Annotated in this window: 49 protein-coding genes, 2 tRNA genes and 2 pseudogenes (1 of these 53 running past the window's edge); 25 read left to right on the forward strand and 28 right to left on the reverse strand. The window is 35.4% G+C overall.

What is annotated here, in order from left to right:
- Nucleotides 1-50: 50 nt before the first annotated feature.
- From MKL38_RS06900 to MKL38_RS06915, 4 genes are all read left to right on the forward strand, one after another.
- On the forward strand, nucleotides 51-560 hold the full coding sequence (locus MKL38_RS06900) for a helix-turn-helix domain-containing protein (protein WP_270902241.1): 510 nt from the start codon (nucleotides 51-53) through the stop codon (nucleotides 558-560).
- Nucleotides 561-565: 5 nt separating this feature from the next.
- A complete protein-coding gene (locus tag MKL38_RS06905; protein ID WP_270902571.1) occupies nucleotides 566-1,435 on the forward strand; it encodes an IS3 family transposase in 870 nt (289 codons plus the stop codon).
- A gap of 572 nt (nucleotides 1,436-2,007) precedes the next feature.
- Entirely contained in the window at nucleotides 2,008-3,096 is a 1,089-nt protein-coding gene (locus tag MKL38_RS06910) for a YjgN family protein (RefSeq protein WP_270902883.1), read from the forward strand.
- A 20-nt stretch (nucleotides 3,097-3,116) separates the two neighbouring features.
- Nucleotides 3,117-4,208: a M48 family metallopeptidase gene (locus MKL38_RS06915; RefSeq protein ID WP_270902884.1), complete on the forward strand. Its 1,092-nt coding sequence runs from the start codon at nucleotides 3,117-3,119 to the stop codon at nucleotides 4,206-4,208.
- A 153-nt stretch (nucleotides 4,209-4,361) separates the two neighbouring features.
- Here the strand turns inward: MKL38_RS06915 and MKL38_RS06920 are convergent, their stop codons facing one another.
- From MKL38_RS06920 to MKL38_RS06975, 12 genes are all read right to left on the reverse strand, one after another.
- Nucleotides 4,362-4,685 carry a hypothetical protein gene (locus MKL38_RS06920; protein ID WP_270902885.1) on the reverse strand — a complete coding sequence of 108 codons (324 nt, stop codon included), beginning with the start codon at nucleotides 4,683-4,685 and terminating at the stop codon, nucleotides 4,362-4,364.
- 385 nt (nucleotides 4,686-5,070) lie between these two features.
- Nucleotides 5,071-6,819: an FAD-dependent oxidoreductase gene (locus MKL38_RS06925; protein WP_270902886.1), complete on the reverse strand. Its 1,749-nt coding sequence runs from the start codon at nucleotides 6,817-6,819 to the stop codon at nucleotides 5,071-5,073.
- Between the two features lie 245 nt (nucleotides 6,820-7,064).
- Complete coding sequence (locus tag MKL38_RS06930; protein ID WP_270902887.1) at nucleotides 7,065-7,352, reverse strand: hypothetical protein; 288 nt, start codon at nucleotides 7,350-7,352, stop codon at nucleotides 7,065-7,067.
- Between the two features lie 268 nt (nucleotides 7,353-7,620).
- Nucleotides 7,621-9,054: a mannose-1-phosphate guanylyltransferase/mannose-6-phosphate isomerase gene (locus MKL38_RS06935; protein WP_270902888.1), complete on the reverse strand. Its 1,434-nt coding sequence runs from the start codon at nucleotides 9,052-9,054 to the stop codon at nucleotides 7,621-7,623.
- Nucleotides 9,055-9,168: 114 nt separating this feature from the next.
- Entirely contained in the window at nucleotides 9,169-10,248 is a 1,080-nt protein-coding gene (locus tag MKL38_RS06940; RefSeq protein WP_270902889.1) for a nucleotidyltransferase domain-containing protein, read from the reverse strand.
- Nucleotides 10,245-11,069, reverse strand: a complete 825-nt coding sequence (locus MKL38_RS06945) for an FkbM family methyltransferase (protein WP_270902890.1) — start codon at nucleotides 11,067-11,069, stop codon at nucleotides 10,245-10,247. The genes MKL38_RS06940 and MKL38_RS06945 overlap by 4 nt, the downstream gene beginning before the upstream one ends.
- Complete coding sequence (locus tag MKL38_RS06950; protein ID WP_270902891.1) at nucleotides 11,047-12,102, reverse strand: glycosyltransferase family 2 protein; 1,056 nt, start codon at nucleotides 12,100-12,102, stop codon at nucleotides 11,047-11,049. Before MKL38_RS06950 ends, MKL38_RS06945 begins: the two co-directional genes overlap by 23 nt.
- A 35-nt stretch (nucleotides 12,103-12,137) precedes the next feature.
- Nucleotides 12,138-13,190: a glycosyltransferase gene (locus MKL38_RS06955; protein WP_270902892.1), complete on the reverse strand. Its 1,053-nt coding sequence runs from the start codon at nucleotides 13,188-13,190 to the stop codon at nucleotides 12,138-12,140.
- The gene (locus MKL38_RS06960; protein ID WP_270902893.1) at nucleotides 13,187-13,603 is read right to left on the reverse strand and encodes a protein-tyrosine phosphatase family protein; all 417 of its coding nucleotides are present in this window, start codon (nucleotides 13,601-13,603) and stop codon (nucleotides 13,187-13,189) included. Before MKL38_RS06960 ends, MKL38_RS06955 begins: the two co-directional genes overlap by 4 nt.
- A 31-nt stretch (nucleotides 13,604-13,634) precedes the next feature.
- Entirely contained in the window at nucleotides 13,635-14,111 is a 477-nt protein-coding gene (locus MKL38_RS06965) for an NUDIX hydrolase (protein WP_270902894.1), read from the reverse strand.
- Nucleotides 14,092-14,703, reverse strand: coding sequence for a hypothetical protein (locus MKL38_RS06970; RefSeq protein ID WP_270902895.1), 612 nt, complete (start codon nucleotides 14,701-14,703; stop codon nucleotides 14,092-14,094). The genes MKL38_RS06965 and MKL38_RS06970 overlap by 20 nt, the downstream gene beginning before the upstream one ends.
- Nucleotides 14,704-15,483, reverse strand: coding sequence for a hypothetical protein (locus MKL38_RS06975; RefSeq protein WP_270902896.1), 780 nt, complete (start codon nucleotides 15,481-15,483; stop codon nucleotides 14,704-14,706). It abuts the gene before it with no gap.
- A 343-nt stretch (nucleotides 15,484-15,826) separates the two neighbouring features.
- Here MKL38_RS06975 and MKL38_RS06980 point away from each other — a divergent pair.
- From MKL38_RS06980 to MKL38_RS07020, 9 genes and pseudogenes are all read left to right on the forward strand, one after another.
- A pseudogene (locus tag MKL38_RS06980) lies at nucleotides 15,827-16,764 on the forward strand (IS5 family transposase).
- A 337-nt stretch (nucleotides 16,765-17,101) separates the two neighbouring features.
- The gene (locus tag MKL38_RS06985) at nucleotides 17,102-17,308 is read left to right on the forward strand and encodes a hypothetical protein (protein WP_270902897.1); all 207 of its coding nucleotides are present in this window, start codon (nucleotides 17,102-17,104) and stop codon (nucleotides 17,306-17,308) included.
- Nucleotides 17,309-17,398: 90 nt separating this feature from the next.
- Complete coding sequence (locus tag MKL38_RS06990; protein ID WP_270902898.1) at nucleotides 17,399-18,481, forward strand: hypothetical protein; 1,083 nt, start codon at nucleotides 17,399-17,401, stop codon at nucleotides 18,479-18,481.
- Between the two features lie 2 nt (nucleotides 18,482-18,483).
- A complete protein-coding gene (locus tag MKL38_RS06995; RefSeq protein ID WP_270902899.1) occupies nucleotides 18,484-19,737 on the forward strand; it encodes an HlyD family secretion protein in 1,254 nt (417 codons plus the stop codon).
- A gap of 13 nt (nucleotides 19,738-19,750) precedes the next feature.
- Complete coding sequence (locus tag MKL38_RS07000) at nucleotides 19,751-21,901, forward strand: peptidase domain-containing ABC transporter (protein ID WP_270902900.1); 2,151 nt, start codon at nucleotides 19,751-19,753, stop codon at nucleotides 21,899-21,901.
- A 15-nt stretch (nucleotides 21,902-21,916) separates the two neighbouring features.
- A complete protein-coding gene (locus MKL38_RS07005) occupies nucleotides 21,917-23,074 on the forward strand; it encodes a JmjC domain-containing protein (RefSeq protein WP_270902901.1) in 1,158 nt (385 codons plus the stop codon).
- A 710-nt stretch (nucleotides 23,075-23,784) separates the two neighbouring features.
- Complete coding sequence (locus MKL38_RS07010) at nucleotides 23,785-24,825, forward strand: hypothetical protein (protein WP_270902902.1); 1,041 nt, start codon at nucleotides 23,785-23,787, stop codon at nucleotides 24,823-24,825.
- A gap of 8 nt (nucleotides 24,826-24,833) precedes the next feature.
- A complete protein-coding gene (locus tag MKL38_RS07015) occupies nucleotides 24,834-25,136 on the forward strand; it encodes an STAS-like domain-containing protein (RefSeq protein WP_033847041.1) in 303 nt (100 codons plus the stop codon).
- 6 nt (nucleotides 25,137-25,142) lie between these two features.
- Complete coding sequence (locus MKL38_RS07020; RefSeq protein WP_270902903.1) at nucleotides 25,143-25,727, forward strand: type II toxin-antitoxin system VapC family toxin; 585 nt, start codon at nucleotides 25,143-25,145, stop codon at nucleotides 25,725-25,727.
- A 317-nt stretch (nucleotides 25,728-26,044) separates the two neighbouring features.
- Here the strand turns inward: MKL38_RS07020 and MKL38_RS07025 are convergent.
- From MKL38_RS07025 to MKL38_RS07040, 4 genes and pseudogenes are all read right to left on the reverse strand, one after another.
- Nucleotides 26,045-26,671, reverse strand: a pseudogene (locus MKL38_RS07025) (DUF932 domain-containing protein); the annotation flags it as partial.
- A gap of 359 nt (nucleotides 26,672-27,030) precedes the next feature.
- Nucleotides 27,031-27,120: transfer RNA gene (locus MKL38_RS07030), tRNA-Ser, on the reverse strand.
- An 86-nt stretch (nucleotides 27,121-27,206) separates the two neighbouring features.
- A complete protein-coding gene (locus tag MKL38_RS07035) occupies nucleotides 27,207-29,237 on the reverse strand; it encodes an NADPH-dependent 2,4-dienoyl-CoA reductase (RefSeq protein ID WP_270902904.1) in 2,031 nt (676 codons plus the stop codon).
- A 128-nt stretch (nucleotides 29,238-29,365) separates the two neighbouring features.
- Complete coding sequence (locus tag MKL38_RS07040; RefSeq protein WP_005042104.1) at nucleotides 29,366-29,701, reverse strand: hypothetical protein; 336 nt, start codon at nucleotides 29,699-29,701, stop codon at nucleotides 29,366-29,368.
- Between the two features lie 230 nt (nucleotides 29,702-29,931).
- Here MKL38_RS07040 and argG point away from each other — a divergent pair, with 230 nt between their 5' ends.
- Nucleotides 29,932-31,290, forward strand: a complete 1,359-nt coding sequence (gene argG / locus MKL38_RS07045) for an argininosuccinate synthase (RefSeq protein WP_270902905.1) — start codon at nucleotides 29,932-29,934, stop codon at nucleotides 31,288-31,290.
- A 60-nt stretch (nucleotides 31,291-31,350) separates the two neighbouring features.
- Here the strand turns inward: argG and MKL38_RS07050 are convergent, their stop codons facing one another.
- Complete coding sequence (locus MKL38_RS07050) at nucleotides 31,351-32,613, reverse strand: GGDEF domain-containing protein (protein WP_270902906.1); 1,263 nt, start codon at nucleotides 32,611-32,613, stop codon at nucleotides 31,351-31,353.
- A 149-nt stretch (nucleotides 32,614-32,762) separates the two neighbouring features.
- Between MKL38_RS07050 and pyrC the strand changes: the two genes are divergently transcribed.
- The 5 genes from pyrC to MKL38_RS07075 all read left to right on the forward strand — a co-directional run bounded on the left by pyrC (nucleotide 32,763) and on the right by MKL38_RS07075 (nucleotide 37,742).
- Nucleotides 32,763-33,797, forward strand: coding sequence for a dihydroorotase (gene pyrC, locus MKL38_RS07055; protein WP_003652801.1), 1,035 nt, complete (start codon nucleotides 32,763-32,765; stop codon nucleotides 33,795-33,797).
- Entirely contained in the window at nucleotides 33,782-34,444 is a 663-nt protein-coding gene (gene rnt / locus MKL38_RS07060; RefSeq protein WP_004641888.1) for a ribonuclease T, read from the forward strand. The genes pyrC and rnt overlap by 16 nt, the downstream gene beginning before the upstream one ends.
- A gap of 18 nt (nucleotides 34,445-34,462) precedes the next feature.
- A tRNA-Glu gene (locus tag MKL38_RS07065) sits at nucleotides 34,463-34,538 on the forward strand.
- A 183-nt stretch (nucleotides 34,539-34,721) separates the two neighbouring features.
- Nucleotides 34,722-36,842: a TonB-dependent siderophore receptor gene (locus MKL38_RS07070; RefSeq protein WP_270902907.1), complete on the forward strand. Its 2,121-nt coding sequence runs from the start codon at nucleotides 34,722-34,724 to the stop codon at nucleotides 36,840-36,842.
- Between the two features lie 216 nt (nucleotides 36,843-37,058).
- On the forward strand, nucleotides 37,059-37,742 hold the full coding sequence (locus MKL38_RS07075; RefSeq protein WP_270902908.1) for a glutathione binding-like protein: 684 nt from the start codon (nucleotides 37,059-37,061) through the stop codon (nucleotides 37,740-37,742).
- A gap of 5 nt (nucleotides 37,743-37,747) precedes the next feature.
- On the opposite strand, the gene MKL38_RS07080 is transcribed toward MKL38_RS07075, so the two are convergent.
- From MKL38_RS07080 to MKL38_RS07105, 6 genes are all read right to left on the reverse strand, one after another.
- Nucleotides 37,748-38,992 (reverse strand): NADH:flavin oxidoreductase/NADH oxidase family protein, encoded by a 1,245-nt coding sequence (locus MKL38_RS07080; protein ID WP_198077721.1) that lies wholly within the window; start codon nucleotides 38,990-38,992, stop codon nucleotides 37,748-37,750.
- 185 nt (nucleotides 38,993-39,177) lie between these two features.
- Nucleotides 39,178-40,773 (reverse strand): ABC transporter ATP-binding protein, encoded by a 1,596-nt coding sequence (locus tag MKL38_RS07085; RefSeq protein ID WP_270902909.1) that lies wholly within the window; start codon nucleotides 40,771-40,773, stop codon nucleotides 39,178-39,180.
- Nucleotides 40,748-41,758 (reverse strand): ABC transporter permease, encoded by a 1,011-nt coding sequence (locus tag MKL38_RS07090; RefSeq protein ID WP_270902910.1) that lies wholly within the window; start codon nucleotides 41,756-41,758, stop codon nucleotides 40,748-40,750. Before MKL38_RS07090 ends, MKL38_RS07085 begins: the two co-directional genes overlap by 26 nt.
- A complete protein-coding gene (locus tag MKL38_RS07095) occupies nucleotides 41,758-42,810 on the reverse strand; it encodes a microcin C ABC transporter permease YejB (protein WP_270902911.1) in 1,053 nt (350 codons plus the stop codon). Before MKL38_RS07095 ends, MKL38_RS07090 begins: the two co-directional genes overlap by 1 nt.
- A gap of 31 nt (nucleotides 42,811-42,841) precedes the next feature.
- On the reverse strand, nucleotides 42,842-44,677 hold the full coding sequence (locus MKL38_RS07100) for an extracellular solute-binding protein (protein ID WP_270902912.1): 1,836 nt from the start codon (nucleotides 44,675-44,677) through the stop codon (nucleotides 42,842-42,844).
- A 15-nt stretch (nucleotides 44,678-44,692) separates the two neighbouring features.
- The gene (locus MKL38_RS07105; protein ID WP_270902913.1) at nucleotides 44,693-47,905 is read right to left on the reverse strand and encodes a LysM peptidoglycan-binding domain-containing protein; all 3,213 of its coding nucleotides are present in this window, start codon (nucleotides 47,903-47,905) and stop codon (nucleotides 44,693-44,695) included.
- Nucleotides 47,906-48,137: 232 nt separating this feature from the next.
- Here MKL38_RS07105 and dnaQ point away from each other — a divergent pair, with 232 nt between their 5' ends.
- The 3 genes from dnaQ to nudC all read left to right on the forward strand — a co-directional run bounded on the left by dnaQ (nucleotide 48,138) and on the right by nudC (nucleotide 52,031).
- On the forward strand, nucleotides 48,138-49,514 hold the full coding sequence (dnaQ, locus tag MKL38_RS07110) for a DNA polymerase III subunit epsilon (protein ID WP_270902914.1): 1,377 nt from the start codon (nucleotides 48,138-48,140) through the stop codon (nucleotides 49,512-49,514).
- A 130-nt stretch (nucleotides 49,515-49,644) separates the two neighbouring features.
- Nucleotides 49,645-51,288 (forward strand): chemotaxis protein, encoded by a 1,644-nt coding sequence (locus MKL38_RS07115; RefSeq protein ID WP_270902915.1) that lies wholly within the window; start codon nucleotides 49,645-49,647, stop codon nucleotides 51,286-51,288.
- A complete protein-coding gene (nudC, locus tag MKL38_RS07120) occupies nucleotides 51,288-52,031 on the forward strand; it encodes an NAD(+) diphosphatase (protein WP_004641863.1) in 744 nt (247 codons plus the stop codon). The genes MKL38_RS07115 and nudC overlap by 1 nt, the downstream gene beginning before the upstream one ends.
- A 28-nt stretch (nucleotides 52,032-52,059) precedes the next feature.
- Here the strand turns inward: nudC and MKL38_RS07125 are convergent, their stop codons facing one another.
- From MKL38_RS07125 to MKL38_RS07135, 3 genes are all read right to left on the reverse strand, one after another.
- Nucleotides 52,060-52,923 (reverse strand): alpha/beta hydrolase, encoded by an 864-nt coding sequence (locus MKL38_RS07125; RefSeq protein WP_004641862.1) that lies wholly within the window; start codon nucleotides 52,921-52,923, stop codon nucleotides 52,060-52,062.
- Between the two features lie 3 nt (nucleotides 52,924-52,926).
- A complete protein-coding gene (locus MKL38_RS07130; RefSeq protein ID WP_003652832.1) occupies nucleotides 52,927-53,634 on the reverse strand; it encodes a BON domain-containing protein in 708 nt (235 codons plus the stop codon).
- A gap of 77 nt (nucleotides 53,635-53,711) precedes the next feature.
- Nucleotides 53,712-54,113 carry a YraN family protein gene (locus tag MKL38_RS07135; RefSeq protein WP_003652834.1) on the reverse strand — a complete coding sequence of 134 codons (402 nt, stop codon included), beginning with the start codon at nucleotides 54,111-54,113 and terminating at the stop codon, nucleotides 53,712-53,714.
- Between the two features lie 209 nt (nucleotides 54,114-54,322).
- On the opposite strand from MKL38_RS07135, the gene rsmI reads away from it, so the two are divergent.
- Both rsmI and MKL38_RS07145 read left to right on the forward strand, forming a co-directional pair.
- Nucleotides 54,323-55,159 (forward strand): 16S rRNA (cytidine(1402)-2'-O)-methyltransferase, encoded by an 837-nt coding sequence (gene rsmI / locus MKL38_RS07140; protein WP_003652836.1) that lies wholly within the window; start codon nucleotides 54,323-54,325, stop codon nucleotides 55,157-55,159.
- Nucleotides 55,160-55,249: 90 nt separating this feature from the next.
- On the forward strand, nucleotides 55,250-55,636 hold the full coding sequence (locus MKL38_RS07145) for a hemin receptor (RefSeq protein ID WP_270902916.1): 387 nt from the start codon (nucleotides 55,250-55,252) through the stop codon (nucleotides 55,634-55,636).
- A 3-nt stretch (nucleotides 55,637-55,639) separates the two neighbouring features.
- On the opposite strand, the gene MKL38_RS07150 is transcribed toward MKL38_RS07145, so the two are convergent.
- Nucleotides 55,640-56,530 carry a LysR family transcriptional regulator ArgP gene (locus tag MKL38_RS07150; RefSeq protein WP_270902917.1) on the reverse strand — a complete coding sequence of 297 codons (891 nt, stop codon included), beginning with the start codon at nucleotides 56,528-56,530 and terminating at the stop codon, nucleotides 55,640-55,642.
- A gap of 105 nt (nucleotides 56,531-56,635) precedes the next feature.
- Between MKL38_RS07150 and MKL38_RS07155 the strand changes: the two genes are divergently transcribed.
- Entirely contained in the window at nucleotides 56,636-57,238 is a 603-nt protein-coding gene (locus MKL38_RS07155) for a LysE/ArgO family amino acid transporter (protein ID WP_270902918.1), read from the forward strand.
- Nucleotides 57,239-57,295: 57 nt separating this feature from the next.
- Here MKL38_RS07155 and MKL38_RS07160 read toward each other — a convergent pair whose 3' ends face one another.
- Nucleotides 57,296-57,671, reverse strand: partial view of a cation transporter gene (locus MKL38_RS07160; protein ID WP_270902919.1) — the 3' portion only. Its footprint extends 266 nt past the window's final position; 376 of the gene's 642 nt are visible here — the last part of the coding sequence; the start codon falls outside the window, past its right edge — the gene reads right to left on this strand; its stop codon occupies nucleotides 57,296-57,298.

Here is a 57,671-nt window from a genome sequence, read left to right on the forward strand (position 1 = left end):
CTGAACTGCACCCCATAAGTTAGACTTTTTAAACTTATAAGGTGTGACCTATGCCAGTTCCAAAGCATTCAAAAGAGTTAAAACTCAAAGTAATTCAGGCTTATTTAGATGGTAGTAAAGGCTATAAAATTCTTTCCAAAGAGTTTAATGTAGATCTCCAAACCATTCGGTTATGGATTGAAAACTATAAGGCACATGGTACTGATGGGCTTAATATTAAAATTCAAAAAACTTATTATTCTTCAGAATTTAAAATCAATGCAATACAAATGCTTCTTGATAAGATACCCGTAAGAGAAGTAAGAAGACGGTTAAATCTGAGCGGGACGTCAATTTTAAGAAGATGGCTAGCTCTGTATCATAAAGAAGGGATTGCTGGGTTTAATACTAAACGGACTTATACCAATATGACTAAGCAAGATAAAACTAAAACAGTGAAACCAACAAGAGATGATAAAGACAAGTCTCAGCAAGAGCTCATTGATGAGCTTACAGCTTTACGCGCAGAGGTCGCTTTTTTAAAAAAGCTAAAAGCCTTAAAACTGAAGCAACGTACTTAAATTCAATTTGTACTGCAGACAGTGTTCAAATTATTTCAGAATTAAGGCAAATTTATCCATTAAAGCTCTTACTCAGTATTGCCAAGATAGCCCGTAGTACTTATTTCTACCACATGAAAGCTATACGCTCTAATGATAAATATACTGAGTTAAAACAGCAGATTAAGTCCATATACCATAAGCATAAGGGATGCTATGGCTATCGTAGAATTACTCTTGCTCTGAAAAGTACAGGAATAATGATTAACCATAAATGTGTATATCGACTCATGAAAACTATGGGACTTAAATCACGTATCAGAGCACTAAAATATCGCTCATATAAAAGTGGTTGTGTCGGGATAGTGGCTGATAACGTTTTACAACGGCAATTTAAAGCAAATCGACCAAATCAGAAATGGGCAACTGATGTAACGGAATTTAATGTGAACGGTGAAAAACTTTACCTATCCCCGATTATAGATTTATTTAATGGGGAAATTATTACATTCCGAATCCAACGCAAACTCAATTATGAGTTAGTAAAAGATATGCTCATTCATGCTTTGGCTAAACTTAAACGACATGAAAAACCAATTCTCCATTCCGATCAAGGATGGCAATATCAAATGGCTCATTACCAACAGCAATTAAAACAACAGGGTTTAATTCAAAGTATGTCTCGTAAGGGAAATTGTTTGGATAATGCTGTAATAGAAAGCTTCTTCGGAATATTAAAATCGGAGTGCTTTCATGGTGAAAAATTTCAATCAATTGATGAATTAGAGAAAACCATACAAGAGTACATTCATTATTATAATCATGAGAGAATCAAGGTGAAGTTACAAGGTTTATCCCCTGTACAATATAGAAATCAGTTTTTAAAAACTGCTTAATTAGCTGTCCAACTTTATGGGGTCAGATTATCCCGCCGCAGAGGGGGCACGAGGGTGCACACACCAAAAGTATAAAACCTTTAGTGCTCGTTTGAATCAGCCTGTCAAAGCCGGCTGGCAATGTGGCCAGCAGGCAAAGGATAGTGCTCTACCCTATTACAGTCAAGCATGCAAAATGACATTTGCTTTAAAATAGATCATTAAAAAGTAAGGATAAATAATGAGTGAGTTATTGTTAAAGAAGGGTTTATAACGGTATTGAAATTTATATAGATATATTAGTTTCGACAGGTAAGATTAGAATATAAAATGCTAAATGATGAAATGAATGATGTAGAAAGTTTCAGTTAGAAATCGCAATAAGTCACCAATATGCCTTTAAACCTATTATTTATACTTCTCTCGATCAGCTTTCTGCTCCGAACAACTCAATAAGAATATAATGGTAAAAATAGTTGTTTGCTTTTCATTCTATTTCTTTCAATTTATAAAAAATATATAATATTCTCAATAGTTTTCTAATTATCCATTACTTTCAATCAAGATCATTTAGTTTCAATAAAGAGAATAAAATGCAAGAACAAGCTTTACCCGCATCTCCTCAAGATTTGAATGAGGATCAAAATATTACGTCACCACCAATTTCTCAATCAGGAATTTATCATTTTAAGTTTCATGGTAAAGCTTCAGAATATTTTGGAATCTGGATCGTTAATATTCTTTTGACTATTATTACTTTAAGCTTATATGCACCGTGGGCTAAAGTTCGTCGCTTACGCTATTTCTATGGCAATACAGAATTTTTTGAACGTCGCTTTGATTTTACAGGCATTCCAACCAAGATTTTGATTGGACGTTTAATTGCATTAGGAATTTACGCCGTATTTGCAATTTCATCACAGTATTCAATGATTGCGACTGTGGTTGGACTAATTGCATTATATACAGCAGTACCTTGGCTAATTCGTGCTACTTTGCGTTTTACTGCAAGAAATAGTAAGTTCGGCAACGCACGTTTTTATTTTGGTGGAACGATAAAAGAATCTTATAAAGTCTTTCTTTTGAGTATATTGGTATATATTTTCACATTAGGAATCTTTACACCTGTAGCTATTTGGCTATATAAAAAATATTATCTAAACAACTTATATGCTGGACAATTAAATTTTAAATTAAACGCGAAATGGTCTGCCTATATGGCTGCAGTTTATATACCCGTTTTTATTGCAATTGGTATAATTGCTATTTTTTCAATCATTTACTTTGCTATAGCAGGAACAATTTCTGGTTTCTCACCGAACGCTGTAGTCTTCGGAATGTTTATGGTATATGCATTTATTGGATTATTTATTTATCCATTAATTGCTGCACGTCTTTTTATTACTACATGGAACAATACTACAGTTGGAAACAGTCAATTTAAAACAGACTGTAATCAATGGCGTTTTGCATGGATTGTAGCTTCAAACTGGATTGTAAAAATCTTAACCATAGGTTTAATGTCTGCTTGGGCTGCGGTTCGTATTCACAAATATCAGATTGAATCGATGAGTTTAATTTTATTAGATGATCCAGATCAAATGATGAATCTCGCTCAGCAAGAACAAAGTGCTTTAGCTGAAGAAATCAGTGATATTTTTGATATTGACATCTCTCTATAATAATCTGAGTTTAATAATTTATGTCCCAAGCAGTAGATATCATTTTCTATGATGGCATAGTGTCTAAACCTCACCGTGCTCAGATTTCAGCTCAATCTCAATCTGAAGTCCTCATTCAGTATGGTGAGCAATTAGAACAACAGCGTCATTATCAATATACTGATATGAAATTGATTGGTGCGCTGGGACAGTTACACCCAGTGATTGAATTATCTGATGATGCACGGATTGAATTTCATAGTGCATTACCTGAATGGTTTAATTACACAACTAAAAAGGTTCAACATTCGATCTGGAAATTTGAACGCTCTCCAGCTCTTATTCTTTTTAGTGTAATTTTTGTGATTACTTTTGCGATCAGTCTAGTGAAATGGGGTGTTCCAGCTACATCCCATTATCTTGCTTTTCAATTACCTGAGAATACTTTAAAGAAACTAGGCGATGAAGCCGAGAATTATGTATTAAATAATTGGACTGCACCCAGCCAATTAGCACAAACTCAAAAAGACCAAATTACTAAACAATATTTGAATACTATTGCTGAAAACAGACCAGCCAAATTAGTCTTCCGTAAAGGCGATCATTTAGGAGCAAATGCTGTAGCACTACCTAATAATACGATTATCGTCACAGATGAACTGATCAAAATGGCCCATACTAATCAGGAAATCTTAGGCGTATTAGCCCATGAACAAGGCCATTTGGTTTATCGCCATAGTTTGCAACAAGGGTTAACTAGTTTAGGCCTAAGTATATTATACATTGCAATGACAGGAGATAATTCAGACTTATTTACGTCATTACCTGCTGCTATGATTGGTGCAAATTACTCGCGTAAATTTGAGTCCGAAGCCGATTTATATGCTTTACAACTGATGGATAGGAAACATATCGAAGTCTCGCACTTCGCAAATTTCTTACAACGTTTAAGCGATACAACAGAAGAAGGTATCGATAAAAAAAATCAGTCCAACCCACCAACTTCTCAAGAAGAATCTTCAACTAATAAACTATCTACAGCTGTTCTTGATAATTTATCTTCTCATCCTGCAACTGAAGAGCGTATTCGAATGGTTCATGATTTTGAGAAAAAACAACATGCTAAAGATTAAATAGCAGAAAACGAAGATTCATTCCCAAGACACTATGAAATATAAAATTAAGCTGAAAACTAAATCTGCCCAACTCAATCCAAATTTCCATATGAGTTGCTAAGGACTAAAACTTTTTAAAGGCACACAAAATAATTTATAGGCTCACAGAGTCTATCTAGAAAATTTATGGTCTTTAGGAAGTGGAGCATCACATGGTTGATCCGTCTTTACATTGACCATTTTCACAGGCCCATCATTGTAGATTGTTACCTTACAGCCTTTTACGACATATTCCTGTTGAATGCCACCGTAAATTTCATCCTCAGATACAGCAGAAGCAACATCACACGCTTCGTCAGCACGGCATGCAGCCTCCCCTCCACTAGCCTCTACAGCTTCTGCTCCAGCAGCTTCCATTGCATCTCCAGCACTCTCCTGTACTTCAGCATCTACAGCCCGTATCTTTGCTGCATATATATTTGAAAGATTCATCATAAGAAAAATTGCAAAAAATAACTTACTACAGGGATTTATTAAATTCATGAATTATCCATATCTATTAATTTAAATTCAGCATATACCGAGATCGATTTTACTTTGCAAGTTAGGGATGCAAAGGGGTTAGTATTATAAGGAGCTATTCTACCCATAATTATACATATAGCAGCAATAGTTGACCCGAAAGAATTCTTCAAACAATTACAAGATATTGACCATTATGAGAGTGCAATTAACTACAAAATATAAAATTAAACTGAAATTTAATTCTGCCCAACTCCATCCAAATTTTTATATGGGTTGCTAAGTACTAAAAAACATTCACATAAAAAAAGCCCCTGCTTTCACAGGGGCTTTCGAATTTGGTGGAAGCGGTGAAATCCTAATTCAAACTAAGTATTGATGACATGGCTTTGTGCAATTCATTTTCCGCCGATTCAATTTTATTGCTTTGCCAAGCAATATAGCCATCTGGTCTGATCATTATGCAAGCATTTTCATCATTACCCCAAGAGCGAGAAAGTTCTCCATAAGAGTCTTCAACGTCTCTTTTTGGGCCTACTTGTATAACTTTAATATCCAAGTTGAGCTGGTTATTAAGTTTGTCTACAGCCCACTTCCACTTGTCACCTTGTAGCCAACAGAAAAGCGTAAACTTTCCATTTCCGATTAAGTCTAAGGTTGATATTTTTTTATGATTTTTGACTAGCCATGTATGAGGGAGTTTATGACCAGGAGTAAATGAGGGATAATAATGAAGATCTTCATCTCTACTAGAATCTATATTATTTTCAATATTGTACGCTGCTCCAACAATTGCTGATGAATGATAACGTACGTTAGTTTCTACGCCTAAGGCAGCAAATTCATAAGCTTTATATTCAATTGCAGATCTTAAATCACGGCGTTTAACAGCACCTTTTTCATTACCTTCGCTTAAGGTATTTATGCTTCCTTGCATCGTCTCTGTACTGTACTTTCCATCTAACTCTAAAGCAGAAAAGATTGTAGAGAACTCTCTAACACTTTGATTTGCTCGCTTAACAATTCGCTCGCCAACAGGTGCTCTTTCTTCATTAAAACTGTCTAATAAACCACTACCCGCTTTGCCATTTAATACAAATGCTAATTTCCAACATAAGTTATAAGCGTCTTGTATAGATGAGTTTGAACCTAATCCATTAGAAGGTGGATGACGATGGACAGCATCACCAATGCAGAAAACTCGACCTTTCGAGTATTGTTCTGCATACATTTCATTTACTGTCCATAACGACTTACTACTTATGCTTATTTCAATGTCGTTATCACCAATAAGCTGCTTGCAAATTGCAATTGCCTCATCATCGGTAAGAGATGGCTCTTCTTTTTCAATGTCATACCCCCAAACAATCTGCCATTCATTCCAAGGTCTGACCATACGCAACAAACCTAACCCAATCCCGCCAATGTTTGCTCCAGGTTGTATAATCCACCAGAGGTATCCAGGTCTATGCGAGACGTATTTGGTTAAATCGGCTTTAAAAATAATGCTGATACTGCCACTTTTCCCCATTTTACCTGCCATAGGTAAATCTAAATCTTTTACGACTTTACTACTCGCCCCATCAGCTCCGATTAAATACTTACATCGAATTAGGTATGTTTCTTTAGTCAGTCTATCTAGAACAGTAACTGTTACACCCTTCTCATCTTGTACATGAGATAAATATTCCGTATCAAATCTTGGGTGGCTTCCTCGTGATGCCGCATTTGAAAGCAAAATAGGTTCAAATAGGTGTTGAGGAAGATCACACTGTTCACAAGGGCTCGCTTTAGCGTACTCTGACATTCTTTCTGGATGATTCATTCCATAAGGAAAACGTCCAATTTCATCACCCGTTAAAGATGTGCAATAAACAACATCTCCCATAACTTCTTTTGGTGCTGCTTTTGCGATTACTTCATCAGATATTCCCAAATCTCGAACAATTTCCATTGTTCTTTGACTCATATAATGAGCACGAGGGCTGTTTGCCAGCCATCTATATTTAGTTATTATGATATTTCTAATTCCATAACTACTTAACATAAGTGCAGCAGAAGAACCAGCTGGACCACTCCCAACAATTAAAACATCAGTTTCTAACATTTTTATCCTATTACTTACATATTCTTGGTAGCTAAATCGCTATTGCATAAAATTAATGAAATAACCATTTTAGATATAATATTGCTTCAAAAAACTCTTTTAGATCATGCAGGTAAAAACTTAACAACATTACGTATTAAATAAGTCTATAAAAGTTATAAAGCAGATTTTTAATCAAGATTTCTTATATCAACATAGTTCAGTCTTTTAATAAATATGGCAAAGTTTTATGAGTTTGACTTAATTTAGTTAACATAATGTATTTCCTTTACTTCTTCATTTAAAATTTTTAATGCAGTTAGACAAACATCTAAATATTGCTCATCTTTAATATTTCTATGGTAAGAGTCATAAATTCTTATGAGCACACCATTCCATTTAAATTTTCCTACATAAGGTTTTGGTTGACAGGATGTATTATTATAAATTTTTCGCCCCCAATAATCTGTCGTACGATTATAATATTGAGGTGAATACATAAATACATTAAATGCATAATCCCTATCAAAATCATTTTTCCAGTCTTTTGCCAATAATTTATTAACATCTGTAGGCCATCTGATTTTAAATCCACTATCTCCTTGATACTCTCTTGGTATTAACCAAAACCGACCACTACGCTTTATTAAAAAATATTTACGAGAGTCAAATTTTGGTAGTCGTGCGAAGTCTTCTTGTGTATAAGAGTCAAACTCTTCAGCTAGCCTAATCCTTTCCCGTTCAAGTAATAATTAATCACTATGTTGGATAAGATACAAGCTTGTACATTTTATTATAAAAAATAAATATAAGTATAAAAAATTACACACGCCCATAATCATCTTGGAATCTAACAATATCATCTTCACCCAGATAATCACCAATTTGTACTTCTACTAATATCAATGGAATCGGATCAGGGTTTTCTAAACTATGTATTACTCCGATAGGTATAGTTATATTTTGATTTTCTGAAATAAAAAATTGTCCATCTTCTTTAGTTACTTTAGCACGTCCCTTGATGATGGTCCAATGTTCACTCCTATACTGATGCTTCTGTAATGACAACTTTGATTTAGGATTTACAGTAATGTACTTAACTTGATATCCCTCGCCCGAATCAAGACATCTATATTTCCCCCATGGCCTCATCACTTCATTATGCAAAAACAACTCTTTTCTATCTTTCTTAGATAAATAATCAGTTATTATTTTAATTTCTTCGGATTTGTTCTTATCTGCAACTAAAACTGAATCTTTTGTTTCAACTATAATTAGATCATTAATACCTAATGCTGTAATCAGTCGACTATTTGCATGAATATAATTATTATTACAATTTGCTAAGACAACATCTCCGCTACAAGCATTATTATAGGAATCTTTTGAAGCATGCTCCCATAAAGATTGCCATGAACCTAAATCCTTCCAATCAGATTCCAAACAAACAACTCCTGCCATATTAGTCTTTTCCATAATTGTACAATCAATTGAGGAAGCTGGGCAGGAATCAAATAACTCCTTGTCAATCCAAATAAAACCAAAACTACTTTTACGTTTTAAAAATACCTTACTGCAAGCTTCAAATATATCAGGTCTGTATCTATTTAATTCACTAAAAAATAGAGGGATTTCAAAGACAAAAATCCCAACATTCCATAAAAAATCACTACAATTTACATATTCTATAGCAGAATTTAATTCAGGTTTTTCAAAAAAAGATGAAACTACGTAACAATTATTATTAATTTCTTTTCCCGTTTTTATATAACCATAACCAGTATGAGGAGAACTTGGTTTCACTCCTAGTACCATAAAAAGATTCTTTTTTGCATAAATTAAAGCCAACTCAATACTTTTCGCAAAGGCATAGACATCAGCAATATAATGATCTGATGACACAACACAAACCACAGGGGAAATATCTTTATATAATTCCTGAGCCTGCAACATGGCTAAAGTAATAGCAGGAGTGGTATTTTTACCCATCGGCTCAAGGATAATTGAAGCATTATTGATATCTAACTGCCTTAATTGTTCAGCTACCAAAAAGCGATGTTCTTCATTACAAATAATAATAGGAGGCAGAACTCTCATTCCAATATTTTCAAATCTTTTAATTGTTATCTGTAACATTGATAAATCTGAATCAGTTAAATTCAAAAACTGTTTTGGATGAAAATTTCTAGATAAAGGCCATAAACGGCTCCCCCCTCCACCTGCCAATATAACAGGGAGAATTACATCATTACACATATCAAATCCTTAACACCGCAAAGCATTTTACAATATTCAAATAATTCGTCATTGCTTATTACAATATTAATTAATAAAAAATAAAATAATTTTAGTCCGCTAAATTAATTATTTCTACTCAATATTATTACCAAACCTCTTTTTAATACATTGATTAAAGCTGTTAATATCTTCATAGACAACTAAGAGCTCTAAATCAATTAACTTTTGTACCAATTCTAAAATCTGTTCCTGTTCCTGTTCCTGTTCCTGTTCCTCATCAAATTTAATGATCGGCCTTAAATCTATTAAACAACTTAAAATAGATGCCATTTCTGTAGTTATAGTTATAGTTTTTTCAGAAGTTCTAGCGCCCCATATAGTCCCCAACTTAAAAACTAATAAATCAGGTACTGTTACACAAAAGTCCCCATACTCTTGACGAATTAATGTGATAAGTCTTTTATTAAGTGGTTTTAAATTGAATATTTTTGAATTTACCTCAAATTGTATGTTCTGCCAAAATCTAATAGCTTCAGCAAGCCAATTTATAATTTTTACTTCATCAACACATATCCCGTAGTAATACCTTTTAAAACCTTCAACAATAGAACGACTAATAATTTTATTTTTATTTAATCGCTTTAACAACCATTTTCGTCGGCCATATGTATCTCCTGTTATAGCTGATAAAGCTTCTAATTCAGTTTGGAGCAGAAACCTAACAAAATCTACAGAAATAACATATTCACCAGCAGAAAGTACTCCAATGAGATCTTCAAAATTAGCCGCCGCAACTCTTCTATAATCTAAAGCCAACTGATTTCTATAAATATCATGTTGTATATTAAGAAGAATCTCATCCCAAATACTTTCACCAAGAATTGGTTTGGCGCACACAAAACGCTCAACATCTCTTTTCATTCCATCATTAAGCCCAACATATTTTATTTTTTCATAAGTCCGGATAAAATTTAAAGCAGATTCTTTTGTATGCCAAAGTATTTCTATACGCTTATTTTTATATTGAACAACCGAAAATTCACCAATCGCTACATCATTTTTTTCTGATTGAGTAATAGCAATTATATCAATATCAGAGTAATTATTTGCTACACCTATACTTTGTGAACCAGATACTGCCAAACTGATAATATCATTATATTTTCTTTTACTCACATACTCTAAAACCAAGTCTATTATATCTTTTCTCATTTAATATCCTCCGTATAAAAATTTTTCCTACATGCATGTAAATCATGCCATCCAGGCTTACCTAAAATCTTCCTAAGCAAATAAGATATTTTAGGAAAATTTGCTTTTGCATAATCACCAACCAAATGATGTCTTATAATAACTGGTATATATTTAATAAATGCAAATCTTATTCCTAACCAAGAGTTAGGTAATTCTCTACCAAAAAGTCCACTACTTGCCCAATTAAAATATGGATCAGCATAACAACCTTCTAAAGAAGGATAGGGCGGTTTTTGCTGATGTACTAAATGTTGAGGTATCAGTTTAAAATTTTTATACCCTAATTCATTTATCAGCTTAAATTCATTTACTACATTCCAAATAGAAAATTTTGACAGTTCAAAAGATATAAAATATGGTAATTCGTTACTTTCTTTTAAATCAAGCAATGCATCGTAATCACTCCCTTCTATATCAATTTTTATATAATACGGACAGCCATATTCTTTTATTAATTCTAGCAATTTAATGCAACGGACATTTTCCTGTACACTTAATGCACCCATTTGGTTATTTCTATCCAGCCAACTTTTTTTTGTGGTACTCCACTGTGTATTTTTTATATTCTTAAAAAGAGTCATTTCATCTTGATCACTACCGACGATTGCATTAATGACTACTAATTGATCACTTTCAATTTGGTTCTTAAATTTTTCTCTAGCTAGATCACATAAGTCATTATTAGCTTCAATGGCGACTACTTTAAAACCTTTACGCAAATAGAAGTCAGTATCTGTACCATCATGCATACCAATATCAAATATCAGATTTAAGTTCATTTACATTTCTTTTTTCAATTGATTTTTCGTTCAGCAAAAATAATTCTACCTTGCCAACAATCAAGCCTACTATAATAAAAAAATCTCTAAATGATTTTATCACGAACCATAAAAAAAACGTTTTTTTCGATCTAACAAACTCTAAAAACAAATAAACAAGAATAAATAAAAAAAATAACTTAGATAGAAATAAAGAAAGAAAAAATACTACTAATAATAAAATAGGATATAAAAAAAAATATTTCCAATTTGCCCATCTTGTTTTATTATAAAAATTTACTCCATGTTTGTTTTGCATAATAGCAATGCCCCTACCTGAAGCAATAGACTTTTTCATTAATTGTAAAACTGAAAGAGGATGTTTATGAACTACACAAAACTTAGAAATATAATGTGTTGAAATATTATTTTTCTCTAATATCAATTGAAAATCAACATCTTCAAAACTACATCCTTCAAACCTTTTATCAAAAATTCCAAATTGAAGAGCTAAGTCAATTCTAACTCCCATATTGCCCCCTGCACATAGTGCAAGAGGTAACTCTATTGTCTCTTTATCATTTGATAATAATTTTATTTTACTAGACTTTCTAGATTCACGTTGACGTATAAATCCACCCAAAGAATCACTTGAGTATTCTTTACGAGGACCAAAAAACATACCGCTTTCAGGGAAATATTCTAAATGATTTAATAATGCTTGGATCCAATTATTCTCTGGAAAACAATCATCATCCAAGAAAATCAAATGGGTAGCTTTAAATTCTGAATAAGCTATTTCTACAAGAGCCTGCCTCGACTTCCCAATTGAACATTTTTGATTTGGAATAAAGCAAGTTTCACCTAGATTTTTGATTTTCTCACTAGCAATTTCTGTACTTTTTGTTTTTCCAGCTGAAAGGAATACGATTATTGGCATATTAAAGAGTTTATTTTCTTTTAACAATCTAATGATTTCGTAAACATTTTCATGGCGTTCATAAGAAATAATACCAATAACTGGTGATTTTTTTCCCTTGATCGAATTCAACATTTTTTAGCTCTAAACTTAATTAAATTTCAAATAATTTATTTACTATATATTTCGTATATTTCCTGCATTAGCTTATTAACTGTATTTGAGGTCGAGTAATCCATTGCTCTATTTCTCGATTCAATTGACATAAAATTAACCCTATCACTTTGGACAATATCGTATATTTTTTTTGCAATTTCACTATCTGACAATTCGCTTTCAACATATAAGCCTGTTACATTATCCAAAACTCTTTCTTTTAGTGCTGCAACAGGTGAAAGGAAAAGTATACCTCCTAATGCTGCAGCTTCAAGAGCCGATATACAGCACATTTCCTCATATTCTGTTATATACAATAAATATTGGCATGAAGAAAGAACGGATATATATTTATTTCTTGGAAGTGCCCCATGAAAAAAGATTCCATTATTACTATGAGAAAGTTGACTCTCATGTTTAATGGAGAGATCCTGTTTTCTAAAAGTATTAGATTGACACTCTGAATAACCCCATAATGTATAATCAGAGGTTATATCAATAGTTGCATCTGGGAAGTACTCTCTAATTAATGGCCAAATACTAAGAACTCTAGATAATCCACGATAAGGTATTGAAGTATGAGCAAAAGAAAGCGGGCGCTTGACAGTGTTTAAATTAAATAAACTATCATCAACACCACATGTGCCTATATAATATTTAACATTCGGATCAAATTTATGATGTAGCAGCTCAAATTGGGTATGAGATACATACCAAATTAAATCACAAGTATCTGGTGTAATGTAATTCGTATTCTCTATTGTTCTATCCCCAAGATAAAGAATTTGTACTTTCGCTAACCTTGGTCCTTTTAATAACTCTGGCTGTCTACAAGCAATAAGAACATCACAATTGACTTCTGAGGAAATATAATCATTCCAATGTAGAAATTTAATATTATCAACTTCTTCCTTATTGGTATCAGATGAGTAAATAACTACTTCATGCCCAATTCTGCTTAAATACTCCCCCCATAAGACAATAGTAGTTTCATTTCCACCGATTCCTTTAAAAAAAGCTGTTTTAGAAATGAGTGACGAACGAGGAGTTAGGAAAATAATTTTCATGATAATATTTTTTTAGACCAAACTTCTAATTTATCTAATGCACCAAAACCAGGAAGCGGGAGATTCCTTAACTTCTTATAATATTCTATTGCATCTTCAACAGTATATCCCTCATTAACTAAATATAAAATTGCAAAAACACCACTTCTATCTATTCCACTATAGCAATGAACTAAGATCTTCTTACCCTCAATAATTAATTTGTTTACTAGAAGTATAAGTTGTTTTATATCCTCCCCATTGAAACTTTCTTCCCAATAAGTAAGAGGGTAATGTAAAGTTGCCAATTTAGATTCTGTAGAGCGACGTAACGAAATAATTTCATCTACCTGTAAGTGTTTAAGTATATCTACATTCGGCTGAGGACCAATCCAAAGTTTTTCATTCAGTTGAGTATAAGATGATACATTCATAAATTTTTCCAAACCCATTCTTATAACAATCTTATTTATATTTGCTCACCAGTTCCCATAGTTTTTCAGCATCTTCAAGCTGTTGGATCCCATGCTCTCCCCAATTAAGCAGTTCAGCAGCTTTACTCGGATTTACGTAATCACGTCTATAGATTTTACCAGTAACGGGATCAGCACATGATGGTAACAACTTACCAATATTTGCAATAAACCTTAACTGCGAAAATAATCTCGTTCCATTTTCATTTTTCTCAATCACAGATACACATCCAAGATACATTGGATTAACAATTTCAACTTGTGCTTCTTCCATACACTCTCTTTTGAGAGTTTCAATCCATGTTTCATTATTTTCAGGATGTCCTCCTGGCAGATTAAATCTCCCTTGATCATCCAATATTAATATTTTACCATCATCTGAAAATAATATACCGTACACCTGTTCAACAGGTATATTCTCAGAAGGCCATTCCATTTTCCATTTTACATCATATGTGGTTTTTGACATATTTACTCTCCACTATCTCTAACATTTGATTAGATAATATGTTAGGGTTATCACTATTATTGAAAAACAACATATATCCTTGCCTAGAGCATAGAAGTCTGTATGTTGCAATTAGTCTATTATATTTTTTAAAACCTAGAGAACTGAACCGATAATAATCTCTCTGATCCTGACTTCCAGATTTCTTATATCTTTCAAAACGAATATTAGCATTAGCATGTAGAAAGAAAGAAATATCAGGTTGGATAATAAACTTCTTAAATAAAAAGAAAAAAAATATCCCCCAAACTCTCTTATAATTAACATCATAAGCATGGACACGCGACCAATATGTTTCTTGCAAGAAAATTATATTATCATCTTGCTTATTGCTAAAAAAATCAATCAAATATGCAAGATGAAAAGTAAAGTATTTTACAATTGGCCGAGTAGTTTCTCTTTGTGCATACTCCACAATATTAGCAAACACTCCACCAGAAAGTGAAGTACGGCTTTTATGAACTTGATAACCTTTTTTAATTAGAGACTCTTCTAATAGGGAAATTATTGTAGACTTTCCTGAAAAATCAGCCCCATCAATTACAACAAGCATCTACTTTCTCTCTAATTCAAAAAAATTATCATTAGAAGGTTGTTCTGATATAACAGTAATTAAATGATCTATAATTTCACTTATAACCACATCTAGTGTTTTTTTATCAGTTGGAATTATTAAACATTCTCTAGATTGATATAATTTTTTAAAATTCTCACAAAAAAAATCAGTTACAGTCTCAGTCGTACATGTTTTTCTATCAATCAATGTTGGGCTTTTTCGATTATACAATCTATCGCTACGAGTAGCATGAGAGGCAACTAGTAAAATTCTAGCATCAAATTTTCTATAAAAATTTCTAAAAGATAATGAAATTTTGGCTAGGGATTTAAGATTAAATGTTAATCCATATGCAATTACTCTATCCACATGAGACTCACAAATAAGAATATCGTAATCATTCTTTATAAATGAAAAACCTCTATCAAAAAAAGCTGATATCAAGTATAGGCTATTCAATAACCCACTTGAATGTGACTTATTTGCATCTAATTTGCACAACCATGAATGAAAAAAAGAAGGACTAATTAATCCCTTACAACACAAAACCGATAAACCTTGAGATTCAAGTAATTTAGAAAGCTCCTGAACAGTAGTAGATTTACCACATAAATCTGGACCATCTATTAGAATAGTAACAGGATACTTGGAAGCATGAGATCTAATTTTACTCACAAAATAATTTTCTCTTACTTCACTCTTGTTCCAAGAGTTTTTTCCCACGATAATATTACCGAGCTTAGCATCATTTAAAAAATCCTTTTTAACTTTTTGCATAATAAGACCCTTTAAGGAAGGTTGTTTTTTTGATTTTCAAACACTTTCACCAAAAATGAATATTGATTTTTAAGAAATAATTAATAGCAAGTTTAATAAATCTTCATTATGAATACCAAATATACCAGAACTATTTCTAACTACTATATTTTATGTATTAAATAATACTTAAAATTAAATCTTTGAACAATAAAAATTTAGATTACGTTTATAAATTTACTAAAATTTCAGCCAATATATCCAATCTCATTTCAAAAATTTTAAACTATCACATAAATCACTTGTTTTTGGCTTTGTTGCACAAATCTATCGCTGAAGGCTTCTTCAACAATATAATTATTAGATGAATAAGCCTGTATCTAAAATTTATCATACGACCAATTGGTCTTCTTACAATCAAACTTTAAACAATCGTGGAAATAGCTCGATTTGGTTTGATCCTACGACTCAATGGTATGAACAAGAGAGTATTAAACAAGGACTAAATCAAACCTATTCTGATGCAGCCATTCAATGTTGTTTAATGATCAAAGTTTTGTTCCGTTTAACTTTACAAATGATCACAGGATTTACTTAAAGTCTCATTCGCCTTTGTGGATCAGATTGGGCAGCACCAGATTACTCAACTCTTTGCAGAAGAAAAGGCATATTGATATTGCAATTACATACCAGCCAAGCACAGATGGGCTTCATCTACTTGTGATTCTACTGGTTTGAAATTTTTAGATGAAGGTGAATGGAAGCGTAAGAAACATCAGCCTGAATACCATCAACAACGGCAAAAACTTCATATAAGTAAAGATACTTAGACCCTACAAATACAACCTGTTCAGCTTACAACAAACAATATGAGTGATTAACAAGTGCTTAATGAGTTGCTTAATCAAATCCTACAAGATGAGTCTATTGACTCCGTATAAGCCAATGGTGCTTATGACACCAAACGATGCCGTCAGGTCATTTCGGATCGTCAAGTACAAGTGGTGATTCCACCTAGGAAAAATGCAAAGCTATGGAACGATAAAAAAGTTGAGTTCTTTAGAAAAAAATGAAGTATTAAAAACAATCAAACGCTTATATAGAATGATTTGGAAAAAGTGGGTTGGTTATCATCGAAGAAGTTTGGTAGAAACTAAGATGCATCGCATCAAATTATTGGGCAATAAATTCAGTGCTATGAATTTCTAACGCCAAGTAAACGAGATTCACGCACGTATAGCAGTGCTCAATAAATTTACTGAATTAAGCAGATCTCACACCCAAGTTGTGGCTTGGATTTAGTAAGGTTTGATGAAACCAGTTTTTGAAATATTTGCGCAACAAAGGTCCACGAAACTGAATTGTAAATTGAGTCTGTCACCCAATATCATCGGTGAGTAGAGTGCGTACCATTGAAAAATATACGACTAAAAAGGTTATGACTCACTCTTTTAAACCTTTAAAAACGAATTTTTCTAATGAGGACATGCCCTAGAATAAAATGTAAAATTTCCTTAACAGCAGAATTGTTTTTAAGAAAAATCTATATTTAGAAACCTTTAAATATTGTTTAGCAAAATATAATTATGATAATATTTTTTAGTGCGAAAATTCGCATCTTAAATATAAGGAAAAACATATGAAAAATGAAATTTCTTCAAATCTAACAATTGAGACTAAAATGAACAGTGTAAGTATTGAAAGATTAGATTCTGGCAGTGCCAATTATGACGATCTCGTTGATGCTTTTGCACGAGAATTGACAGCAGATGAAATTTCATTAATTTCTGGTGCTGTAAAAATTGGAACCTATTATTGTGGCGGTGTGGGTTACGTTGGTTGTTAATTAACTGCGAGAAAGTAAAGCTTTTTCATTAAAGCTTTACTTATATAAAATATGAAAACTGAATTAATATACCCTTTTCAAGCTCAATTCATGAAGAAAAACTTAATGTTTCTAACATTTTGTCCAGTTGATTTTCTTGACAGTGACAATAGACCTGTATTAGAAAACCGATCATTAATCTATAAAACTAAGAGTACATCATTTAGAAAATGCCCCTATAAGGACAGTAGAGCAAATACACAGAAGTTAATAAATTATGATTCTCTTAAATCATTCATGCAACATAAAGAAAAAGTATATGAAGTTCTAAAAAAAATATGCTCTACACTTGGTCTCATCCTTACAGATAAGGAAAGAAATACAATCCAAAGTGTCTATTTTACTAATTATGTATTATACAAATTAGCTAATTTGTCTATGCTTAAGAACTTTAACAATAATGAAATAAGAATACCGGTAGAATATTCAATTATTTCAAGAATTTCACATGGCGTTATAAATTTTATTCATGAAATCTCGTATGAGATATGTTCTGAAAAAAAGGAATTTCAAATAACCTTCGATAATTTATATAGCTTAGCAAATGAACGTGGCAATCTTATAGATACAAAAGGAGCCTGCGCAGCTCCAGGCGAAATAATTAAACAGTATTTTTCAGTTATAACTGATTCATTAAAATTACCTACACTAGATAAAGACAATCTATTATTTATTAAATATGGATATTTAAACTTTCAGTTAGAATTAATAGCATTGATCTATGAAACTATACGCGCAAAACTGTGGCGTAGCTATAACAAAAATTATGAGATGAAAATAAATCTTCAACCTAAACCACTTTTTGCCATTAATTATTGCATGGTTGCACATAAAATTTCTAAATTTAAAAATTCTTTTGAAAATTATTCATTCACAAGAACCTATACACTTTATATTCCAATGCCAAACTTAGGAGGTGTCGACTTAAATCATCTTTTAAAAATAGCTAAACAATTAGAAAGTGAAATAGATGAAAAACCGTTATTACCTAATTCAGAATTAATTCTAAATTTTAAAAAATTGGTTAATTTATATTTTTCAAATTTAGCTAATGAAATGAAAGTTTTTAATTTTAAAAATGAAATAATAGCAAATCATATTGATATTTTCTTTGGCGAATGGCCTACGTTATAACTATGAAAGATCCAAAAACTTTATTTAGAAAGAATGCCATTGAAGCAAAATCTAGTAGAAACAGTAGATTAGGAGAAATAGTTTTTTTCTATCCTAATAGTTATTACATTGTTTACTTTTTCATTTTTTTAATCATAGTCGCTTTAATAAGTTTTACTTTTTATTGTACTTATTCAAAGAAAATTACTGTAAATGGTGAACTTATGTCAAAAGAAGGCCTTGTTCCAGTATATCTTCCCAAATCTGGTTTTGTAATAAAAACTTTTATTAGTGAAGGGAGTATGGTATTAAAACAACAGCCGTTACTTTCTATATCAAATGAAAATTATAATTACAAAGATATCAATGAAACCTTAGAAGAAAATTATAGTAAAAACTTGAATATTTTAAATAATAAAAAAAGTTTAACTCAAGAGGCTAATTCAACTAAAGAAAATACATATAAAAATGAGATACAGTTATTAAAAAATCAACTAACCACCATTACACAGCAAATAGAGTTCTTAAAGAAAAAAAGCACAATTACACAAAAACAAATTTTGGATTTTACAAATGGGCGTAAAGAAGGTGCTTTATCATTGTCTGAATTAACACAAAAAGAAACAGAATATTATGATATTGAAATTAAAATTAAGGATTTAGAGCAACAATATATTAAAACTGAGCTTGAAATCAGTTCAAAGAATAATGATTTAAAAAATATACCCATTGATGAACAGATACAAATTAACTCAATTGATAGTGAGATAAATAGTTTAATTAATGACAAAAATGAAAAAAATATTAATTCTGAAATAATCGTAAAATCACCAATTTCAGGAAATATTAGTGCATTACAAGTAAAACCTGGCACATATTATAATAACTCTAAACCAATGGCAATTATCGTTCCAAAGAATTCTGAAATTGAAGCAATCCTACTAGTTCCCAGTACTTCAATTGGCTCTATTAAAATTGGTGATCCAGTTAATTTAAAATATTCAGCTTACCCCTACCAGCAATTTGGTCAAGGTAAAGGGAAAATATATTTTATATCAAATTCATCACTTTCTGCTGATGAGTCAAATTTATCGGATAGACAGAATATAAATGAACCAATGTATATTGTTAAAGTAAAACTAGAGAAAAAATTTCTTAGTTTAAATGGAATAAATTATATATTGAAACCAGGTATTAAAACTGAAGCCAATATAATTATTGAAAAAAAGACAATAATACATTGGGTTATAGATCCAATCGTAAGCATATTTGATTAAGGCAAGATAAATAATGGACTTTAAAAGAATATCTTTTGGTTATCAAATCAAACATACTCCTGTTATTCTTCAAACTGAAGCTACAGAATGTGGTTTAGCTTGTATAGCAATGCTTGCAAATCATTATGGAAATAATATCGAGTTAAGAGAATTAAGGCAGCGCTTCCCTGTTTCTTTAAAAGGCATGAGTTTAGGTGCATTAACAAGAGTATGTAGACATTTAGATTTAACAAATAGACCTTTACGGGTGAACTTAGCAGCTTTAAAGCAAGCAAGATTACCTTGTATTTTACATTGGAATTTTAATCATTATGTAATTCTATCAAAAGTAAGCACAAATAATGTTACAATTATTGATCCTGCTTTAGGTGTTCGAACCATAGATTATGATCATTTGTCTAGGGCATTTACTGGTATATTAATTGAAGTCTGGCCTAGTCAAGATTTCCGAAAACAAAAAAAGAAAAACTCTTTAAAATTAAGTAGTATTCTGGGAAATATTAGAGCGTTAAAGAAAACAATTTTTATTATTTTTTTACTAGCTATTATTTTAGAATTAATAGTAATAAGCTTCCCTTTTTTTATTCAATTAGTTATTGATAACTCAATCTCAACAAAAGATACTAATATTTTATTAACTTTAGCTTTAGGATTTTCTATCTTATATCTTTTAAAAAACATTATAATATCTATTAGATCTTGGTTTATTATGTATGTAGGAACACTACTTAATATCCAATGGAAAGAGAATGTCTTTAATCATTTAATTTCCCTTCCTATAAGTTTTTTTGAAAAAAGACATGTTGGCGACTTAACTTCTAGGCTTTCTTCAATTGATATAATTCAAAGAACCTTTACAACTTCTTTTGTTGAAACTTTTCTTGATGGAATATTATCTTTAATAATTATTTCTATTTTGATGAGTTACAACTTCACTTTAGGGATTTTGGTAATATTTAGTGCAATTATTTATATATGTATAAGGTGGTTTTGGTTTTCCCCTATTTGGAAAGCAACAAAAGATGAAATTATATATAATGCTCGTCAGCAAACTCATCTTCTTGAGACTATGAGAGGCATTAGACCTATTAAACTTTTCAATAAAAGCTTGCAACGAAAAGATACATGGATTAGTCACTTTATTAATCAAACCAATGCTAAAATTACAACTCAAAAAATTGAAATTTATTATAATTTTACAAAAAATATAGTATTTGATCTTCAAAATATTATTGTAGTTTGGTTTGGTGCAACATTAGTAATAAAGAATAATTTAACACTAGGTTCATTTATTGCTTTTATCGCCTATAAAACTATTTTTGATACACGTGTTTCATTATTTATTGACAATATCATTCAATTTAAAAATTTGAGATTACAAGCCGATAGATTAAGTGATATTGTTTTAACAGATCCTGAAGAATTATTAGAAGAAATATACCAAGATGAAATATTTGATGGAACGGTAGAGTTAAGAAATATTAGTTTCCAATACTCTTTATACGAAAAAAATGTTTTAAATGACATTACTTTTAAAGTTGAGAATGGAGAAAGTGTTGCATTTATTGGCTCTTCGGGTTGTGGAAAGTCCACTTTATTTAGTGTAATTCTTGGTATTTTAACTCCTACTTCTGGACAATTAATAATTGGTAATGTTGATATAACAAAAATAGGATTAGCGAATCTACGTAATTATATTGGGATTGTTATGCAAGATGATCAGTTATTTGCAGGATCTATTGCAGAAAATATTACTTTCTTTGATGAAAATCCTGATGATGAATGGATGAATGCATGTGCCAAAATCGCAGCAATAGACTCAGAAATTTTATCTATGCCAATGAGATATCAAACACTTGTAGGAGACATGGGAACAGTACTATCTGGCGGGCAAAAACAGCGCATCCTATTAGCTAGGGCATTGTATAAAAGACCCAAAATATTGTTATTAGATGAAGCTACAAGCCATTTAGATGTCTTGAAAGAACGTAACGTTAATGAGGAAATTAAAAAACTTGAAATAACTAGATTAATCATTGCCCATAGACCAGAGACAATTTTATCCGCTGATAGAGTTATTTTAATTAAAAATGGAAAAGTTGAAAAAGAGTTAAAAAAAGATGAAGTACACCAATATCTTAGCGAAGAAATTTTAAGTGAATAGCCAGGAGAATTTAATATGCTTATCAATCTAAATATGCCATACTCTCATTTTAGAGAAAATTACCAAGAAAAACAGCCATTTGTATTCAAGCAAGCTGTTAAAAAAAACAATGTTACATGGTCTGATATTAATGAGATTATTAACAGATGTGATGCATCTTCTAATGATTTCAGAGTATCTTTCGCTGATGGCAATGTACCTAAAGAAAGATATATTCAAACATACTATAATATTGGTGTATTACATAAAAAAATCATTAAATCCAAATTTTATGATTTTTTGAAAAAAGGTGCGACAATTGTTGCAAATAATATTTTTGATGAACCTAAATTCAATGATTTTGCAAAAGAAATAGCTCAATATACAGGAAGACAAACCATTACTAGTGCTTATATTGCTTTTGGGAATAAAGATTCTTATAGAGCACATTGGGATTCACGGGATGTTTTTGCTGTTCAATTAATGGGGAGAAAAAGATGGATAATTTATAAACCATCTTTAGAGTTACCTTTATATATGCAGCAAAGTAAAGATTTCGAACAAGATTATCCATGTCCAGAAGAAATATTTATGGACGTTACTCTAGAAGAAGGAGATATATTATACATTCCTAGAGGTTGGTGGCATAATCCGAGCCCTTTAGGCGAACCAACTGTACATCTAGCAATTGGTACATTTCCTGCTTTTGCTATAGATTTCGTAACATGGATTTTTAAGAACTTACCAGAAAATTATTCTGCAAGAGTTGCTCTAGAAAATTATGAGTTTGATAAAGAAGAACTTGAAAAACTTTCTGAACATATTCGAGACTCAATAATTAATGAAGAAAAATATAAACAGTTTATGGAGGAATTCTTTACCAATCAGAGACTTGAATCCAGATTAAATATTGAAACCTTAGGTAACGAAAATACAAATTGGATACCTAAAAATAAGTTAATTAGATTTAATACTTTTAGAGTAGATTTCCATGATGAATATCTTATAACTAGTGATGGAAAAATAAGTTTTAAAAATGAACTTTTAAAATTAAAAGATTTTATTATCAATCATAAAATTCTTCCTATACAAAAAATTTTAGATGAATTTAAACTTATGGATAAAAGTAAAATTGAAGAAACCTTATATTATCTTGCTCAACAAAACTTTATTGAGATTGTAGATAATAAATAGTATTTATGCCTAATCAATATTTAGTAGATAAAGCTTAATAAGAGGGGTTTCTCCCTCTTATTAAAATATTAATATACTATTTATCGAAATTTTTAATTATTTTTAAAGATTAATATTAAATCTGGTGTATGATCTCTTTAAGCGGCAATCTTATTTGTAGGTTGTCTGAGTCAGTCAATAAATTTAACGTTTTCTATAACCAGTTTCAAATTTATCGAATTCTCTGTTCTGTCTAAATTTCTTTTCTGCACTTTGGGCTGATTTCAAAATTATCGAAAGTACCGTTTCTCATTATCAGTATTACGCCATTGATGTGTTCTCAAGTGAATAGTAACAAACATTGAATCAATCGGATTACTCGTCTGAATATATTACCAACAACACACCGCTGGAAAGTCGTAAACTGCCTCGATCTTTCTTCAATTTATCCATCAGCCAATTATTTAAAAACTATCAATCTTTTGAAAAACAACCTTTATGTGTTTTAATAACTATTCACCCCCTCTTCCACGCTTATCTGGAAATCGAAGAAGAGCTTTAGCTTTTATTTAATTATTTGATCGTTTTGCGCAACTCATTTTAGACTATAAAAACTTAATAAAAAACAACTTAAATCGATAAAAAATATACTATTTAATTAATTTTTATATATAATTATTTAATCCTATTCCCTCTTTAAAACTAGTTCGCCTTCTGAAAAATCAAAAAATATGTTAATAAAATTCAAAAATTTAGCTGAAAACTGTTTCTTTTATATATTAATCTTATTGAAAAGTGTCTTTTTAATAACTTCATCACAAAAGAAAATAATTAACATTCCAGCTATACGTAGTGATTCGGCAGGTTTTCAGTTAACATTGAAATTGGTTAACACCATACAAGAAGATTCTATCAATGAATTTTTATTCGATTTTACTAAATGTTCAAAGTTATCTCATAATGGTATTGTAATATTGGGAGGTGTAATAAATTATATTGAGAATCAAAATGTATTAAAAAAAGAAGTTTTTAAAAAAAATATTTCTTGGGTAGGGATAGATTTTAAGAAAAACTCTATGTCTCAACTACTTATTGAAAATTTAACTAGTTATAATTTCTTCAACTATTTCAATAAAAATATTGAATCTATTTCACACAACAATACAGAGCGATATATCGGCTATCGAGAACATACAAGTGTATTAGACGTTAATGCACTTACTGAATATTTAGAATACGATTGGCTATCTAATGACAAGTTAAAGTTAAGTAATAAATTAAAAGGACAAATAATAAGCAAAATCATGGAAATTTTTATGAACGCTTATGGTCACGGCGTTAAAGGACAAGAACATAAAAAACTTGGTGTATATAGTTGTAGTGAATATGATAAAAGCGAAAGAAAACTTCATCTTAGTGTACTAGACTTTGGAATAGGTATTGTCAAAAATGTCATGAAGCATTCAAACATAACTGATAAAATTAAAGCTATGGAATGGGCTTTGACTTTAGGTAATTCAACAAATACTGACTCTAAAGACCCAATTGCGAGAGGTCTTGGCTTAGCATTGTTAGTTGAATTTGTTAAAATTAATAAAGGGCAACTTCAAATTTTTAGTAATGATGTTATGGCATATGTAAATAAAGATGGTTCATTTACAATTACTACTAACAAATTTCCTATCTCAGGTACATTAGTTAGTATCACAATAAACTGTGATGATAGATTCTATGCTTTTGCTTCTGAAAAAAAACCTCATAATTTCTTTTAGGATCAAATATGAATACAACCATAAAAGTCTTTGACGTGATTGGCAAGAATGCAATCTCGATGCAAAGTGGCGACAAAATCTACCTCTTATTGAAAAAAAATATGAAAGCAGATCATAAGGTTACACTTGACTTTTCAGGTGTTAGTCTTTTTGCTTCTCCATTTTTTAATACAGCAATAGGCTATCTTCTTAAAGATATGGAAATTGAGGAACTTCAAAAGCAACTTGATTTTATTAATTTAGATGAGGTTGGTAACGAGCTACTAAATCTTGTTATTTTTAATGCTATAAATTATTACAGAAAGAGTTAAGAGGTAATGAGTCAAATTTTTAATATAAAAAAAGTAACCCCCACTAAAGATGATGTCTACTTTATAGATACGAATGTTTGGTTTTGGTTTACCTACTGTGGATCTAATAAGAAGTTTATTGGTCGTGGACCTAGTGTTTATCAACTCAAAGAATATCCTGCTTTTATAGAGAAAATTCTTAATGTAGGCGCTAAAATTTTCACATCTCCTCTCATCTATACTGAGCTTGCCAATCTAATTGAACGTACAGAATATACACAATATGTTTTAAAAAATAAGGTAGATAAGACTACCTTCTCTCGCAAAGACTTTAGAGAAATAGAAGAATGTAGAGAAAAAGTTTTAAGGGAAATTAATAGTGCTTGGAATGTTATTTGCAGCGTATCAAGTGAGTGTCTTGAACTAAACTTAAATTTAGCAACTACTAAGGCGGCACATAATTTTATGAGTACCTCAACATTAGATCCATATGATGCCATTTTTATTCATTTCATGAAATCTCACCAAATAAATACACTTATATCCGATGACGGCGATATGATGAGTACGGATATTTCAACAATTATTACTGCAAATCGGCACCATATATAACAGTCAAATCATTTTTTGTTGATATTGCTATAGATCAAATCAGTTGTATATAACTCCTCAACAATTATGGGTCTTGTTTGACCTTCGTCCCAACCCACAAAATTTCTTGATTTAGGTTAAGTAAATGAGATTGTAAAGGTGGGTTTTTAATATATTTTAGACTTCAGATCCTTACTCATAAGAACTAGGCCTGTATATCCAAAATTGTAAGAAGCTAAATTTAGGGCATAAAAAGCCACATCCTAAGATGTGGCAAAAAGTTATTTCTTTTAAGAGAAAGTCTTTAGGCTAATGTGAGAAGCTTAATTTAAACTAAATTAAGCAATAATTCTTAATGCCTGTTCTAACCCACGTTGTTTAAGGTTGGCTCCTGCCCCAAACCATGCCGAATTCATCCGGTGATCTGTTGAAATCGCACGTCTCTCGTGATCGACAAACTCGGTAATACTGCATAACAAGCCATAAGCAGTATCTTTGGCTGATGCTAACTCAGCCCCACGTCCATGCCCGTTAAACATGGTCATGACCTTAGACATGGCACGTCCATTGGGTTCAGTTTTACTATCGGCTCTGGATGAGTTGATCTGTTTCGGTTTAGCTACATTGCGGTAGAACTGAATGATACTTCCATCCTGTTCAGCAATACTCAGGTTCGTGTTATTGAACACAGCATCGAGATAAGCTGCTGCTTCCTGTTGGGTCACTTTACGCTGGCTGAGTTGTTTCATTTCATACATGTGTTCATCCCATGTACGAACCGGAATACCGAGTTGCTGTTTAATTTTCTCGGCATCGAACTTGGTACTGTGTGGAACTTTCACTACACCAGCACTGCTATTCTGCCCACTTAAGGCAATCGCCAAGGTGTTGTTACACACCACACGAATTGAGGTAAATTGCGCCGTGGTGGCTAGTGTGCCATCACATGCTGTTGCCAATAAAATCTTTCAGCTTGAACCAGAGCACCTAGGTCAATAATTATTATATTTTTTCTTATTACGATGTCAGCGTAGTCAACTTCTAATGTCACAACTATATCAAAGTACGCAGATCAATATGATCCCAACAAAAAAGATCATAATGTTTATTAATAGTAAAAACTGCATCAAGAATAAAGTACTCAGTACATCTACAGGATAGTTTGTTTGGTAAGAAACAACTTAAACTCAATTTATTGATTATCCAAAGCCATCTGAATTGTTCTTATTTTGGCTATTCTAATCCAAGTTTTAATGTGGGGTGGGATGAGGGGTAAAATAGCAGACAAAAAAAAGCCCTTGTAATAACAAGGGCTTTTCGAATTTGGCGGAAGCGGTGAGATTCGAACTCACGGAGGACTCACACCCTCGTCGGTTTTCAAGACCGGTGCATTAAACCGCTCTGCCACGCTTCCATGTGCGTAAGAATACAAAGCTTATTCATTTTATTCAAGAAAAATATCATCGCTTTGTGTTCAAGTGCATATTGTTTCATCAAATATTACAATCGAGCAGCTAATTCTGCTCCTTCTTTGATCGCACGCTTCGCATCTAGCTCTGCTGCGAGCTTTGCACCACCAATAATGTAGTAGTTCGCTAAAGTCGACTCACCTTCTTTTGGCATCAGGTCTTTTACTGACTCTTGACCCGCACACACCACAATCGTATCGACACGTAAAAGCTGGTCTTGACCATTGTGCTCAATCCAAAGCCCTTCATCAGTGACCGCTTTATATTGCACACCACGGAGCATACGCACGCCATGCTTTTTAAGCTGTGCGCGATGTACCCAACCTGAAGTCTTACCAAGGCCAATACCTAGAGGTGTCGTCTTACGTTGCAATAAATAAATCTGGCGAACAGGAAGTTCAACTACTGGTGGCTGCATACCACCTTCAGAAATATAGTTAGGATCTGGGTCTACGCCCCATTCACGTTGCCACTCGGCTAAAGGTTGAGGCTGTGGTTGATGTGGAGGTTTAAGTAAGAATTCCGATACATCAAAACCAATACCACCCGCACCAATCACTGCAACTTTTTGCCCAACTTCTGCACCTTTTAAAACCTGAGCATAGGAAAGAACTTGTGGTGCATTGCTTCCTTCAATTTTTAATGCACGAGGGATTACGCCTGTTGCAACAATCACTTCATCAAAACCTTCACGTTCAAGCTGCTCACGGTTCACGCGAGTATTTAAACGTACATCCACCCCAGTTTTTTCGAGTTGGACTTTAAAGTAGCGAATCGTTTCGTGAAACTCTTCTTTACCCGGCACCACTTTGGCAAAGTTAAACTGACCACCCACATCTGAAGTCGCTTCAAATAAAGTGACCGCATGACCACGGCTCGCCGCAACGGTTGCTGCTGACATACCCGCAACCCCGCCACCGACAACAGCAATACGTTTAGGCTGCTTGGTTTTTAAATAAACCAGTTCAGTTTCATGACCTGCTCGTGGGTTCACTAAACAAGACACGCGCTTATTTTTAAAAGCATGGTCTAAACAGGCTTGGTTACAAGCAATACAGGTATTAATTTCATCAACACGGTTAGTCGCAGTTTTATTTACCCAAAATGCATCAGCCAATAAAGGACGTGCCATTTGAACCATATCTGCTTTGCCAGTTGCCAAAATCTCTTCGGCAGTTTCAGGCATGTTAATACGGTTTGACGCAATAATCGGAATAGAAATATGCTGTTTTACATGAGCCGTGTAATCGACAAAAGCAGCTCGAGGCACAGACGTTACAATCGTCGGTACCCGTGCTTCATGCCAGCCAATGCCCGTATTTAATAACGTTACGCCTGCCTTTTCTAGAGCTTTGGCAACAATCACGACTTCTTGCATGGTGTTACCGTCATGAACTAAATCGAGTAAAGACAAGCGGAAACAAATAATAAATTTCTCGCCGACTTTGGCACGAATCGCTTTAACAATCTCGACCGGAAAACGCATTCGGTTTTCAATGTCACCGCCCCAACGGTCAGTACGCTGGTTCACGTGGCTACTTAAAAACTGGTTAATTAAATAACCTTCCGAGCCCATAATTTCGACACCGTCATAACCTGCTTTTTTGGCAATGTCAGCGCACTGTGCATAATCGTCAATTGTGCTGATAATATTTTTTTCAGAAAGCTGGCGTGGTTTAAATGGCGAAATTGGAGATTTAATGGCTGTTGAAGACACAACAAACGGTTGGTAACCATATCTGCCCGCATGCAAGATTTGCATTAAGATTTTAGAGCCATGTTTATGAACAGCATGAGTTACCAGACGGTGCTGAGGAACATCAAATAGACTGTTCATGGTTCCGCCAGCAGGTGCTAACCACCCTTGACGGTTCGGTGAAATACCACCTGTCACAATCAGGCCAACCCCACCTTTGGCACGCTCTTCAAAATAAGCAGCCAGTTTAGGGTAATTATAGAAACGGTCTTCTAAGCCCGTATGCATGGATCCCATCACCACACGGTTTTTAATAGTGGTAAAGCCTAAATGTAATGGTTTTAATAGATTGGCGTAACTTGTCATGCTGCGTCCCAATAGTTTTTTGCAACTTGTTGCATAGTACTTTAATACTTTTTTAGTAATTTTGGATGACCCAGTAAAGAAATTTATCGGAGCTTATGGTCAATCCATCAAAACCACTCCTATTACTTTTATTTAATGACACTAAGGAAATCTGGCTCTTTTTCCCATTTATATAATAAGCACAGCATAATCACACCAAGAATAGTTCCAATTGGGAATGCAAAAAGTAAAAATACCGTTAAGAAAAGTGAAATATATCTAGAATTTTTTGAGCCATCTAAAACTCTTTTAGCAGCATATAGATGAAGCCCAATCACAACCGCTTTTCCAGTAACTCCACCGAATAAATAAGTAGAGGTTGAGCCACTGATTGCCATATAATGGTAAATCATATAAATCACGTCGAGCGCGGTGATCGCAGCCACAACATAATGTGCACGCGATAAGCCAAAATTTTTCTTCATATTTATCCTATTTTCTTTTTAAGTCATTAAAAGTATTTTCTTATTTGGAATAACAATACTTCATTCCCCCTTCCCATTCTATAAATACGCTTAGATTTTTTATGAAATTAAAACTTCAAATCAGAACAAGTGAATTAATGCTTTTTTTGCCAAAAAAAGCACCATGAATAGTGCTACAATAGCCGCCATTCAGAATTCTCGAGACCACCTATACGGGGTCTTTTTTATAAATGTTAGGATTAGCAATGACTGATAATGCAACTATCTTGCAGCATGTACCAGTAGGCAAAAAAGTTGGGATTGCCTTCTCCGGAGGCCTAGACACTTCAGCTGCTCTATTGTGGATGAAACAAAAAGGCGCAGAGCCTTATGCATACACTGCAAACTTAGGCCAGCCTGATGAAGATGACTACGATGCAATTCCAAAGAAAGCAGAACAATACGGCGCTGTAAAAGCTCGCTTAATTGACTGCCGCTTACAACTTGCGCTCGAAGGTATTGCTGCAATTCAGTGTGGTGCATTCCATATCAGTACAGGTGGTGTTCCTTATTTCAATACGACTCCATTGGGTCGTGCAGTAACAGGCACAATGTTAGTTACTGCAATGAAAGAAGATGACGTAAACATCTGGGGTGACGGTTCAACTTATAAAGGTAACGATATTGAACGTTTCTATCGTTATGGTTTGTTGACCAACCCGAATCTTAAAATTTATAAGCCTTGGTTAGATCAAAACTTCATCGATGAACTCGGTGGCCGTGCTGAAATGTCACAGTTCCTGATCGACAACGGCTTTGACTATAAAATGTCAAAAGAAAAAGCGTATTCAACTGACTCAAACATGTTGGGTGCAACTCACGAAGCAAAAGATCTTGAATACTTAAATGCTGGTATCAAAATCGTTGACCCAATTATGGGCGTTGCTTTCTGGAAAGATGAAGTTGAAATCAAACCAGAAGAAGTGACTGTCCGCTTTGAAGAAGGTGTACCTGTTGCATTGAACGGTCAAAATTTTGACAATCCGGTTGAGCTTATTCTTGAAGCAAACCGTATTGGTGGTCGTCATGGTCTAGGTATGTCTGACCAAATCGAAAACCGTATTATCGAAGCGAAATCTCGTGGTATCTATGAAGCACCGGGTATGGCCCTTCTTCATATTGCTTATGAGCGTTTGGTTACTGGTATTCACAACGAAGATACAATCGAACAATACCGCATTAATGGTTTACGTTTAGGTCGTTTACTTTACCAAGGTCGTTGGTTCGACTCTCAAGCGCTTATGTTGCGTGAAACTGCACAGCGTTGGGTTGCTAAAGCAGTTACAGGTGAAGTTACGCTTGAACTTCGTCGTGGTAATGACTACACCATCATGAACACTGAATCTCCGAACTTAACGTACGAAGCTGAACGTTTAACAATGGAAAAAGGCGATTCAATGTTCTCGCCTATGGACCGTATTGGTCAGTTGACTATGCGTAACCTCGACATTACCGATACACGTGCAAAACTTGGTATCTATACAGATGCTGGTTTACTTTCAATCGGTCAAGGTTCTGCTATTCCTCAATTAGACAGTAAGAAAAAATAATTTTCTTAGCTCATAAAAAGGCCACCTATTAAGGTGGCCTTTTTATTTTTTAAAATTCATTCAGGCAATTTCGGCGACTTGTAAAGGCTGATAATAAATCTGGTTACGTCCAAGCTCCTTAGCCCGATATAAAGCTTGATCGGCAGCATGAATTAAATTTTCCTGAGTTACTCTTAAGCCTTCTGTGTAAACAGTAAAACCTAAACTAATGGTCACATGCTTAGAAACCAACGACGCCGCATGAGGAATCGCTTGACGCTCAATCGCTTTATAAATATTGGCAGCCACCGCATATGCACCTTGAGCCGGTGTTTTTGGCAAAAGAACGACAAACTCCTCTCCGCCATAACGGGCAACAAAATCAACATGACGAATCGAATTTTTAATTGCAGAGGCAATAGATGAGATGACCTTGTCTCCCATCTGGTGTCCATAACAATCGTTATAGTTTTTAAAAAAATCGATATCGATAAATAAAACTGCCAAAGGACGTTGTTCTTGCTTTGCCCGATAGTAAAAAAAGTCGAACATCTCATCGAAAGTACGTCGATTAGAAATTTTAGTGAGCGCATCTTGCTGACTTAAATGAAGCAACTCAGATGCCTCAATACGTAAAATCTGTTCGTTAAGCTCAGCAAGCTGATTATTTAAAAAAAGGCTTCTTTCTCTAGACGTGAGCATCGTGCTAATTGAAAAACCTAAAATACAGCTACCAAACAGCGCCCTTCCCAAAGCGATATAGTCACAATTTGCTTGCAATAAAATCAATAGAGAAAAAACACAAATTGCTGCGATCAGACCGACATAAAGCATATGCAAAGGCTTTATACCGCTCAAGATAAAGCCGAGCATATATAAAAAAGAAAGTAGTAACATCGACTGATTTTTAAGAGCGATATTTCCTACACTAAGAAGCAACATTGCATTGACAATAATGGTAAAAAATACAATCCCGCACGCAGCAATATAAAAATATTCAGAGAGTTTCTTAAACTTGGCAAAAACCCAAAATAACAGTAGCGCACCAGCAATATTAATTGCACTTAATATGCAGAAAATAAAATCCCAAGTTATGTAAGGTACACCTATCACCAAATAGTCTGTGGGTAGCACTAGCAAAATAAAAATAAGGTAGGTTAGGATACCACTTGCTAAAAATTTTGAGATATTTTGTTTTGTTCGCTCAAGATTTAAGCACCAGAATTTTTTTTCTAATTGATGAGGCAAAGGTGTATTGGCATAACGATGGGTATGTAAAGTTACCAGATATTCTATTTCTTCTTTTGCTTTGAGTAATTCATGTACATTTCCCCTATTTACCACTACCCGTTTCCTGCCTCTTACACATTAACAAAATATAACATTATTTTTTAACGCCTCTTGCGCTTTATTTTGCCATTTGTCCGTAATTCTCGTTACCATTTTCACACTTTATCGATTATCATTTGTTTTATTTCGAAGTTTGAACTGCCTTGGACTCTATTACCCTGCTCCAGCCAGATGATTGGCATGCACATTTACGTGATGGTTTAGCATTAAAACGTACCGTACCTGATTTGGCTAAACAGTTTGCTCGCGCGATCTGTATGCCAAACCTTGTTCCGCCAGTAAAAACTGTGGAAGAAGCATTAGCTTACCGTGAACGTATTCTTGCTCATGTTCCAGAGGGTCTCAATTTTGACCCACGTATGGTGCTTTATTTTACTGACTTCACTTCACCAGACGAAGTTCGTAAAATTAAAGAATCTGGACATGTAAATGCAATTAAACTTTACCCAGCTGGCGCGACCACCAACTCTGATAACGGTGTAAGTGACATTCGTAAAGTCTATGCAGTTATTGAGCAATTAGAAGAGCATCAAGTTCCGTTATTACTTCATGGTGAAGTAACTCATAACCACGTCGATATTTTTGACCGTGAAAAACGTTTCCTTGATGAAGTACTCAACCCGCTTTTAAAACAGTTTCCAAAACTTAAAGTGGTACTTGAGCACATTACAACAAGCGATGCGGCTCATTTTGTTTTAGAACATGACCGTAATGTTGCTGCAACAATCACGCCTCAGCATTTATTATTTAACCGTAATGATATGTTGGTCGGTGGCATTAAACCGCATTTTTACTGTTTGCCAATTTTAAAGCGCCAAACACATCAAACAACTTTGCTTGAAGTTGCAACGAGTGGTAACCCTAAATTTTTCTTAGGTACAGACAGTGCGCCGCACTCGCAAGATGCAAAAGAAAATGCGTGTGGCTGTGCGGGCTGTTATAGTGCACCAAATGCAATTGAGCTTTATGCACAAGCATTTGACCAAGTGGGTAAATTAGAACGCCTAGAAGGCTTTGCAAGCCATTTTGGCGCAGACTTCTACGGTCTACCACGTAATACTTCTACTATTACTTTGGTAAAAGAAGATAATCTTGTACCAGAATCTTTTGATTATTTAGATGATCAAAAAATTATCCCGCTGCATGCCGGGAAAACGCTGCAATGGAGAAAAGTGTGACACAAGAAACCTCTGTCCCGGTCATTGGCCAACGTTTTCGTGGCTTCTTACCTGTTGTTGTTGACGTTGAAACGGCAGGTTTTAATGCCCAGACAGATGCATTGCTAGAAATTGCGTGCATTCCAATTGTGTATGATGCTCAGGGACAATTTGTCCCTGGTCCGGCATTTCATGCACACATCAACCCGTTCGAAGGGGCTAACCTCGACCGTCGTTCGCTAGATTTTATTGGTATTGATCCATTCAATCCAATGCGTATGGCAATGGCTGAAGATGAACGGACTGCATTACGCCGTATTTTTAAATCAGTAAATGACGTTCGTAAGCAGCAACATTGTACGCATGCCGTGCTGGTCGGTCACAATGCCCATTTTGATCTTGGCTTTGTTCAAGCGGCAATTGCACGTACAAGCACAAAAAACCAGAACCCTTTTCATAGCTTTTCAGTCATGGATACGGTTACTTTAAGTGCTGTTATGTTTGGACAAACTGTCCTTGCTAAAGCCTGTATTCAAGCTGGAATTGAGTTCGATGGTAAAGAAGCACACTCTGCTTTATACGATACTCAGAAAACTGCTGAACTGTTTTGCTATATTTTGAACAAACTGTCTCCTTACCTACTTGACAGTTTGGTGGCGGCTTCTTAAGATACCGCCATCCTCAACGTCCCTATCGTCTAGAGGCCTAGGACATCGCCCTTTCACGGCGGTAACCGGGGTTCGAATCCCCGTAGGGACGCCATTATTCTATTCTTATAAAATTTCTTTTTATTTTCTTAACATTCTATTTGTTTTTTAACCTCTCTTATTTCCAAATAAAATACATTTGTATTTAAATATCACTAATCCAGTATTTCTTTTACATAGATTTACAATATAATAATTCTTATTTTTATACTGATATTTATTATCAAATAGGTTTTAAATGGATCTTAAGCTTCGCCTCCTCTCCCTGAGCATTGCTCAATTCTGCTGTTTATCACCTGCTTTTGCAGAAACAGATAGTTCTTCAACTACTCTTGCTACGATTAAAATTAAAGCTCAACAGGCTTCTGACCAAACTTATAAAGTCGATAGCTCTAGTAGCGCAACACGTAGTGAAATCGCATTAAAGGACACACCGCAATCGGTCAGTGTTGTAACCCAAAAAGTAATTGAAGATATTGGTGCGACACGCTTAATTGAAGCTCTTGATTTAGCTGGCGGTGTTACCCGTGCTAATAACTTTGGCGGTCAAGGCTTAACTGGTTTTAACCTTCGTGGTTTCACCAGTGGTGAGTTTTATCGTAACGGATTCCCAATTAACCGCGGTTATCCAAATGCACCAGATAGCAACACCATGGAACGTATAGACGTTTTACGTGGCCCCTCTTCTAGCTTATATGGTCGTGGTGATCCTGGTGGTACGTTTAACTTAATTTCAAAAACACCGAAGTCTGAGCAACAAACCACTTTAGGTGCTCAGCTTAACAGTGAAGGTTTATACCGCACCACTGTAGACACTACAGGCACCATTCCAAATGCAGAGAATATCGGTTATCGCCTAAATGTAATTGCAGAAGGCGGCGATAGTTATCGTGACCATGTCGAATCTAAACGATATGGGATTGCTCCTGTCATTCAATGGCAAGCGACTGATGCAACTAGAGTAACCTTTGAAGCGGATATTTTACGGAATCAACATCCGCTTGATCGTGGTCAAACACGCTATGCAGGTCAGAAGTCTTTTAACAGTTCACCAGAAACCTATTTGTGGGAAACAGGTAAATATAACAACCGAATCTACAATGATAACAATATGACTCAATTACGAGTCGAACATGACCTTGGAAATGACTGGAAGCTCAATGCGGGTGTGCAATACTTAAATGGTAAATTGCATGGCTATGCGGTAGAAGCAAATGGAATTCAGGCTGATGGAGAAACGCTCGAAAGAAATTACAACTATCGCGAATTAAAATGGCAAGATACTGATGCACAAATTAACCTAACAGGTAATTTCCAGCTTTTAGGTTTAGCACATACTTTAGTGACTGGGCTTGAATACGAAAACTACGATTATAAATCATACATTATTCGTTCAGATCCAAAGTCAAATAACTACCCTATTAATATTAATGATCCTGTTTTAGGACAACCACTACCTGAACTTAATCGTGTGACTACCCATGACCGTGAAAATTTAAAAACCACGGCCGTTTTTGTACAAGACCAAATCGATTTAAATGAACGTTTAAGTGCTTTATTAGGTTTACGCTTTGAGCACTATGAGCATGACTATAAAAACCTATTACCGAATACTACAAATTGGAATACCAGTCATGATGCCATTATTCCTCGTTTAGGGTTAGTTTTTAAAGCCCGTGATGATCTTTCAATCTACAGTAACGCAGCAAAATCATTTAAGCCAAATACAGGTGCAAGTCATAGTGGCGAAGGCTTTGACCCTGAAGAAGGTATGGCTTATGAGCTAGGGTTTAAATGGCTAGCTCTCGACAATATGTTGTCGGTTGACTCTGCTATTTTTTATGCTGAAAAAGAAAATGTCTTAACGGATGATCCTTTATACCCAAATCAAAATAAAAAAGTTGCTGCTGGTGAAGTTCGCAGCCAAGGTATTGAATTAAATATTGCAGGGCAAATTACGCCTGCTTGGAAAATTATTGGTGGATATGCATATACAGATGCTGAAGTGACTAAAGACAATACTTTGCAAAAAGGAACGTCTTTAGCCAATATTCCAAAGAACAGTTTTAATCTTTTAAATATTTATGAATTTCAGGGTGGAGCTTTACAAGGTTTAGGTCTAGGAGTTAATCAAAAATATATTGATAAGCGTTCAGGACAAACAGCCAATAGTACCTACACCATGAAAGGTTATGCGGTTACAGATTTGGTTTCTTATTATCAAGCAACACCAAAACTTCGTCTTAACTTAGATTTGAAGAATATTTTTGATAAAGTTTATGATGAAAGTGCCTTTAATTTATATGCTTATCCAGGTGAACCACGTACCGCTCAGTTTGGCATGAGCTATACGTTCTAACTTGAAAATATAAAAAATCCTTTCACGGCGATAACCCAAGCTCTAATCCCATAAGGATGTCAAACTCTAAAAAGCCACTGCATTTTTAAGGCAGTGGCTTTTTACTGACCTTCTCTCATAAAAAATATAATCTTTTGATTTATAAATACTTTATTATACTTAAGTTATCTTCTGTCCTATACTAAGAGTAGATCAAAACTATAATTTGAACATGACATGCAAATTCGATTATTTCATCTACAAAATTCACGCTCTCAACGCATTATTTGGTTTTTAGAAGAATTAGGACTCAATTATGAACTCATTATTAAATACCATTCAGATGTAGACGAAAATAAAAACTCACCCCACCAATTATCAAAATTTCCTACTATCGAAATCATTGAACAAGGAGAGTTTTCAATCTTAGCTGAAACCTCAGCAATTTTAGATTACCTATCTCATTTACACCCACAATTGGGACCGAACAATTTATTAAGCCAACAGCTCCAAAATTTTTATTATTGGAAAAATTATTGTGAGGCGACATTCATTCCCGATTTGGTACTCAAACAAATCTTTCACCAAATTGTACAACGTACACCTTTTCCAATCCGTTTCATTCCTAAACTTTTAAAATATGGATTTGATCAAGGTTATCTAAATCAATCATTACAACGACAAATGAGCATGATTGATAAACATTTAGAGCATCACTTATGGTTTGCTGGAGATCAGTTTACTATTGCTGATATTTTGATGTGGTTTCCATTACTGGCTTGCTCACAAAATTACAGCCGGTTTAAACATATACAGCGTTATCTTGCCCAAATAGAAAACAGACCTGCCTTTAAGAATGCTTTATTTAAAGGCCAATGGTCTGCTTCTACATTTAACGCTTACTGGACTATTGCATGGTAATTAATTTATGCAGATTTACGTGAATTTACGCGACCTTTTACCACAGCTTTAATATTGCCTTTGGCATAATTAAAAAAGACGACTAGTGGTGAAAGTTTTGGATTTGGCTTTTTGCCTTTACCAATTGTCTTAAATTGAGCGGCATACCAAATAATTTCCATGATTGCCATTTTGTCGACAAAAGGTAGGCCTGTTTTAATTGGTTTTACTGCATAGCGTACGTCCTGCCCTGCAATTAAACGGTCTGTTAAATCAGTCTCAACTGCAAGCGGACGCGCAATACCAATAAAATCACAAGCCCCACTTGCGAGTGCTGCATTCATTCCTTCTACAGTACGGAATCCACCTGTCACCATGAGTTTACATTTAACATGTTGGCGGATCTTTTCAGCAAAATCTAAAAAGTATGCTTCACGAGCAATCGTACTTGTCTTGCGCTTGTCAGCTTTAGCCCCTGCCATTGCAGGTGCTTCATATGTGCCACCTGAAATCTCAATCAAATCAATGCCAGCTTCATCTATCGCTTTAAATACTGAAATCACATCTTCTTCAGTAATTCCTCCACGTTGGAAATCGGCAGAGTTCAGTTTGACTGAAATGATAAAATTCTCAGAAGTTGCTTCGCGAACAGCCTTATAAACTTCTAATAAAAAGCGTGTACGGTTTTCAACTGAACCACCCCACTGGTCGGTACGCTTATTCGTTAAAGGCGATAAGAACTGACTAATCAAATATCCATGCGCACCGTGTAATTGCACCCCTTCAAAACCTGCTTTTTCACAAATACGTGCAGCGGTTGCAAATCGATTAATGATATCTAGAATTTCATCATGAGTCAGTTCACGTGGCGTTCCAAACATAGTCGCTAAAGCTGGGCTAAATGGTACTGCTGACGGCGCGACAGTCTCTTTATTTAATCCTTTTGGACACTGACGTCCCGGATGGGACAATTGGATTAACTGCACCATTCCATATTTTTTACCTAATGCTGCCCACGCTTTTAAGCGCTCTAAATCACGTTCGGTTTCAATAACAACAACACCGGGTTCATTTTTTGCGCCCACATTGACCATGACGTTGCCTGTGATTGCACAGCCAAGCCCACCTTTTGCCCATGCCCCATATAAACCTAAATGTAAGTCATTTGGTTGACCTTCATGATTTGCAAGCGCCTCACTCATTGCACCTTTAATAATTCGGTTTTTGAATGTGGTATTGCGAATTGTGATGGGTTGAGCAATCTGGTTCATGGTTAACCTCTTTTTAGTTTTTAGAGCAATTACTCTAATTTAGACGAGTTATAGGGCATGTCAAGTCATAATCGATAGTTGACAATAGCATATGTCAATTTTAAAGAATATAAAAATATGCAACTTTTTGCATAAAATTAAAAAATAAACTATTCCATTTAAAAACAATTGTTTAATAATTTATTTTAAAAGTTTGCTTTAATTAATTGTCTTGTATATTCAGTCTTAGGCTTAGAAAACAACAGTTCGGTTTTCTGATATTCAACAACTTGTGCATGGCGCAATACCATGACTTTATGGCACAACGATTTGACTATATTTAGATCATGGCTAATAAAGATATAGCTCAAATGTTCAGTTTTCTGTAATTGTCGTAAAAGCTTAATGATGGCTTTTTGTGTAGTTCGGTCTAATGCAGAAGTCGGTTCATCCAAAATTAAAAGTTTAGGCTGAACCACTAAAGCTCTTGCCAAAGCAACCCGTTGACGTTGTCCTCCAGAGAGTTCGTGTGGGTAACGATGTTGAAAATCTTCAGGCAGTTCAACTTTATTAAGAACAGATTTAACTTGTTCTTGAATCTGACTGTTCAATACTTCTTTTACTTTTAAACCTTCAGCGATAATCTGCCCAACCGTCATTCGAGGGTTCAAGCTACCAAACGGATCTTGAAATACAAGTTGAAAATCAGATCTCGCCAAACGTAAAGCTTTGGGAGCCAACTGATTCAAATCTTGTCCTAAAAAATTAATCTGCCCTTCACTTTTAATGAGCCGCACTAAAGCCAGAGCCAAAGATGACTTTCCAGCGCCACTTTCCCCAACAACCCCAAGTGACTCACCTTGAGCAAGATCAAAGCTCAAACCTTCTATTGCAGTCACATAGCCCTGAACGCGATTGAAAATACCTTTTCTAATTGGGAATTGCACGCTAAGCTGCTGAACGGACAAAACATTCTTTCCTATTTCAACAGATTCTGCATTTCCAAAATCATGTTCTAATAATTGCTGTGTATAAGCGGTTTTAGGATTTTCAAAAATCTGGCTAAGCTCACCTTGCTCTACAACACGCCCACTTTGCAATACAACCAGCTCATCGGCATATTGACGTACCAAATTTAAGTCATGGCTAATTAAAATAAGTGCCATTCCATATTTTGATTGTAAAGATTTTAAGAGTTCTAAAATCTGGATCTGTAAAATTACATCAAGTGCTGTAGTCGGCTCATCAGCAATCAAAAGTTTGGGTTGCAATGCCAATGTCATGGCAATCATGACACGTTGCCGTTGACCACCAGAAAGCTCGTGTGGATACCGTTTTAGAATCTGTTCTGGCTCACTAATTCCGACATCTGTGAGTAACTCAATGACTTGTTGTCGAACATCCTTTTTACTCAAACCTAATAAAACAAGGTTTTCACCTACAATCTTTTCAACCTGATGTAGTGGATTTAAAGCTGTGGCAGGTTCTTGAAAAATCATGGCAATTTGTCGGCCACGCACATTGGATTGAACTTTTTCATCTAGCTCAAGCATATTTTGGGAACCAATCCAAACGCGACCTGTTATTTCTAATTTTTCTTGTAGTAACCCCATGATTGCTAAACAGCTAAGTGATTTACCTGAACCACTTTCGCCCACAATAGCCAGTGTTTCTTTAGCAGACAGCTCAAAATTCAAATCTTCTAATAAAACCTTTTGATCTTTAGTTTGAATCGAAATATGTTCAACCATCAACAATGCAGGAGTAACATTTGTATTATTTTCTTGGGTCAAAAGCATCACGAGCAGCCTCCCCAATATAAATTAAAAGTGAAAGAACAATAGCCAGACTAAAAAAACCTGAAATCGCTAGCCATGGTGCATCTAAATTATTTTTACCTTGGAGCAATAACTCCCCTAACGATGCTGCATCGGGTGGTAAACCATAGCCTAAAAAATCAAGAGCAGTTAAGGCACTAATATTAGTTGTTAAAATGAATGGCAATTGGGACAAGCTCGAACTGATTGCATTCGGCAAAATATGCTTAAAAATAATAACGCGATCAGTCACTCCTAACACTTGAGCGGCACGAACATAATCAAGCTGGCGAGCTTTCAAAAACTCTGCTCTGACAATTCCCACTAAAACTGTCCAGCCAAAAAATAACATAATAAAAAACAACCAATATACGTTTGGAACAAACATGCTGACCAAAATCATAACCATAAAAAGCATGGGCAAGCCATTCCAGACTTCAACCAAACGTTGTCCCAATAAATCTACCCAACCGCCATAGTAACCTTGAATGGCGCCCACAGTAATGCCAAACAAAGCGGAACAAAAGGTTAAGGCCAAACCAAAAAGTAAAGATACTCTTAAACCATAAAGAATACGGGCCAAAACATCCCTTCCCTGATCATCAGTTCCTAACCAGTTATTCTTAGAGGGTGGTGATGGCACAGGAACTGCCAAGTCTAAATTGGGAGTTTGATATGAAAATTGAATGAGCGGCCAGACTGCCCATCCTTGAGCATGAATAAGTTCTTGCACAGCCGGATCTTTGTAATCTGCTTCTGTTTCAAACACGCCACCAAACGTCGTTTCTGGATATGTCTTAAACACAGGCAAATAGTAAGAATCCTCATACTTCACCAGTAATGGCTTATCGTTAGCAATCAACTCCGCAGCTAATGACAAAATCAAAATTAGACTAAATAAAATAAAGCTGGCCCAACCTAATTTATGTTGTCTAAAACGTTGTAATCGTGTCCGCACAATCAAAGACATTATTTGCCTCCTTGTGCGTCAAAATGAACCCGAGGATCAATCCATTGGTACAGCACATCACAAATGAGACGTAAAATTAGACTAAATAAAGTAAAGAAAAATAGGACACCAAAAATAACAGGATAATCCCGCTGGACAATGGCTTCAAAGCCCAATAAGCCCACACCATCTAAATGAAAAATAATTTCTACAAAGAGATTACCCACAAAGAAAATACCCGCTAACACTTCTGGCAGCCCTGCGAGCACGACTAAAATAGCATTACGAAATACATGCTTATATAAGACTTGCTGGCTATTCAATCCTTTCGCATAAGCAGCTAAAACATAGGGTTTATTTAATTCTTCTAAAAATGAGTATTTAGTTAAATACGTCAAACTGGCAAAGCCGCCTAATACCATCGTAATAAGTGGCAAAGTCATATGCCATAAATAGTCGGTAACTTTACCCCAAAGACTGAGTTGATGAAAATTATCTGACACAAGATTTTGTAATGGAAACCATTGAAAATAAGAGCCACCTGCAAAAAAAACTACAAGCAAAATAGCGAATACAAAACTTGGTACAGCATACCCCACAACAAGTACTAACGAAGTGGAGCGATCAAACCATGAACCTTGCTGTCTTGCCTTCTTAATACCAAGCGGAATAGAAATTAAATAAATCAAAAAAGTACTTACCAGCCCAAGCGAAATAGAAACAGGCATTTTGTCCCACAGCAATTGCACGACTGGTTTATCTTTAAAAAAACTCTGTCCAAAATCTAAAGTTAAATAGCCTTTTAACATGAGGAAAAAGCGTTCTGGAGCAGATCGATCAAAACCATACTGCGCCTTAATTTGTTCAACCATTTCAGGGCTTAAACCTTGAGCACCTTGATAATAAGTGTCTGCACTTAATGCACGTCCAATTCCCAAATCACCTTCAGCTTGATGTATTGCTTGCTCAACTGGCCCACCTGGCGCAATTTGCACAACCACAAAGTTAATCAATAAAATGGCAAACAATGTGGGAATCATTAAAAGAAGTCGCTTGAGAATATATGAACCCATATAACAGGATTTCCTTTATGGCAGGTGCTTTTTATTGTTGATGTAAATATTTGGCAACTTTTTTGGCTTTATTTGCATCACTCCACCAATAATCTATTCCAGACGAAAGTGCTGGTTTAGTTTTAGGTTGTTGATACGTATTCCAATAAGCATACCAGTTTTCACCTTTACCATAGGTCGGAATTTGATAATAACCAGCCCTCAGTAATCGATCGAGAATACGAGTATAAATAATCTGTTGGTCACGGCTCTTACTCGCAACAAGTTTTGAAATCACTTGATCAATTACGGGATTGTGAATTCCCGCATAATTGTAATTTCCATCCTGCGCTGCGGCGATACTCCCCCAAAACTGAGTCTGCTCGTTACCTGGATTGAGAGATTGCGGCAAATTCATGGTGGTCATATCAAAGTCATAACGGCGGGTGCGCTCTAAATATTGCGGAGCGTCGACTTGACGTAAATTAACTTGAACACCGAGTTTTTTAAGATTACGGACAAAAGGCATGAGTGTTCGTTGTTTGCCATCTTGTTGAATTAAAAACTCAAGCTGAACTTTCCCCCCTTCAGGCGTCAACAACTGCCCATCTTTAACTTTATAGCCAGCCTGTATAAGCAGCTGCCGCGCAATTAATAAATTTTGACGGTTAAATCCACTCGCATCTGACACTGGATATTTCCAATCTGCTAAAACACCCTTTTGCATTATTGGAGATAACTTAGGCAGCAATGGTTTCAATATTGCTAATTCAGTTTTCGAAGACTGCCCCGTTGCAGCCAATTCGCTATTTTCAAAATAACTTTGTAGGCGTTGATATTGACCATAAAACAAAGCTTTATTCTGCCATTCAAAGTCATAGGCATAGGTTAAGGCTTGCCTAAAACGAATATCATTTAAGGGTTTTCGTCGTGTGTTAAAGACATAACTTTCAGTGGCGATGGGGTTATGGTGACGGAACTTATATTGAGTAACTAACCCTGCTTTTACGGCTGGAAAGCGATAATCGGTTACCCATTTTTTTGGGTTAGTTTCTTCATGCAAAGTGTATTGCCCAGATTTAAACCCTTCAAAAGCAATATCCCAATTTCGATAATAGACATATTTTAAACGATCAAAATTATAGCGCCCCTTATTAATAGGCAAGTCTTTTGCCCAGTAATTCGGATTTCTTTTATAACTAATACTTCTACCTGCATCAACTCGTTCAACCACATAAGGTCCCGAGCCAACTATAGGTTGTAGACTAATTCGGCTAAAATCTCTTTGTTGCCAATCGGCCTTTGAATAAATCGGCAAGGTTGCCAAAATAAAAGGCATTTTAGGATTATGTGTAGACTTAAAACTAAACTTTACTTGATGGGCATTTATTACTTCTGTTTTTGCCAAATCACCAAGGTACATCTGCAAACCTAAATTAGACTTAGTCTGATACGCATCAAAGCTAAATTTAACATCTGCCGCAGTGACTGGCTGTCTATTACTAAAACACGCCTTAGGGTTTAAATAGAAAATAACAGACTGCGTTTTTTCTGGATCATAAGTAACTTTCTCTGCCAAAAGAGGATATAAAACCCCGACCTCATCTAGCGATTGGGTCATTAAAGTATCAAAAAGATAATTAACGCCTTCTGTAGCATTCCCCTTACCATTCATACTATTGAGGTTATCAAAAGTTCCTTGAGCCGCCTGACTTAACAAACCACCTTTAGGTGCATTAGGATTTGCATATGGCATAGCCAGCATTCCTAAATATTTAGGCTTGGAATGAATCCCTATATATGAAGTGGTTTGCTGTGCAGAAAAAACAGCATGAGAAACGACACTGAGCCCGACTAGCAGGCTCAGTTGAAAATATGATTTATGCATAAGTTACTAATTATTTTATAAATTAGGCACTTTAATGACATCGCCAATGCGAAGCTGAGTAGACGGCGTCAAATCATTCAGTTCAGCCAATAAATTGGTTTCTAAACCATATTTGCTGGCAAGGCCAATTAACGTATCACCACGCTTCACTTTGTATTCCACAACAGTTTTTGGAATCACAATATTTTGACCGCGCTGTAAATTAGCACTCGCTTTTAATGCATTCATTTCAGCAAGTTCACGCACTGAAATACCCGCACGGCTCGCAATACTATTTAAAGACTCACCAGATTTAACAGTATATCTTTCAGTGTTTTTACCAGCCGCAACTGTTTTAGTTGACGACTTGTTATCAACTTTAGCTGTTTCTACTGTAGGCACATCACCTGTTAGCTTTAAACGTTGCCCTACACGAACACTATTGTTACGTGAAAGACCATTCAATGCAGCAAGATAATCCAACTGTAAGTGGTAACGGTTAGCAATATTACCTAAGCTATCACCAGATTTAACTGTGTAGGTCTCAGGTGTTTCTTCTTTAGTATTTTTAGAAGGCTTGCTTGGTGCCTCTTCAACATTACCTGTGAGTTTTAAACGTTGACCAGCACGAAGTCCTGCTGTACGCGACAAACCATTTAAGTCGGCTAAATAGCTTGTTTGTAAGTTATATTTACTAGCAATAGCATTTAGACTATCCCCAGACTGTACAACATATTGTTCAGGCACACTTAGACCAGCTGGTACTTTTAAAGTTTGACCAAGCTGTACACGACTACTCGCTTTTAAGTTATTTAACTCGGCTAATTCAGCTAGGCTAATTTTTGATTTAGTTGCAATACTCGATAAAGTATCACCGCGCTGTACTTTATAGCCTTCTGTTTTATAAGAAACACTTAGCGTCGCTTTCTCAGATTTACTAGAAGTCTTAGTCTCAGCAACTTCATCTACCGAAATATCTTGTGTAGGCACATTAATTTTTTGGCCTGCCATCAAGTTACTGCCCGCAGTTAAACCTGGAGTTAATTCAGCAAGTTCCTGATTAGAGAGCGCATAACGATCTGCAATCAACTTAAGGTATTCACCGCGTTTAACGGTATAGCTCTTAGTTGCAATACGTCGTGTATTTGCCTGAACTACTTTTGGTTCTGCTTTAGCAGTTGAGCGACTATTCTTCGGCTCTTTTAACTGTAGTTTTTGTCCAACAAATAAACCATCAGTTACTGATAAATCGTTATATTCGGCTAATTGCTTTACTGACAAATTAAACTGGTTAGCAACACCGCTTAAGCTATCATTGGCCTGAACCACATACACATCTGGTTTAGCCGTAGTTTTCGAAGTACTTTGAGTTTCTTGTGGTCTAGCATCATAAAGATAAAGACTAGTTCCTACAAACAAAGTCTTTTCTGGATCAATCTGGTTCCACTTAGCAACATCACGCCAGTTCACACCATTCTTCATGGCAATAACTGCTAAAGTATCACCTGGCTGAATTGTATAAGTACTACGCTTACCTTTAGGCTGTACAACTACAACATCAGTATCAGTTTTGATATAAGGCTTATCTTTATTACGTTGTCCATCTTCAGAGTTAGCTACAGTCGCATCTTCAGCTAAAGTTTTTGGATAAGCAAAACCTCTACTTACCTCTTTACCTTGTTGCTCTGCAACTGACTGGCTCGTCTGAATTGCAGTTAACCTAATTTTGCCATCATAAGGATCGACAATTTCAGTTCCTTGCGGCGCAATTGCTTTTAATTCAGCAACGACTTGATCTTTTTCAGCTTGAGTTGCTTGCGGTTGTAAAGCTTGATCTACAGTCTCTTTCGCACCTTCAGCACGAACTGCCGCTAAAATCTTTTCACGTTCAGAAGCCGAAATTGGTGGCTCCATTTTAACAGGCTGCTTAATGTTAGCTGCATTGGTCACAGCTACAGGAATACGCGGCGCACTTGGTACATCTGCCGATGCAGCAAAGGCAGCTAACGCATCAGAACCACGTGGTGTAGATTTTGAAATCGTTGAAGTATTCTTCACCGGTGAAGAAGGTTTAACCGGCTGAACTTGCGTTGTAGGAGTTGTTCTTGTTGTCACCGTAGTAGTAGGACTAACAGTTGTCGGTGTAGACGGTGAAGTTACATTTGCCCACCAACCTGAGCCACCACCCGATTTTGTTCCTCTTAATTTATTATCAATTGAAGGACTTAAATCTGCTGGAATCAAAATACGCATTGGACTCGCAGGGTCTACTGCTTCACCACGATATCCTGGGTTTAATGCATAAAGTTCTGCACGGCTTAATCCTGCTGTAGAAGCAATTTCATTTAACGTTAAAGGTGCTGATAAAGTCACTTCACGGAAATGGGGTCTATTTGCAATAGGTGGTAGTTCTACGCCATAAGCCTTTGGATTTTTAATAATTTGAGCAACAGCCAAGAAACGTGGAACATAGTTCATTGTTTCTTGAGGTAATTTTAATGACCAATAGTCAGTTGGTAACCCAGCAGCTTGGTTGCGGTTAATCGCCTGCTGAATACGTCCAGGACCAGCATTATAGGCTGCTAATGCAAGTTCCCAAGAACCAAATTGGTTATAGAGACTTCCTAAAAACTCATAAGCTGCGCGAGTTGATTCAACCACATCTCGGCGCCCATCATACATACCTGTTTGCTTTAAACCATAAATACGACCAGTGCTTGGAATGAACTGCCATAGCCCTGCTGCTGCTGCACTACTTGTTGCAGCTGGGTCATAAGAGCTTTCAATTACTGGTAATAATGCGAGTTCTGTCGGTAATCCACGGCGTTCCGCTTCTTTCACAGTATGGTACAAATAACGGCTGGCACGAGCACTTAAACGATCAAGGTAAGGCTGACGAGAAATAAACCAACTACGCTGAGCTTCAATACGTGAATCCCAGTGATTCAAGTCCATTTTGAAACCAACGGACATACGCTTCCAGACATCACCATGCTTCAAAATAAGCAGACGATCACCTTCTACAGCGCGCATATCGGTTGCTGAAAGTAAGTCTTCCAAAGAGTCAAGACTACTCGCATCTAGATAACCTGCACCACTGACCTGTTTCGATTTAGAGGTTTTTGCAGATTGCGGAGTCGATGAACAGCCTGTTGTAATACCCAACGCAGCTAAAGCAGAGCTAAGTACGGTAATTTTGAACAATGATGCCGCAGATGGCTGCCACACAAATGTGGTTGGTTTATACATAAAAACTTCCAAACAACTCGCGTAATATTTTTTGGGGTTTGGCCACAAACCCTAGGTCTTCGATGCCATTGTATTAAAGCGTGCAAGATAGACAAGGCAATAATTTGATGTCATTTGCATGGAAATGTTACAAGAAATTAAAAAAACCTTGCTTTGTTACGATGGAACCGAACTTTTTGCGTATACAATACACCATATTCAGTTCTTTTTCTTTTAGTTTAGGTTTCGATTTATGTCTCAAACAATCACACTGTATGTTGATGGTGCATGTCGTGGCAATCCGGGTTTAGGTGGATGGGGCGCATATGTCATTACCGAGCAGGGTGAACATAAATTATTTGGCGGTGAACCGGATACAACCAATAACCGCATGGAGCTCACTGCTGCGATTGAAGGCGTTTCATTTTGCCCAACCGATGCTCATTTAATTATCTGGACAGATTCAAATTATGTGAAGCAAGGGATTACTGAATGGATTCATGGCTGGAAAAAGAAAAACTGGAAGGATGTAAAAAATCCTGACCTTTGGCAAAAATTAGATGCCGTCTGTGCCGGTCGAAATATTGAATGGCATTGGATTAAAGGCCATGCTGGACATGCAGGCAACGAAATGGCCGATGAGCTTGCAAATATCGGAGCTGATCAAACTGCCCTGCAAAAAAAAACAGTTCAAGCGACTGCCCTGCAAGATATAAAAAAGCCTGAAGAGGATTGGTTACTCGATGACCCTTTTGGGTTTGATATGGCAGAAGTAACCGAAGAAGATAATATTGATCTTGAACAGTCCGAAGAAGTTGAGATGATTATTGTGGAAGAAGAAGTTATTGAAGTTGAAGCTACTGAGCCAGAAAGTAAGCAGCCAATCAATAACATTCACCCTCAAGTTGTTGTGACCGAAGCCAAATTACAATTACAAGGGCCTCGACAACTGATTCTGGATACAGAAACCACTGGTTTCTATTTCCAAGATGGGGATCGCATTATTGAAGTGGGTGCTATTGAAATGATTAACCGGAAACTCACCGGTAGCTCAATTCATATTTATATTAACCCGCAAAAACCAGTGGGCGACTCAGAAAATATCCATGGTATCAGTGATAATTTCTTAAAAGATAAACCGCTCTATGCAGAGATTGCTGACACGCTCTTTGATTATCTAAAAGGCGCAGAGATTATTGCCCATAACGCAACCTTCGATATGAACTTCCTTGATATGGAGTTTAGACGCGCAGGCCTTCCTGCGCTTTCTGAAGTATGCGAGGTAACAGATACTTTAGCTTTAGCGAAAAGCAAACATCCCGGACAAAAAAACTCGCTTGACGCCCTTGTAAGACGTTATGAAATTCCAGCACGTGACCGTACTTTCCACGGTGCATTACTCGATGCTGAAATTCTTTCAGATGTTTACCTAGCAATGACAGGTGGACAGGTTTCTTTTGATATAGATGCCTTATCTCAAAGTGAAAATAGCCTGAACACAGCAAATAAAACCAGAGTTCAAATTGAACTACCAGTTATTCTTCCTTCCGAAGAAGAGCTAAATACACATGAGACTTGGGTCAAAGAATTTGAGAAAAAACATGGAGAACCTTGCCTTTTTGCAAAATAAATTTTTGATTCTTTAGCGTTTTTAGCTTTTCCCCTTTGTAAGTTAAGTTATATTAGTCACATAGATTTTTAGCTCAAATTATCGAGCACTACGAATATAACAATTGATTTTTTTGCAAAGGGGAACGTTTATGTCTGAGCATACTTCGATTCATTTCGATCCAACAGCTTTACTCATCATTAAACATGAAATTGATCGTTCAATAAAACTGGTTGAAGGCGCAGTAAGTACTTTAATTGAAGAGCAAACACTCCCTTTCGGTATTGATGATGCATTAGAACAATTTAAGCAATGCACTCAAGTCCTCCGTTTAATTGATATCCCCTATCTTGCAAAAATCACTCAATATTCAACTGAGCTGATGCAAAAAATTATTGCGAAACCAACGCAAATTAACACCAATGATGTCGTTGCACTGAGTGAAGGCACGACCATGGTAAAACGGTATATTGAATTTATCTGTTTGCGTGAATTACAAGTACCTCAGTTTCTTCTTAATACATTAAACAATTTAGAATTAGCTTTAAATAAACCACTGACATCTTCTGGACAAGCGATTGCTCCTTTACTTGCAAATACTGCGCTTGAACTCCCATTACCAGAAGTATTCATTAATGAAACAACTCAGTTTATTCATCAACTCTATAAGCTATCTCTACATCAATTTTTAAACAAGACAGAAACTAATCATAATTTTCAAGCTTTTAAACTTATTGGGACCTATTTGGTCAGCATGGCAAACCATCAGCCAAGCCAACAATATTGGCAACTCGTAAATTATGCTTTCGGCCATATTGATAACCTGCTTTTAAATGATTCACGCCTACGTGTACTCATTAATATTGAAAGTTATATTGGTCAGTTCTTAGCAACTCCTGAAACTTTTAAGCCTGATTTGGCTGCACTTGCAGATATTTTAAGTATAGTTATCGCTCAAGAAGATGAGGTTGCTCACCATATTCGCAACCAACTCCATATCGGTGAAGAAATACCTACAGACACTCAATTGCTCGTTTTAAGCCGTCATCTTTATGGGCCTGACTTTGACACCATGCACACAGTCAGCCAATTAATATTGAGCGAAATGAACAAAGTGCGTAACGATATCGAATATAACTATCAAAATATGTCGACTGAAAAAGCACAACAATTACAAACGAGCCTTTTGCAATTAGCCTATACATTTAAACTGCTTAATCTTGATGAAGCTGCATCTGAACTATCTCAACAAGCAAATAGTTTAAGTCAGCTCAATATATTAAGTAATGAAAACTATGCTCAGCAGCTTATGGACAGCATTTTGTCTGCCATGAACTCAATTGGTATTTTGGTACGCCAATATACGTCTAGTCGTTTACAGCTTAATGTGAACAATACAAATATTTCTTTAGATCGCCTTGATGAGGCACATCAAGCCTTACTCACCGAGACAAAAAATTTAATTGATTTCATTTGTCAGAGTCTTACCTTGTATGCAAATGATCAGACACAAAATATTGAAGCAATTGCAGGTTCATTAAAAGAGCTAGCTGGCGCAGCCGAATTTCTAGGAAGTACAATTCAACAAGATGCTTTACTTCAAACTGCTCAATTTGTTCAACAACAACTTGAACAAAACCAGCCGTTTAATACAGACCAAATTCACTGTATTTTTAACGTATTAGCAGGCCTTGACATGTTGGTTGACAATTTAAAAAATAAACAACCTGTTCTACAATCCATGTTTAATGTAGCATTGTCGAGTAGTCAACAACTTCAAAAAAAGGCAGCTTAATGTCTGAATTATCACTTGCTTATATTTTCCATCATCAACAATTACTGGTTGATCAAAACCTTCAACTACCCAAAGTCGAAAAGTTAGCAAGTGATTTACTTTTCACTCATGATGAGCAGGTCATTGCACGTGACTTGCTTGCTGAGGAAGCCATACCAGAAGGCTTACAACTGGTTCCAATTCGCCAGCTCATTACAAGTTGGTCGAAAGAACAGTTTTTGCAAGCGAGCCGTGCAGTACAGTTACTTGAATGGCGACGCAATCATAAGTTTTGTAGTCACTGCGGACACCCGACAGAAGTTCATCCAACTGAATATGCAATGGTGTGCCCATCTTGTCGCTATCACCAATATCCTCGTGTAAACCCGTGCATTATTACCGTCATTACTCGAGGTGATGATGAAATCTTGCTGGCGAAGTCAGTCCACAATAAAACCAATATGTATGGTTTGATTGCAGGTTTTGTTGAAGTTGGTGAAACTCTTGAAGAAGCGGTACAACGAGAAGCTTTTGAGGAAGTAGGCCTAAGACTCAAAAATGTTCAATATATGTCAAGTCAGCCTTGGCCTTTCCCAAGTAACCTTATGGTTGCGTTTAGAGCAGAATATGAGTCTGGTGAAATTAAGCTGCAAGAAGAAGAAATTGCAGATGCACAATTCTTCAAAATTGATCAATTACCTGAAATTCCATTTAAAGGTAGTATTGCTCATTCAATGATTATGCAGATTACCCAAGCTGGGTAATCTGTTGTGTTTTAAACGATATTCTCGTTTAAAACACTTCTTCAAGAAAATGTAGAATAGTTCTTTTAGTCCTGAAATAATGACTAATGAAACTAGAAAGGCTGGCCAAAATTGTAATATGTCCAGTTTTAGGAATCACGGCGATATGGCTGTGATTACCCTTCTCTCTAAGCGCTTGATCCATATCTAAAGTATTGTGCTTTTTTACAATCTGATCATTTTCAGCCATCAAAAGGTAATGTTTAATATTATTTTGATTAACGAAATAATATGGCATGACTTCTTTATAAGAGGTGCTTTGATCAAAAGCATCTTCGGCCAGTGGATCACCTTTATAGTCAAAATGATATGGGCCAGCTAAACCGATTATTGCCTTAATTTTCCCTAAACACTCAATTTTAGTTGAATCAGGGTGATAAACAGCAGACATCACATTAAATGCCCCTGCCGAATGCCCCATAAGTACAATATTTTCTGTAGAAATTTCCAGTTTTCCCTGATTTTGATGTAAATAATTCAATGCTTGAGTTAAGTCATCAACAAAGCTTGGGAAAATATTTTTAGGCGCTAACTGGTAGTTAATAACAGCAACGTCATAACCTTCTTTGGCAAATGTCTCACCAATAAAAAGATAATCTCGTTTATTACCATGCTGCCAAGCCCCACCATGCACAAAAACAATAAGAGGCTGATGAGTTAGCTTTTTAACAGATCGGTAAACATCCAAACGGTGGCGAGGCTTTAGGCCATAACGAACATTTGGAACCTGTTCAAAACCATCTTTTGGTGTAAAACGGTTTAAAGCAAAACTCCCCAAATCATACAAGCGGAACTCTTTATAAAGAGTTCGCGCCTGTTCAATTTTGCTTTGTAGTTGTTCAATCAGATTCATATATTACTGTGCAGTCGAAGCAGGATCTGTTTGGTCAGGATCAATTGCAACAGGTGTTTGAACTGTTGGTTGAGCAATGACGTTATTAATAATCGGTGTAGTTGTTGCACTACCCGTACTTGCAGCTGGTGCAGGCGCCAAATCAACGTTATCAATTAAAGTGACAATTTTGGTAACGTTACCGACATTTTGTAAGACACTATTTAAATCATTAATTTCAGCTGTATTTAAACGTCCCATTACATAAAGTACGCCATCTTCAGTATGTACCAGAACCTTACTATCAGAAACTACAGGTGCCTTCATTAAAAGAGCACGCGTATTTGCTGTTACACCTGCATCTTGCATGATGGTGTTATAGCTGACTTTGTTACCCACCGTAATATAGTTATGTACAGCTTTCACATCACTCATGGCTTTAAGATTGTCTTCTGCCAATTGTTTCAAGTACGGGTCTGGCACTTGGCCAGTTAATAAAACTGTACTATGGAAACTTTCGATATTAATACGTGACTGCTTGAAACGTTGATCAAGTTTATAAATGTTGATATTGGCTGTACGTTTAATTGAAGAGTCAATGAATACTTGGCCCAGACTGCGGACACCGCTATCTGTGCCCACTGGAGCTGTGCCTGTTCCACCAGAAATAAAACTTGCGCAACCTGATAAACTTGCGACACAAAGCATTGTTACAGCAATACGTTTTAACACTCCACCAGACTCCTATCAATTTCTTGGCTTGATCATAAAGCATCAGACTTAAATTTGCTCAAAAGAGTAATGAACTCTTAATCCAAAGTAAATGCATTTTCGATCCATTGCAGATCATAATGGAATTTTGAAAAGTCATGCTGTACTGTTTTTGCAATTTTCTGTGGAAAATCAAAACAAATCACATCAAAACGACAATAAAAATCCTGATAAGATGGATAGCGCTGTAAAAAACGCATCGCAGTTTTGATAATTTTCTTCTGTTTTGTCCACGTTACCATTTCACAAGCTTGCCCATAATTTCCTATAGTGCGTGCTTTTACTTCAACAAAAACTAACTCTTGCCCTCTTTTGACGATTAAATCAACTTCGCCACGGCGTGAATGGTAATTACTTGTGACCCACACATAATTTTGTGCTTGTAAAAGGTTTAACGCAGTTTGCTCTGCCCATTTCCCCAACTGCTGTGCTAATAACATTTTTATTCCCCCAAATTAAAAAGTAGCTCTACATGTTTTTATGCGTAAGTTATTTTCTTAAATTCATCTGCCATCTCAGATCTGAATTGAACAAATGAAAATCAGATCATTTTCAAAAAGCTCAAGCTAGCAGACATTGTTCACGCCCAAATCATAATTTCGGGTAAACTACCCCATTAAAATTGTTTATCTGTACGGAGTAAAACCAAATGAGTGCTCAGTTATTTGTTGTAGCCACCCCAATCGGGCACTTAGATGATATGACTTTCCGTGCAATTGATATTTTAAAATCAGTTTCTATTGTAGCTGCCGAAGATACTCGCCAATCAGCACAATTATTTAAACACTATAATATATCGACTCAACTTACTGCATGTCATGATCACAATGAAAGCAATAAAATTGAGCAGTTAGTTCAAAAACTACTTGCTGGCGATAGCGTTGCTTTAATTAGTGATGCAGGTACACCGCTTATCAGTGATCCAGGTTTTAAATTAGTTCGTGCTGCTCAAGAGCATGGTATTCGAGTCGTTCCTGTGCCGGGTGCATGTGCTGCCATTGCTGCTTTAAGTGCTGTAGGTTTACCGAGTGATCGTTTTAGCTTTGAAGGATTTTTACCATCGAGAGCTTCTCAACGTATTTCTCAATTAGAAAAACTAAAAAACGAAACCCAGACCTTAATTTTTTATGAAGCACCTCATCGTATTTTAGAATCTATTAAAGATATGGCTCAAGTATTTGGTGAAGACCGTCCTGTTGGGTTTGCACGTGAAATTACTAAAACCTTTGAAACCATCAAAAAAATGACCTTAAAAGATTTAGTCAGCTTCATTGAAAATGACCATAACCAAGAAAAAGGTGAAATTGTAGTCGTTGTGGGTGGTGCAGCTGCAAAAACAGATCTAGAGCAAGAAAAACTAGACGAGCTTTTAAAGCGCTTACTCCAAGACTTATCTGTTAAAGCTGCATCTCAACTTGCAGCCGATTTAACAGGGATTAAGAAGAAAATCGCTTATCAACGTGCGCTCGAGTTAACTCAATCTTAGTTTTTAAATTAGATATGGTGATGACAAATAGCCTGTGTCATCACCATGACTGAATTTTGCATAATAAAATATAAGAATAAGAGTATTGATATGACTGAACAAATTGGCAAACTTGGACCACATGAAGGGCAAGAACTAGAATTATTACTTTCAGGTGAGAAATCTATCGCTTATTTTTATGAAATCCTACCTGTCAGTTTTTTAAAGCATCTCGAACAAGGTACTTTATCTATGCTGAGTAAAGATATTGAAACCTCTCTGCCTTTACCCTTTTCAATTATGCTGATCTATAAAGATGCGGCTTTAGCAGATTTAAATGAACTCATGATATGTATTGAAACTTTATTTAAAGAAACTAATTTTGAAAAATGTATAGAACTTGAACGAAGAATTGGACAGCTTTTAGGTTACTCAGAACAAGATATAGAGTTTTATATTCAGCATATTTCGAATCGTCATTTAAGAAGAAAGATATAAAGACTATCTCAATATGTGTTTCGCTGACTCCACAATAGTCTCCGTCAGTGCATCCAACTGTTTAGACTGCCTTTTCCAATGGTGCCAATATAATGGAATGTCGAGCTCAGCTTCGGGTATAACATCCACTAAAGTTCCATTGGTTAACAAAGATTGCACCTGTAGTTCAGGAACCATGCCATATCCTAAACCCAATTGAATCGCTTTCACAAAGGCATCTGTAGCTGGAATAAAACTGTAAGGATAGCTCTGCAAAGGCAACCCATAATATTTCAGTAATACCTCTGAATGCATGAGATCTTTATGGTTAAAAATTACAGCTGGTGCATTTCTTAAAGTTTCTCGGGTTACGCCATGTTTAAACCAATCAGCAGCAAATTCAGCCGAAGCCAACATTTTATAACGCATTTTTCCGAGTGGTTGAGCTAAACAGCCTGACATGACCTGCTCTTCTGCCGAGATACAGGCATTGACTTGTCCTGTTTCTAATAAAGTATGCGTGTGAGATTGATCATCAATTTTTAGTTCTAATACTATTTTTTCTTTAAAAAGCGTTTGTTGAATAGTAGGTAGTAACCAAGTTGCTAATGAGTCTGCATTTGAAGCCAGAGCAATTTTGTAGAACTCTGATTCAGATGATTTACCCATCAAACCTTGTAATAAGTTTTGCTCCATTAATCGTGTATGACGTAAATGCTCTAGTAGCGTTTGTCCAGCTTGCGTGAGTACACATGGGCGTCCGCGTATAATTAAAATTTGGCCTAAATACTTTTCTAAAGCCTGCACGCGTAAGGATACTGCCGAGGGAGTAATATATAAATGCTCACCTGCTGCATCAAAACTTCCAATTTCTGCTACTGCAAGAAAGGCTTCACATTGTTTGCTATCTAACATATCAACCCTAAATTTTTTTTAGCTAAACCTAAATATTCTTAATTTTACTTATTTTTTAATAAAAAGTCAGATAATTCCCACATCTGATTTTTTCACCTTACTGCTATGTTCTCTCTTAGTATATTTTTTAAAGGTTTCGGTATTGGTAGTGGCCTAATTGTAGCAATTGGCGCTCAAAATGCTTTTGTTCTAAAACAAGGGCTTAAACAGCAATATGTGTTTTGGCTATGTTTAATCTGTGCGCTGTCCGACTCGATTCTAATCGCTTTTGGTGTATTAGGTTTTGCCGAAATCATGACGGCCTCTCCTATTCTAATTACGGTAGCTAAATATTTAGGAGCAACGTTTTTATTCGTCTACGGCGCGAAAGCATTCTATGCTGCATTTAAGACCACCCAGAGTATGGAACTTGATAGCAACCAGAAACAGACTTTAACCCAAGCCCTAGTGACCTGTCTTGCCTTTACTTGGCTTAACCCACATGTCTATTTAGATACCATTGTTCTGATTGGTTCAGTGGCAACCCAGCTAGAAGACAAAATTAGTTTTGCTTTGGGCAGCATTGTTGCCTCTTGGATTTTCTTTTTCAGTTTGGGCTATGGCGCAAGATTATTAAAACCATTATTTACCAATCCAAAAGCTTGGAAAATTTTAGATTTCATTATCGGTTGCGTTATGTGGAGTATCGCAATATCACTACTCATCTAGTTCATTTAAAACAGCAAAAAGTACCATGTTTAAATGGTACTTTTTATGTGCTCAAAATTATGCTTGAGAACCCAACACTAGCTTTGACTGTTTTCTTTCTTGCTGCGATTGCTTTATAACAGCATAACCAGAAGATACACCTAAGTAAGCAATGACAAAGGCAACAAATAAATCGGGAAATACGCTGCCTGTTCCAAATACCCCAACCGCCGCTAAAATTACAGCAACATTAGCAATAGAATCGTTTCTACTACATAACCAGACAGAACGCATATTGGCATCTCCATCACGGAACGCATAAAGCATCAGAGCGACTGAAACATTAGCAATTAAAGCCATCACCCCAATTGCGCCCATCACCATAGGTTCAGGTGGAACACCATGAAAATATGACCAAACCACTTTTCCAATGACAAAAATGCCAAAAGCTGCC

Source organism: Acinetobacter sp. AOR14_HL (assembly GCF_027855175.1).
Taxonomy (GTDB): domain Bacteria; phylum Pseudomonadota; class Gammaproteobacteria; order Pseudomonadales; family Moraxellaceae; genus Acinetobacter; species Acinetobacter calcoaceticus.

What these genes read in the sequence shown, in the direction of transcription:
- MKL38_RS07155 (WP_270902918.1), top strand. Translation starts at nt 56,636, where the DNA reads ATGTTCTCTCTTAGTATATTTTTTAAAGGTTTCGGTATTGGTAGTGGC.
- MKL38_RS07005 (WP_270902901.1), top strand. Translation starts at nt 21,917, where the DNA reads ATGCTTATCAATCTAAATATGCCATACTCTCATTTTAGAGAAAATTAC.
- MKL38_RS07100 (WP_270902912.1), bottom strand. Translation starts at nt 44,677, where the DNA reads ATGCATAAATCATATTTTCAACTGAGCCTGCTAGTCGGGCTCAGTGTC.
- MKL38_RS07145 (WP_270902916.1), top strand. Translation starts at nt 55,250, where the DNA reads ATGACTGAACAAATTGGCAAACTTGGACCACATGAAGGGCAAGAACTA.
- nudC (WP_004641863.1), top strand. Translation starts at nt 51,288, where the DNA reads ATGTCTGAATTATCACTTGCTTATATTTTCCATCATCAACAATTACTG.
- MKL38_RS07080 (WP_198077721.1), bottom strand. Translation starts at nt 38,992, where the DNA reads ATGAACCAGATTGCTCAACCCATCACAATTCGCAATACCACATTCAAA.
- MKL38_RS06955 (WP_270902892.1), bottom strand. Translation starts at nt 13,190, where the DNA reads ATGAAAATTATTTTCCTAACTCCTCGTTCGTCACTCATTTCTAAAACA.
- MKL38_RS06975 (WP_270902896.1), bottom strand. Translation starts at nt 15,483, where the DNA reads ATGCAAAAAGTTAAAAAGGATTTTTTAAATGATGCTAAGCTCGGTAAT.
- MKL38_RS07090 (WP_270902910.1), bottom strand. Translation starts at nt 41,758, where the DNA reads ATGTCTTTGATTGTGCGGACACGATTACAACGTTTTAGACAACATAAA.
- MKL38_RS06965 (WP_270902894.1), bottom strand. Translation starts at nt 14,111, where the DNA reads ATGTCAAAAACCACATATGATGTAAAATGGAAAATGGAATGGCCTTCT.
- MKL38_RS07040 (WP_005042104.1), bottom strand. Translation starts at nt 29,701, where the DNA reads ATGAAGAAAAATTTTGGCTTATCGCGTGCACATTATGTTGTGGCTGCG.
- MKL38_RS06915 (WP_270902884.1), top strand. Translation starts at nt 3,117, where the DNA reads ATGTCCCAAGCAGTAGATATCATTTTCTATGATGGCATAGTGTCTAAA.
- MKL38_RS06935 (WP_270902888.1), bottom strand. Translation starts at nt 9,054, where the DNA reads ATGTGTAATGATGTAATTCTCCCTGTTATATTGGCAGGTGGAGGGGGG.
- MKL38_RS06985 (WP_270902897.1), top strand. Translation starts at nt 17,102, where the DNA reads ATGAAAAATGAAATTTCTTCAAATCTAACAATTGAGACTAAAATGAAC.
- MKL38_RS06910 (WP_270902883.1), top strand. Translation starts at nt 2,008, where the DNA reads ATGCAAGAACAAGCTTTACCCGCATCTCCTCAAGATTTGAATGAGGAT.
- MKL38_RS06940 (WP_270902889.1), bottom strand. Translation starts at nt 10,248, where the DNA reads ATGAGAAAAGATATAATAGACTTGGTTTTAGAGTATGTGAGTAAAAGA.
- MKL38_RS07020 (WP_270902903.1), top strand. Translation starts at nt 25,143, where the DNA reads ATGAGTCAAATTTTTAATATAAAAAAAGTAACCCCCACTAAAGATGAT.
- MKL38_RS07015 (WP_033847041.1), top strand. Translation starts at nt 24,834, where the DNA reads ATGAATACAACCATAAAAGTCTTTGACGTGATTGGCAAGAATGCAATC.
- MKL38_RS06995 (WP_270902899.1), top strand. Translation starts at nt 18,484, where the DNA reads ATGAAAGATCCAAAAACTTTATTTAGAAAGAATGCCATTGAAGCAAAA.
- MKL38_RS07125 (WP_004641862.1), bottom strand. Translation starts at nt 52,923, where the DNA reads ATGAATCTGATTGAACAACTACAAAGCAAAATTGAACAGGCGCGAACT.
- MKL38_RS07105 (WP_270902913.1), bottom strand. Translation starts at nt 47,905, where the DNA reads ATGTATAAACCAACCACATTTGTGTGGCAGCCATCTGCGGCATCATTG.
- MKL38_RS06945 (WP_270902890.1), bottom strand. Translation starts at nt 11,069, where the DNA reads ATGAACTTAAATCTGATATTTGATATTGGTATGCATGATGGTACAGAT.
- MKL38_RS07095 (WP_270902911.1), bottom strand. Translation starts at nt 42,810, where the DNA reads ATGGGTTCATATATTCTCAAGCGACTTCTTTTAATGATTCCCACATTG.
- MKL38_RS07075 (WP_270902908.1), top strand. Translation starts at nt 37,059, where the DNA reads ATGCAAATTCGATTATTTCATCTACAAAATTCACGCTCTCAACGCATT.
- MKL38_RS06960 (WP_270902893.1), bottom strand. Translation starts at nt 13,603, where the DNA reads ATGAATGTATCATCTTATACTCAACTGAATGAAAAACTTTGGATTGGT.
- MKL38_RS07000 (WP_270902900.1), top strand. Translation starts at nt 19,751, where the DNA reads ATGGACTTTAAAAGAATATCTTTTGGTTATCAAATCAAACATACTCCT.
- MKL38_RS06970 (WP_270902895.1), bottom strand. Translation starts at nt 14,703, where the DNA reads ATGCTTGTTGTAATTGATGGGGCTGATTTTTCAGGAAAGTCTACAATA.
- MKL38_RS07115 (WP_270902915.1), top strand. Translation starts at nt 49,645, where the DNA reads ATGTCTGAGCATACTTCGATTCATTTCGATCCAACAGCTTTACTCATC.
- MKL38_RS06950 (WP_270902891.1), bottom strand. Translation starts at nt 12,102, where the DNA reads ATGTTGAATTCGATCAAGGGAAAAAAATCACCAGTTATTGGTATTATT.
- MKL38_RS07070 (WP_270902907.1), top strand. Translation starts at nt 34,722, where the DNA reads ATGGATCTTAAGCTTCGCCTCCTCTCCCTGAGCATTGCTCAATTCTGC.
- MKL38_RS06900 (WP_270902241.1), top strand. Translation starts at nt 51, where the DNA reads ATGCCAGTTCCAAAGCATTCAAAAGAGTTAAAACTCAAAGTAATTCAG.
- MKL38_RS07035 (WP_270902904.1), bottom strand. Translation starts at nt 29,237, where the DNA reads ATGACAAGTTACGCCAATCTATTAAAACCATTACATTTAGGCTTTACC.
- MKL38_RS07135 (WP_003652834.1), bottom strand. Translation starts at nt 54,113, where the DNA reads ATGTTATTAGCACAGCAGTTGGGGAAATGGGCAGAGCAAACTGCGTTA.
- dnaQ (WP_270902914.1), top strand. Translation starts at nt 48,138, where the DNA reads ATGTCTCAAACAATCACACTGTATGTTGATGGTGCATGTCGTGGCAAT.
- MKL38_RS06925 (WP_270902886.1), bottom strand. Translation starts at nt 6,819, where the DNA reads ATGTTAGAAACTGATGTTTTAATTGTTGGGAGTGGTCCAGCTGGTTCT.
- rsmI (WP_003652836.1), top strand. Translation starts at nt 54,323, where the DNA reads ATGAGTGCTCAGTTATTTGTTGTAGCCACCCCAATCGGGCACTTAGAT.
- MKL38_RS06990 (WP_270902898.1), top strand. Translation starts at nt 17,399, where the DNA reads ATGAAGAAAAACTTAATGTTTCTAACATTTTGTCCAGTTGATTTTCTT.
- MKL38_RS07010 (WP_270902902.1), top strand. Translation starts at nt 23,785, where the DNA reads ATGTTAATAAAATTCAAAAATTTAGCTGAAAACTGTTTCTTTTATATA.
- argG (WP_270902905.1), top strand. Translation starts at nt 29,932, where the DNA reads ATGTTAGGATTAGCAATGACTGATAATGCAACTATCTTGCAGCATGTA.
- rnt (WP_004641888.1), top strand. Translation starts at nt 33,782, where the DNA reads ATGGAGAAAAGTGTGACACAAGAAACCTCTGTCCCGGTCATTGGCCAA.
- MKL38_RS07150 (WP_270902917.1), bottom strand. Translation starts at nt 56,530, where the DNA reads ATGTTAGATAGCAAACAATGTGAAGCCTTTCTTGCAGTAGCAGAAATT.
- MKL38_RS06920 (WP_270902885.1), bottom strand. Translation starts at nt 4,685, where the DNA reads ATGATGAATCTTTCAAATATATATGCAGCAAAGATACGGGCTGTAGAT.